Here is a 57,671-nt window from a genome sequence, read left to right on the forward strand (position 1 = left end):
GCGATATGGATCCGACGACCCCACCGGTCGTCGGCGAATGGACCGAACTGGAGTGAACTGGACGCTGACCCCGGACCAGTTCGCCATGGCCTGGGCCCGCACCGATGGCGACCGCATCCCCTACCCACTCGCCGTGCGCCTCTCGGCTCGCGATACCGCCGAGCGCACCGCCCAACTCCCCGACCTGAACCGTTGGTGCGAGGAGACTCTCGACGCCGATCTGGAGGGGGCGCTGCGGGTGCTGGCCCGACCCACCGTGCGCATCGAGGTCTTCGGCGAACGCGGTACGGCAGCGCCGTCGGCCGGAGTCGACGGTGGGCCGGTCGGCACGGTCGAGGCGACGGGTTTGGTCGAGCAGATCGGTCCCGTAGCAGCCCAGCCGGGCAGCACAGCGCAATCGCGTCCGGTGCGCGTACTCGGTGCGATCGCGGGGGATATAGCGGTGGTCGCGGCGCAACGAGCAGGCGCGAGCTCGGATCGCGGCGGCGATATCCGACTGTTCGTCGACCGCGTGAAAAACCTTTCCGCACGGGTGATTTCGGTGCTGCCGGAGAATACGCCCGGCACCACACCGCAACTGACCGCGTCACTGGCCCGGGTCAACGAGGACAGCCGGGACCTGGTGACCGTGCCGGTGGCCGGACCAACCACGCCGACCCGAATTCGCAAGCTGCTCAGGCAAGCCCGCGACGGCATCGGCCAGATCGTGGTGTCGGTGCGCCGAGCCGACGGTGAGCTGCATCCGTTCGGGGTGCTGTGCTGGATCGACGTGATCGGCGACGGCCGATACTCGGTGCGCACCGGGGTCGATGTCGATATCGTGCCCGTCACCGCGCAGCGGTTCACCGCACAGCTGCGGCCGATGGTCACCGCGGCCGAACGCACCCTCGCCATGGCCGAACGTTGGTGAGGTTGCCTACGCGGAGGCCATTGTCGGCAATGGCAGCACCGTCCTGGATCTAGCCGAAATCGGCGCGGGCACCATGATCGCCGCACATTCCCTGGTCCCGCCGCACGCCAAGATCCCGGCGGGTGTCCTCGCCGCAGGCGCCCCGGCCGAGGTCGAGAAATCCATCGAAGGCACCCAGGCCGAGGGCTGGGTCGAACTCAATCCGGACTTCTACACCGAACTCGGCCGGCGCCACCGCACGGGCATCACCGAAGTAGAGCCCTGATATCGGTTCAGGAGCGTGGCTTACGCCGTTCCGGTCGCTTGCCGGCATCGCGATCACGACGCGCTCCGGCGCGGAGCGAACGACCGTTCGGCGGGCCGGAATCGAGCTGCAGCTGGATGAGCTGGCCGCTGATCCTGGTGCGCCGCAACGCTTCCAGCGTCTCCGAGGATAGGTCGGCGGGCAGTTCGACCAGGCTGTGGTCCGGACGGATGCTGATATGGCCGAAATCACTACGGCGCAGTCCACCCTCATTGGCGATGGCGCCGACGATCGCGCCGGGCACCACCCGGTGTCGCTTGCCGACGCTGATCCGGTAGGTCGCCAATTCGGCTCCGCTGACGCGGTGCTGCGACGGACCACGATCCTCGCCCTCGAACCGTCGGGCGGGCCGCTCCCCACGCGGCATGCGTTCACGCTGCGGGCGTTCGACCGGCTCCGGCTCGGGCTCCATGAAGAAGTTGTCGCCGTCGTAGCCGCTGACCGCCAGCGCCGCCGCGATATCCACCAGCGGAATATTGTGCTCGCGCTCGTAGTCCTCGATGAGCTTGCGGAACAACGCGAGATTCGTCGAGCTGAGGTTCTCGGTGATCGAATCGCCGAATTTGGCGACGCGCTGGGTGTTCACATCATCGACGCTCGGCAGCTGCATCTCGGTCAGCGGATGCCGGGTGGCGCGCTCGATCGACTTGAGCAGATGGCGTTCCCGCGGTGCGACGAACAGCAGCGCCTGACCGCTGCGCCCGGCCCGGCCGGTGCGGCCGATGCGGTGCACATAGGACTCGGTGTCGTGCGGGATGTCGTAGTTAACCACATGCGAGATGCGGTCGACATCGAGTCCGCGGGCAGCGACATCGGTGGCGACCAGAATGTCGAGCGCACCGGACTTCAGCTGGCCGATGGTGCGCTCACGCTGATTCTGCGCGATATCGCCATTGATCGCCGCGGCGGAGAAACCACGCGAGCGCAGCTTTTCGGCCAGCTCCTCGGTGGCCTGCTTGGTGCGCACGAAGATGATCATCGCCTCGAACGACTCGACCTCGAGGATGCGGGTGAGTGCGTCGAGCTTGCGCTGATGAGAGACCTGCACCCAGCGCTGGGTGATGTTGGTATTGGTCGAGGTCTTCGACTTGACCGTGATCTCGACCGGTTCGCGCAGATACTTCTTGGAGATGCTGCGGATCGCCGCGGGCATGGTCGCGGAGAACAGCGCGACCTGCTTATCGCGCGGGGTGTCGGCGAGGATGCGCTCGACATCCTCCTGGAACCCCATCTTCAGCATCTCGTCGGCCTCGTCGAGCACCAGATACTGCAGCTGCGACAGGTCGAGCGTGCCCTTCTCCAGATGGTCGATCACCCGGCCCGGCGTGCCGACCACGACGTGCGCGCCGCGGCGCAGGCCGGAGAGCTGGACGCCGTAGGCCTGGCCACCGTAGATCGGCAGCACATGCAGTCCGGGGATGTGGGTGGCGTAGCGGCCGAATGCCTCGGCGACCTGGATCGCGAGCTCGCGAGTCGGGGCCAGCACGAGGGCGCGCGGAAGTTTGCCGGTCGCCTCGATGCCCATGAGGATCGGGATGGCGAATGCCGCGGTTTTGCCGGTGCCGGTCTGGGCCAGCCCGACCACATCGGCACCGTCGAGCAGCGGCGGAATGGTCGCCGCCTGGATGGGCGACGGCGACTCATAGCCCACATCGGCGATTGCTGCGAGGACGCGGTCATCGATGCCGAGATCGGCGAAGGTCGGGCCGTCGGTGTCCCTGTCGTTGTCGCCAGGAACGCTGTCGACCTGATTGGTACTCATTGACCAGGAGTTTACTGCCTCGCGGTGGCCGCTCTGGCCACCGGGCCAATACGGTGAGACGTATGCAACCCGAAAGCGTGTCCGCACATCACGACTCGGCAGTATCAAAAGCGGCATACGCGGGGCCTTCCACGGTTACGCACGCTGCCTCCTCCAGGCCCGTCACTCCTGCCGGAGCAGCGGTGGCGGTGGCGGTGGTCCAGTTCGCGCCGGGAACCGACCCGGCCGCCAATCTCGAAGCTCTGCGCGAGCACGTTCGCGCCGCATCCGAACGGGGTGCGAAGGTGGTGGTCGCGCCCGAATACTCGATGTTTGCCGTAACCCGGCTCGACGAGCGGATCGTGGCCGTCGCCGAATCGCTGACCGGCCCGTTCGTCACCGGCCTCGGCGAAATCGCGCGCGAATTCGGGGTGTATCTGATCGCTGGAATGGTCGAGCAGGTGGCGCCGGAGGCGGGTCGGATCCGCAATACCCTCGTCGTGCTCGGACCCGACGCGAACCTGGTGACGAAGTACCGCAAGGTGCATCTCTACGACGCGTTCGGGCATCGTGAATCCGATGTCGTCGAGGCCGGTGCGATCGAGGCCCCGGCCACCTTCACGGTCGGCGCTGTGACATTCGGCATGCAGACCTGTTTCGATCTGCGCTTTCCGGAAGGCTGCCGTCGCGTCGCGGCGGCCGGAGCGCAGGTGCTGGTGCTGCCCGCGCAGTGGATTCCCGGTCCGGCGAAGGTGGATCAGTGGACGACGCTGTTGCGCGCGCGTGCCATCGAGAACACCGTGTACGTGGCCGCCGCCGATCAATGCGCGCCACGCGGTGCGGGCGCCTCGATGATCATCGATCCGACCGGTGCCGTGCTTGCCGAACTCGGCGACGAACCCGGCGTGCTCACCGCCGATATCGACCTCGAACAGCTCGCCGCGGTCCGCCGCACCAACCCGAGCCTGGCCTTGCGGCGATTCGCGATCACCGCGGACGCACCGGAGTAGCGTTAATTCGGATGATCTACTCCGATCGGACAGCGGCCGGTCGCGCGCTGGGTCTGGAACTCGGCCACCTGCGTGCGAGGCAACCGCTGGTGCTCGGACTGCCGCGCGGCGGGGTTCCGGTGGCGGCCGCTGTATGCGGGGTCATCGGGGGCGATCTCGACATCCTGTTGGTCCGCAAGCTCGGTGTGCCGTGGCAGCCGGAGTTGGCGATGGGTGCCATCGGCGAGGAAGGTATCCAGGTCCTCAATCAGGATGTGTTGTCGCACACCGGGATAACGCCGCGGCAGCTCGCCGAGATCGAGGAGGTGGAACGCGCCGAACTCGAGCGCCGACGCGAGATGTGGCGTGGTGATGCCAAGCCGATCCCGATCTCCGGCCGCACGACGGTGATCGTGGACGACGGCATGGCGACCGGGGCGACGGTGGCCGTCGCCTGTCGGGTTGCCCAGCTACACCAACCGACGCGGATCGTGGTCGCGGTGCCGGTGTCGTCCGCGGAGGCGTTGCGCCGGGTAGCCACCGAGGCCGATGAGGTGGTGTGTCCGTGGGTTCCGCGCTCGCTCGGCGGCGTCGGAATGGCCTATCGCGATTTCCATCAGCTGGAGGATGACGAAGTCACCGCGCTGCTCGCTTGAGATCCATCGCGCCGCGCCGATTGTGGCTGCGGTGCAGTGATCGACAGCACTTTGCTGCTCGGCGGTCGGTGGCACACTCTGCAACTGATGACGCCGCACACCATGTTCCGGTTCAGTCTCGATCCCACGGTCGAGCAGCAGAAGCTGCTCGCCAGACCTGCCGGCGCCGCGCAGTTCGCGTACAACCGGTCGCTTCGCGCGGTGCAAGCGGCGCTTACCGCAGGCGAGTCCACGTCACATGTGAAAGTGCCGTGGACTGGGTTCGATCTGATCAATGCATTCAACCGCTACTCGGTTAAGAGGCACTGGGCATGCTTTAGCTAAGGTGTTGCCGTCCGTGTCCGGCGAAGACACAGGAGGCCGGGTTTGATCGTGTTCGGTGATCGTGTCGTCTGTTCCGCCGCCGACCTCGTGCGCGCGGCGCATTGTGAATTCGAGTTGCTGCGTGCCCTCGATACCGAATTGGGCACCCTCGCGGGCACGGCGGATATGGTGCCGAATCATGTGTCGCGCGGCACATCCGACGATGCGCGCGCACGCAGGCTCGCGGACTTCCGTGATCGGTTCGGCGGTCGCATGGTGGAGATCCGTTACGCCGAACACGATCCGGCGGTCGATCCCCAGGGCTACCTCGCCGCGCTGCAAGCCGCCAATGCCGAGACCGTCGCGGCGCTGCGTGCCGGTGCGCACGTAATCCACGGCGCCACCTTCTTCGACGGAAAATTCGTTTGTGCCAGCGATTTCCTGGTGCGAGCCGGACATCGGGTCCGCTACACCGTGCACGGCACCACGGCGGGTCCACCGGATCGGATCGACGCGGCACTCGAACTCGCCGCCTGCGCCGACGCGTTGGACAGCAGCGGCGCGCTCACCGCTCCTCTGGTCCGGCTGTACCTGGACGAGGACAGCGAGAGCTTCGCGCTCACCGATCTGCTGCCGGTGTATCTGGCCCGGCGCGGCCGGGTGGAGCGGATTCTGCAAGACAAACTGAGCGAGCTGCTGCCCGTGCAATGGGGCGATCCGCGCTATCTCGCCTGCGGCCACTGCCCGACCTGTACCAGTGCGATCTCGGCGGCGCGTGATCTGCTGCTGGTGGCCGGTATGTCGCGCACGGCGCGGGCCAGGTTGCGCGAGGCCGGGGTGAGCACCATCGACCGGCTGGCGAGCAGCACCGCCACCGTGCCCGGACTGCCGCCGCGCACCTTCGGCGCTTTGCGTCGCCAAGCCGAAATCCAGCTGCGCCGCGAGGATTCCGGACAGCCGACCCACACACTCGTCGACGCGATCGCCTTGGGTGCGCTGCCGCCACCGTCGCCGGGCGATCTCGCGCTCACCATCGAGGAGGGACCCTCGGGTCGACTGCTCGGTATCGAGGTAGGCGGCAACGGCACGGTTCAGCTCGCCTTCCGTGCCCCTTTCGGCGTGGCTGCGACACCGCATATCGCCGACGAGGCAGCCGGACAGCGGCGCGCAGTGGACGAGGTACTCGACTTCGTGGCACAACGGCTCCGGATGTATCCGGATATGCGCGTGTACCACTACACCTCCGGCGTGCGTTCGGCGCTGCTGCGGTGGACCGGCCGGTACGGGATCGGTGCCGATATCGTCGAGGATCTGCTGCATGCCGGCGTGCTCGTGGATCTGTATCCGATCGTGCGCAATGCCGTGCTGGTCGGGGAACGCTCCTATCGGCTGAGCCGGCTGCGGCCGCTGCTACCGAATGCGTCGGGCCAGGAACGCGATTGCGTCACCGTGCTGCGGTTGCGCGACTGGCTGCTGGATCGGGTGGCCGAACAACGCGTGGACTCGGAGGCGACACTCCTGGATCAGGCCAGCTCGTGGTGTCTGGTGCCCGGCCCGCAGGAGCCGGATCCGCGACCACCGTCGCGGCCGTCGTCGATCGAGGCAGCACTCGCGGAATATGCGGCGGCACACGGCGAGCCACGGCATCCCGCGGCATTGATGGCCGCGGCACTCGGTTATCACCGGCGCGAACGCCAGCCGCTGTGGTGGGCACATGCCGACCGGCTCAGTCATCCGGTCGACGAATGGGCCGACGCGCCAGGCGTATTGGTCGCCGATTGGGGCACGGTGGATACCAAATGGCATCGCAGCCCACACCAGCCGACCATGCGCAGATACCTCACGCTGACCGGACGGATCGGCATCGGCTGGGGCGGTGCCGATATCGCGGGCGGCGTCGCGACCGGCACGGCGCTGACGCCGGGCACCACCGTGTACACCTACTACGATCAGCCGGTCGCCGCCGGGATGATCACCGCCGTCGGTCGGCGCGCGACCGCCACCGCGACCGTGCTCGGCTGCTCGGTGGACGCGAACTTCGACGACACCGTGCGGCTGGAGGAATTGCTGCCGGACGGCTGCGAACCCTACGACGAGCTGCCGACCGCGATCGCACCCGGCCTGCCCGCCTGGGACGAGAATATCGAGACCGCGGTCGAATTCGCCGCCCAGCAGCTGCTGATGGCATTGCCGCAGATCCCGGCGGGCGCGATCTTCGACATCCTCGCCCGCCGACCCCCGCGCCTACGGCGTGCCGAACGGCTACCAGATGTGCACGGTGACCATGCGGCGGCCATCACGGCCGCGCTGCGCGATCTCGACGATTCCTATCTCGCGGTGCAGGGGCCGTCGGGCACCGGCAAGACCTCCACCATCGCCAGGACGATCGAGCGTCTGGTCACCCGGCACAAGTGGCGCGTCGGCATTGTCGCGCAGACGCATTCCGCCGTGGAGAGCCTGCTAGACATGATCGTCGCGATGGGGGTGCTACCGGAACTGGTGGCCAAGAAGGATGTCGAGGCGGTGGCGCCGGAGTGGTCGGTGATCGGCGGCACGCGCTATCCGCGGTTCCTGGACAATGCGGTCAACGGCTGCGTAATCGGTGGTGTATCGGCCGATTTCGCTGATGACGCGGTGGTGCCCGGCGACAGTCTCGACCTGCTGGTGATCGCCGATGCGGGCCGCTTCCCGCTGGCCGATACCGCCGCCGTCGCAGTGAGTGCGCGCAACCTGCTTCTGCTCGGCGATCCGGCACCGTCCGCAGCGCGCAGCGCGCATCCAGAACCGGTCGACGAATCGGTGCTCGGCTGGCTCGCCGAGGACCGCCTCACCCTGCCCGCCGACCGCGGCTACTTCCTGGACCGGACCTGGCGGATGCACCCGCGCGTGTGCGATCCGATCTCCCTGCTGTACTACGACAACCGCCTGCGCTCCAACGAAACCGTCACGCTCGCTAGGCAATTGGAGGGCATCGAACCCGGTGTGGAGACGGTGCTGGTGGCGCACAGCGGCGATGCCACCGAATCGGTGGCCGAGGCCCGCGAGGTGGTTCGCCGGGTGCGCGCGCTGCTCGGGGTCTCGTGGACGACCGGTGCGATGACGCGACGGCTGCATCCGCACGACATTCTCGTGGTCGCACCCTACAGCGCCCAGGTCGGCCTGATCCGAACGCTGCTGGCCCGGGCGAAGATCGAGGATGTGCTGGTCGGCACCGCCGAGCGCTTCCGTGGCCGTGAGGCGGCGGTGGTGCTCATGTCGATGACCACCTCCAGCCCCGCCGACGCACCCTACGGTATGCGATTCCTGCTGTCGCGCAGCCTGGTTCAGGCGACGCTGTGCCGGGCTATGTGGAAGGCCGTTATCATTCGGTCACCACTGCTCACCGAATATCTGCCGAGTACGCCGGACAATCTGTCGGATCTGGCGACATTCCTCCGACTCGGCTGACTATTTCTTCAGCATTTGGTCGGTTCGTGACCGACATATTCAGTCCGAACCGGTTGGTTCTTTTATCAGAATTCGATCTTGAAAATCGCCATTGCGCTCCCGCGCAATTCGCATTTGGCAGTGGCTCAGCCGAAGCAGTTGCCCTCACCGCGATAAGTGGGCACCGTCGTCCGCGTGCCGTCACCATCGACCAGGTGGACGTGGCTGAACCGCTCACACAGCTCCCCCGCCTTGGCATGCCGAAACCACACCCGGTCACCGATCCGCACTTCGGCGGCCCCGGATAGGGGCGTCTGCACCTCGCCCGCACCCTCGGTGCCGAGCAGTTTCAAGCCGGTGGGCCACACCGGCTTCGGCACCCGCGACGCCCCGGTGGGGCCGGAGGCGATGTAGCCGCTCGCGAAAACCGTTGCGATGGACGGGGTCGGCTTGCGCAGCACCGATGTGGCGAAGAACAGTGCGGGACGTGGGGTGAAGGCGCGGTAGTGATCGAAGAGCGTCGGCACATACAGCCCGGAGCCCGCGGTCACCTCGGTGACATCCGGATCGGTGATGCTGACCTCGATCGACCCCGAACCACCGCTGTTGACGATCTCCAACTTGCCGACTACCGAGCGCACCGCGTCCAGAACCAGCCGGCGCCGCTTGCGGATTTCGGCCGCCGAAGCCCGCTTTACCAGACGCACCGCGATACTGGCGTCGGACAGCCCGGCTATCTGCGCCTCGTAGGTCATCACGCCGACCACGTCGAACCCACGCTGCACCGCCTCGCGCGCGAGCGCGGCGGCCTGTTCGGGGGTGCGCACCGGCGAGCGCCGAACCCCCAGGTGCAGCGGCCCGATTCGCAGCGAGGCATCCACATCGAGACAGATCCGCGGCCGCACCAGATCGGTGCCGACCGCAGCGCGGATCAGGTCCAGCTGCGCGACATCGTCGACCATCAGCGCAATGGATCGACACAGGGTGTCATCGGTGGCGAGTTCGGCGAGCGCCGCGCGGTCGACGGTCGGATAGCCGAGCAGCACATCCCGCGCGCCGAGGCGGACCAGCCAGATGGCCTCGGCCAACGAGTAGGACATGATGCCCGCGAAGCCGCCGGATGCCGTGAGCCCGGTACCGAGCACCTCTTCGAGCACCGCGCGGCAGCGCACCGACTTGCTCGCCACCCGAATGGGCACCCCACCCGAGCGTCGGACCAGGTCAACCGCGTTGGCACGCAGCGCGGTCAGGTCGAGGGCGGCCAGCGGCGGGTCCAACTCGGCCGTGGCCGCATGCAGTGCGACAATCGGCGACGTGTGAGTCACCAGACCCACTCAACCACCAAACTGGTCAAACGTCCAGTATTGCGTGTATCAGACTCGGCATTGCGCCTATCAGGCTTCGGCGGCCCGGGGGGCCAGGCTGCTGACCAGGTCGTCGAGCACCACCAGCATCGTTTCGTCATTGCAATCCGCGAGCCAGCGCAGCACCGCGCCCTGCAGCACCGAGACCACATAGGCCGCGATGGCATCCACCGGCTCCAACCACTGCGTGCCCGACCGGTCGGCGCAGAGGTCCAGGAAGCTCGCAACCTCGGAGTCCATCTCTCGGAACAGGGCCGTGGCCGTCGGGTCGGCGACACATTCGGTCTGCGTCTCCCACCGTTCGGCCAACAGCTGCGCGGTCGCCTCGTATCGGCGGGCCTCCCTGGCCGGCGCGGCCTTGACCAGCGGCCAGTACGCGCTCACACCCGCATGCAACAGCACCCGAAGTGCTCGCACTCCGGTGAAGTCGAGCGAGGCGGCAGCCTTCTCGACGGCCTCGCAGATGGTCGGCCGCAGCCGAACCACCGCCATTTCTCCACGTACGCTCAACGACGACTCCCTCGGGGAAAGAACTCGCGCACCTTCGGCGGCGCGGCGCGCTGAACACGACAGGCGGCTCTCACGAATCCCCACTAGGGAATTTCCTGGATGCCCCGTCCAACATTCGTCAATGGTAGAGGGTTTCCGGGGTTTAAGAACGGGTTCAATGGGCATTTCCAGACTGGAAGAATGTTTTGTTACCCAACCGGAATGCCGCTGCAATCGATCGGCGTGCGCCGGAATCGCCTCCCTGGGCGTCAGTCTCGCGTCTGCCCCAGCGAGAAGACGATCGACCAGACTACGGACAAGGCGCCCCGGCCTGCTGTGGCGGATCACACACCGACCCCACAAACCGGACAGCCGACGGTTCCGTGTTCGATCCGCGATCGACATCCTGCCGACACCGAGACGTGGCTAGCCTGGATCGGTGACTCTCTCGCCCTCCGCCGACCAGTTCTATCTGACCGGCACGTTCAACTTCCGCGATCTCGGTGGGCTGCGCACCGTCGACGGCACGCGGGTCCGCCCCGGCGTGCTGTTGCGTTCGGCCCAACTGAGCGGCCTCGATCTGCCAGGACACGCGATCCTGCGCGAACTCGGCGTCACCGATGTCTTCGACCTGCGCGGACCGCGCGAGATCGAGCACATCGGCCACGATAATCTACCCGAGGGCGTGCGACTGAATGTCACACCGTTCGACACCCGGATGGCCGAGGCGCCGCCACACGAGGCGCAAACCGACTCCGCGTTCCGGCACATGCTCGAGGTCTACCGCTACTTCCCGGCCCGGCCCGAGGCCAATACGGCGATCATCGCCATCGCCGAGACGATCGCCGACGGCGACGGCGCGGTACTGGTGCACTGTGCGGCGGGTAAGGACCGCACCGGCTGGGCGATCGCGACCCTGTTGCGCGCGGTCGCGGTCGGCGAGGCCGATGTGCTCGCCGACTTCCTGGCCAGCAACGCTGCCGTCCCCGCCCTGCGCGCCATGATGGCGTCGAAACTCACTGCGGGCGAGGAACTTTCCGTCGATATCCTCGGCGTGCACGAGGACTACCTGCGCATCGCGATGGATGCGGTGCACGAAAACCACGGTGATTTCGAGACCTACCTGACCGCCATCGGATTCACCGCGGACCTGCGCGCGCGGCTGCGCGATCGTCTGCTCGAGTGAGTCACCCCGCCTGCGCCCGTTCACGTCGGACCAGACCATCGGCATCGATGCTGACCTGATCGCCGGTGTGGAACCAGCTTCCGGTGAAGCGGTCGGCGGTGGTCTCGGGATCGTTCCAGTAGCGGTGGGTGACATTCGGTCCGCGACACAGCAACTCGCCGTGTCCGGTCTGCGCCCGCGGCCCCCACAGCGCCAATTCGGTACCGCCGAAGGGGAATCCGAGCACTGGACCCGCGCCGGGCACCGTATCGGTGTCATCGTCGACGACCAGGCCGATGCCGCTGGTTTCGGTCGCACCCCAGACCGACCACTGCCGCGCCGCCGGGAACATATCCCGCAGGGTAGCGGCCAGATCCGCGGGATCGGTGCGGTCGGCGGCACGTTCACCGCGATGGCCCGCATTGCTGACCCGGAAGATACCCTCGGTACGCAGCCCCTCGGTGCGCAGCGCCGCGAGTTCGGGCAGCAGTCGGGCGAAGATGCGTGGTGTCGCGGAAACCATATCGATCCGTTCGGAGACAATGGTTTCCGCGAGACCGCGACTATCCGGCGCGAGCACAACCGTGCCGCCGACCGCGAAGGTCGGCAGCAGCTGGTCCACACAACCGCTGGCATGCGCCAGCGGTAGCAGCACCAGATTGCGCAACCCATCGGTCGGCAGATCCAGCGCCGCGACGACGGAACGGATTGCCGAGAGCAGATTTTCGTTGGTCAGCTCGACGCCCTTGGGCGCGACGGCGGCACCGGCCGGACTGGCCCCGGCGCCACTGGTGTAGCAGAGCAGCGCCAGATCACCAAGGGCCGCACCGTCATCGATGAAGGCGGCGCCGTCGGGCAGCTCGTCGCTGCCGCCGCCGAGCACGAAATCGGCACTGCTGTCGGCGATCACCCGCTCGGCCACCGTAGCGGGCAAACCGTCGTGGACCAGCACGGGGACCGCGCCGCTGAGCAGCGCCCCGAGGAATGCCTGCACCCAGCGCGCGCCCGTCGGCATGTGGATGGCGACCCGGTCGCCGTAGCCGATGCCACGTTCCTGCAGGCCACCCGCGATGCGGGAGGCGCAGTGCCACAGCTCCCGATAACTCAGCCGTGGGCCGCCGATCTCCACCACCGCTTCCCTGGTCGAGAAGGCGTGCACCTGCAGATCCAATAGTTCGGTCAGCGCCGGGGTGAGGTTGCCATAGCGCAGCACGCCGTCGGCGCCGCGGGCCAGCGGAGCGCCGCAAGCATGCCGACGGTTGATTGGATATTCGACCAGAAACTGCGACATGGATCCTCCGCACGCGCCTCGAGCCTGCAGGCTCTTGCGACTATATGACGCGAGTCACATTTTCGCTGGCATAGGCGGTGAACTCGTCGACGCTCGTTCACGTGCGGGGCTATGTCCCGGCTGTCACCGGCCGGTGTAGGTCGCCTTCCCCGGTCCGACCTCCAGGAAGCTACGCACTGCGCCGCGCAGATCCGCGGTGTCGAACAGCGCGCCGGATACCTCCGGCGTCACCGAGTCCGCGTGCGCCACACCGCCGGAGCGCCACGCCCCGATGATCTGCTTGGTCGCGGCATGCGCCCGGGTCGGCCCCTGGGCCAGACGATTCGTCAATTCCCTTGCGGCGGCGTCGACATCATCGTGGATGGCGTTGACCACGCCCCATTCGGCCATGGTCGCGGCATCGTAGAGGTCGGCGGTCATCACGAATTCGCGGGCGCGGCCGGAACCGGCGCGCTCGGCCAGTCGCTGCGGACCGCCCATCGACGGCGTCAGGCCGACGACCGTCTCCACCAGGCCGAATTTCGCCTTCGGCGCGGCCAGGATGATGTCGCAGGCCAGGGCTATTTCGAAGGCGGCGGTCAGGGTGAGGCCGTGCGCCGCGAAGACCACCGGACACGGCAGCGCCTCCAGCGGGTGGATGATCTGCGCGAACAGGGTGCGCCACAGCTCGGCACCCCGCTCGACGGCTGGGGAGACAGCAGCCGACGGAGTCGGCGGGGTGGGTGAGACCGGGGGGACGGCAGCCGACGGAGTCGGCGGGGTGGGTGGGAGCAGCCCATCGAAGACGTGCACGTCGACGCCACCGGAGACCAGCTTGCCCTCGGCCCGCAGCAGCAGAGCGCGCGGCGGGTTGGCCGATAGCTCGGCGAGATCCTCGATGAGTGCGTCGAACATCGACTGATCGAAGAGATTCAGCGGCGGTTTGGCCAAGGTGAGGGTCGCGACCTCGGCGCCGCCATCGGTGGTTTCCCGAGTCAGCCTGGTGGCCTTCGTTTCACTCATTGGGAAAGACTAGGCTTATCCGCCCCGTCGGCTTCGCCGGCTGCCAGCCCCCGAGGCGTCGATCTGCCAGACTGAGTGAGTGACCAGGTCGGTATCGGAAAGCGGTTCCAACATCGAACTCGGTGGGTTCGAGCGGGATACGAACTACATCACTACCCGCATCACTGCCGACGGCCGCGACGGATATCCGGTCGAGCCGGGCCGCTATCGGCTGGTCGCAGCGCGGGCCTGTCCATGGGCCAATCGCACGCTGATCGTGCGCAGGCTGCTGGGACTGGAAGATGTCATCTCGCTCGGGTTGTGCGGGCCGACGCACGACAGTCTCAGCTGGACCTTCGATCTGGATCCGGGTGGGGTGGATCCGGTGCTCGGCATCCCCCGGTTGCGGGACGCGTACCTCGCGCGCTTCCCGGACTATTCGCGCGGCATCACGGTCCCCGCGGTCGTGGATGTCCCCACCGGGCAGGTGGTGACCAACGACTACGCGCAGATCACACTCGACTTCGCGACCGAATGGACCGCATTCCATCGCCCCGGCGCGCCACAGCTGTATCCGCGCGAGCTGCGGGCCGAGATCGACGAGGTGAACCTGGCCGTTTTCCGGGACGTCAACAACGGCGTCTACCGGTGTGGATTCGCTGGAACGCAGGACGCGTACGAGGCGGCCTACGATCGACTCTTCGCCGGGTTGGACCGGCTGTCCGAACGCCTCACCACCCAGCGCTACCTGGTGGGCGACACTATTACCGAGGCCGATGTGCGGCTGTTCACCACGCTGGTCCGCTTCGATCCGGTCTATCACGGCCATTTCAAGACCAACCGCTCCAAACTGACCGAAATGCCGGTGCTCTGGGCCTATGCGCGCGATCTGTACCAGACACCCGGATTCGGCGACACCATCGATTTCGACCAGATCAAAGCGCACTACTACCTGGTGCACGCTGATATCAACCCGACGCAGATCGTGCCCAAGGGTCCGGAGCTGACCGACTGGCTGATCCCGCATGGCCGAGAAGCGCTGGGCGGCAAACCATTCGGCGACGGCACTCCGCCGCCACCGCCGGCGCTCACGGAACGGGTCCCCGCGCTGCGCGAACCGGCGTGATCCAACCGACACGCCGGGAACCCGGCCGACCGGGTACATCGTTGTCATGACGAGTTGATGGCGGTCGGTGCAATAAGGTCGTTGCGTACGGGCGGAAGAGGAGGATATCGCCGTGTTCAAAGGCACGTTCGAGAAGACGGTGGTCCAGCTACTCGATACCGGGTCCCGGCTGCAGGCGCCCGCGGTCGCCAAGTACGTGGACCGGTTGCGGCGTTCGCATCCGTCGGAGAGTCCCGCGCAGATCATCGAGCGGCTGGAGAATCAGTACCTGCTCGCGGTCACCGGCAGCGGCGGCGCGGTCGGCGCGACGGCCGCGGTTCCTGGAGTCGGCACCATCGCGGCACTCGCGGCGGTCAGTGCCGAGACCACCTTCTTCATGGAGGCGTCCGCGGTATTCACGCTGGCCGTCGCGGCTGTGCACGGTATCTCCCCCGAGGACAAGGAGATGCGGCGGGCGCTGGTGCTCGCGGTCGTGCTCGGGGAGAGCGGGATGGAGATCGTCGAGAAGACGGTCGGTCATTCGGCGAAGAACTGGGGCACGCTGTTCGCCACTAAGATTCCGGGCCTGGCGAGCATGAACGATTCGCTGGTCAAGCGATTCATCATCCGCTTCATCACCAGGCGAGCCGCATTGATGGCCGGCAAGGTGGTGCCCGCCGGTATCGGCGCGGTGATCGGCGGCGTCGGCAACCGGGCGCTGGGTAAGACCACGATCAGCAACGCGCGCAAGGCATTCGGCCCCGCGCCGGTGATCTGGCCCGCCGATCGGCAGCTCATCGTCGACGCCGATCCACTGCCTGCCTTGGATCCGGTCAAGCCGCAACTCCCGACCACGCCGCGATGAGCTCGAGCCGACCGCTCGCCTTCTCCGTTCGCGGCCTGACCAAGCGCTACAACCTGGTCACCGCGGTCGAAAACGTGAGCTTCACCGTGCCGTCCGGGACCACTGCCGCCCTGGTGGGTCCGGCGGGCGCGGGTAAGACGACGATTCTGCGCATCCTGCTCGGTCTGCTCCAACCGACCTCCGGAACCGCCGCGGTCGGCGGGCCGGGCTCGCGGCGGCGCGGCGGATCCGCGGTTGTCGTCGGCGGCATGTTGCAGCCGCGTGGACTGCATCCGGCGCGTAGCGCACGTGATCATCTGCTGGTCTATGCGGCGGCCGCGGGTGTCGAGGACGCACGGGTCAACGACGTGATCCAGATGGTCTGCCTCGGTGCAGCGGCGAAGACGCGGGCGGGCGAGCTCTCGGCGGGGTCGCAGACCCGGCTGGCCCTGGCGACCGCGCTGCTCGGCGACCCGCAGCTGCTGATTCTCGACGAGCCCCTGGCCGGTCTCGACGCGGCCGAACGCGCCTGGCTGGCGGACTTCCTGCGCCGGCACGCACGCCGCGGTGGCTCGGCCCTGTTGTCCAGCGAAAGCCTGGCGAATGTGATTCCGCTGGCCGACAACATCATTGTCGTCAGCGAGGGTTCGGTGGTGTATCAGGGCACGCCCGCCCGACTTCGGCGCGGCCACCCCGATCGTCTGGTCGTGGCCGCATCGACGCCGATCGCACTCGCGACCATGTTGGCCGCACAGGGCTTCACCGATGCGGTAATCCGTCCCGACGGTCGCCTGGCCATAGCCGAGGCGACCGAAGCGCAGATCCGCGCGGCGGCGACGGCGGCCGGTGTACGTGTGGACGATATCGCCGCCGACCAGATCCACCCCGACCGCGTGCTCGCGTCATTGGTCAAACCGGCCCGCCAGCCCCGGCCCGCCCCCTACACCGGGATCGCACCGCAGCAACCGACTCCCCACGGGATTTCACGATGATCGCCGTTCTGCCGCCGGACCTCATTCCGGCCGTCAACTCCGAGGTCCGCAAGGTCAGCACGCTGCGCGCCAGCCGAATCCTCGCAGTCCTGCTCCCCGCGATCGCCCTCGTCGCGAGCACGGTGACCGCACTGCTCGCCGGACCCGCCGATCCGAAGTCCAATCCGGCCACGGGCACGGCAACCATCGGGCTGTATATCGGTCTCGCGGCCGCGATCATGGTGGCCGGTGCCTTCGGCGCACTCGGTGCCGGTGCCGAATACCGTTACGCCACCATGTCATCCACTGCACTGTTCACCCCGGACCGGGACCGGCTAGTCGCCGCGAAGTTCCTGGTCACCGCGGGTTTCGCGCTGGCAGCAACCGGCATTGTCGAACTCATCGCCCTCACCTGCCTGCTCGGTTTCGGCCGCGGCAAATTCGACTTCGGACTGCACTTACTGGCCGTTCTCGGCGGCGGCCTCCTCGCCGCGGTGTGCTGGTCCCTGATCGGCGCCGGTCTGGGATTGCTGCTGCGCACGTCCACCACGGCGGTCGTGGCGATGCTCGGCTGGCTGGTGATCATCGAACCCTTGATCTGGGTCGTGGCCAAGGCGATCGGTTTGGCCGGGGTGGTCACCGTGCTCCCCGGATCCGCCACCGTCAGCACCGTCGCCGTCGGTTCCTTCAAGGACAGCGACTTCCTGGCCCCCACGCCCGCCGCTCTGGTTGTCCTCATCCTTTGGACCATCGCCGCCGCGGGTGGGGCCTGGTGGATGCTGCGCACCCGCGACATCTGATCCGACCCCGGCCGCGGGGAACCAACAGGCCACCGCCACCTCGATCCGGAGACCGAGGCATCGGTGCTGGTAGCAAGCCGATCGCTGGCGCGCGGCCGGACCACCGTCATGGGGGTGCACCGACTGGGCACCGCCGCGCGAGCCGATTCGAATTGCCGTCGTGGCACGCGAACGCATCGCCGAAATCGGCCCGCGCGACACCCTGCTGGCAGCCGATGGTCACTATGCCCAGCTCTGGGCGGCGGCCAGCGAACCGGGGGGAATATTCTCGAATGAGGACGGGTCGTCATCTTTGGGATCGTGGTTGTCCGGTGGTCAGTCGGTCCGCTGATTTGCTGCTGGGCCTATCCTCAGAGAGGGCGCATCGGCGCGCATCCGCTGATCCCCGTGCCGGGCACGTCACAAACGTCGCAGCGCGAAGAACGAAATGAGGCGAACACCTGCTGTGAGCAGCTCAACTTCCCAGTTCGGACAGAACCAGTGGCTAGTCGATGAGATGTATCAAAAATACAAACAGGATCCATCTTCCGTCGATGCAAGTTGGCACGAGTTCCTCGCCGATTACACGCCCGAAGTCGCGGGTGATTCCGGTAACAGCGCCGCGCCCGCGGCTGCTCCCGCGCAGGTGGCCAACCCGGCCCCCGCCCCGGCCAACCCGGCTCCGGCCCCCGCCCCGGTGAACGCGGCCCCGGCCGCAGCGGCCCCCGCCCCGGCGGCGCCCGCGCCCGCCGCGCCCAAGCCTCCCGCGCCCGTGAAGCCCACCGCCCGCGCCCCGCAGACGACTCCTGCGCCGGCCTCGAATGCCGCGCCCACCTCCGGCGCGCCGAAGCCCGCAGATACCGCGACCGACGAGGCGAAGGTCCTGCGCGGCCCGGCCGCGGCCGTGGCCAAGAACATGTCCGCGTCGCTGGCCATCCCGACCGCGACCAGCGTGCGCGCCATTCCGGCGAAGCTGATGATCGACAACCGCCTGGTCATCAACAACCACCTGGCCCGCACCCGCGGCGGCAAGATCTCCTTCACCCACCTGCTCGGCTACGCGATCGTGCAGGCGGTCAAGTCGTTCCCGAATCTGAACCGGCACTTCGCCGAAATCGACGGCAAGCCCAATGCGGTCACCCCCGCGCACACCAACCTCGGCCTCGCCATCGACCTGCAGGGTAAGGACGGCAATCGCTCGCTGGTCGTCGCGGCCATCAAGGGCTGCGAGACCATGACCTTCGGGCAGTTCCACACCGCCTACGAGGACATCGTGCGCCGCGCCCGTGACGGCAAGCTCGGCATCGACGACTTCACCGGCGTCACCATCTCGCTCACCAACCCGGGCACCATCGGCACCGTGCACTCGGTGCCGCGGCTGATGCCCGGCCAGGGCGCGATCGTCGGCGCCGGCGCGATGGAGTACCCGGCCGAATTCCAGGGCATGAGCGACGAGCGCATCAACGAGCTCGGCGTCGGCAAGCTGATGACCCTGACCTCGACCTACGACCACCGCATCATCCAGGGCGCGGAGTCCGGCGACTTCCTGCGGACCATCCACAACCTGCTGATCAGCGACGAGTTCTACGACGAGATCTTCCATGGCCTCGGCGTGCCCTACGAGCCGGTGCGCTGGCGCAAGGACGTCAAGGAACGCGGCGTCGACAAGAGCACTCGCGTGCTCGAGATGATCGCCGCCTACCGCAACCGCGGCCACCTGATGGCGGACACCGATCCGCTGCGGCTGGTCAAGGACAAGTTCCGCAGCCACCCGGACCTCGATGTCACCCAGCACGGCCTCACCCTCTGGGACCTGGACCGCACCTTCGATGTCGCGGGCTTCCACGGCCAGGAGCGGATGAAGCTGCGCGATGTGCTCTCGGTGCTGCGCGATGCCTACTGCCGCCACGTCGGTGTGGAGTACACCCACATCCTGGAAACCGAGCAGCTGCAGTGGATTCAGGAGCGGGTCGAGCAGAAGCACGTCAAACCGACTGTCGCACAGCAGAAGTACATCCTGAACCGGTTGAACGCGGCGGAGGCCTTCGAAACCTTCCTGCAGACCAAATACGTCGGGCAGAAGCGCTTCTCGCTCGAGGGCGCCGAGGCCGTCATCCCGATGATGGACGCCGTGATCGACCAGTCCGCAGAGCATTCGCTCGACGAGGTCGTCATCGGTATGCCGCACCGCGGTCGCCTCAATGTGCTCGCCAATATCGTCGGCAAGCCGTACTCGAAGATCTTCACCGAGTTCGAGGGCAATATGAACCCGGCGGCCACCCACGGCTCCGGCGACGTGAAGTACCACCTCGGCGCGCGCGGCACCTACCTGCAGATGTTCGGCGACAACGAGATCGAGGTCTCGCTCACCGCCAACCCCTCGCACCTGGAGGCGGTCGATCCGGTGCTCGAGGGTCTGGTACGCGCCAAGCAGGACCTGCTGGACAAGGGCGACGGGCCGGAGGGCTTCTCCGTCATGCCGCTGATGTTGCACGGTGACGCCGCGTTCGCGGGTCAGGGTGTGGTCGCGGAGACGCTGAACCTGTCGGGGCTGCGCGGTTACCGCGTCGGCGGCACCATCCACATCGTGGTGAACAACCAGATCGGCTTCACCACCGCACCGGAGAACAGCCGCTCCACCGAATACTCCACCGACATCGCGAAATTCATCGGCGCGCCGATCTTCCACGTGAACGGTGACGACCCGGAGGCCTGCGACTGGGTGGCGCGTCTGGCGGTGGACTTCCGCCAGAAGTTCCGCAAGGACGTCGTGATCGACATGGTCTGCTACCGACGTCGCGGCCACAACGAGGGCGACGACCCGTCGATGACCCAGCCGGAAATGTATGACGTCATCGACACCAAGCGCTCGGTGCGCAAGGCCTACACCGAGAGCCTGATCGGCCGTGGTGACATCTCGCTGAAAGAAGCCGAGGACGCCCTGCGCGACTACCAGGGCCAGCTGGAGCGGGTGTTCAACGAGGTCCGCGAGTTGGAGAAGTACGTTCCGGAGCCGAGCGAATCGGTCGAGGACGACCAGCAGGTGCCGACGACCATCCTGACCGCCGTCGACAAGACGGTGCTGCAGCGCATCGGCGACGCCTTCCTCAATGTGCCGGACGGCTTCAGCGTGCACCCGCGCGTCAAGCCGGTGCTGGAGAAGCGGCGCGAAATGGCCTATGAGGGCAAGGTCGACTGGGCCTTCGCCGAACTGCTCGCCTTCGGCACGCTGATCGATGAGGGTCGCGCGGTGCGCTTGACCGGTCAGGACTCGCGTCGCGGCACGTTCACCCAGCGCCACGCGGTGATCATCGATCGCAAGACCGCCGACGAGTACACACCGCTGCACAACATCGGCAGCACCAACCCGGGTTGGTTCGCAGTGCACGACTCGGCGCTGAGCGAATACGCCGCCGTCGGCTTCGAATACGGCTACTCGCTGGGCAACCCGGACGCACTTGTGTTGTGGGAGGCGCAGTTCGGTGACTTCGTCAACGGCGCGCAGTCCATCATCGACGAGTTCATTTCCTCCGGTGAAGCCAAGTGGGGTCAGCTGTCGGAGGTCGTGCTACTGCTGCCGCACGGTCACGAGGGTCAGGGCCCGGACCACACCTCCGGTCGTATCGAGCGCTTCCTGCAGTTGTGCGCCGAGGGCTCGATGACGGTCGCCGTGCCGTCCACCCCGGCGAACTACTTCCACCTGCTGCGCCGCCACGCACTCGATGGCATCCGCCGCCCGCTGATCGTCTTCACCCCGAAGTCGATGCTGCGCAATAAGGCCGTGGTCTCGGACCTGAAGGACTTCACCGAATCGAAGTTCCGCTCGGTCTTCGACGAGCCCACCTACGAACAGGGCATCGGCGACCGCAATAAGGTCAAGCGCGTCCTGCTCACCAGCGGCAAGCTCTACTACGAGCTGGTCGCCGAAAAGGCCAAGCAGAAGCGCGAAGACGTTGCCATCGTCCGCATCGAGCAGCTCTACCCGCTGCCCAAGTTCCGCCTCAACGAGGCACTGGCGGGTTACCCGAATGCGACCGATATCGCCTGGGTCCAGGAAGAACCGGCCAACCAGGGCGCCTGGCCGTTCTTCGGCCTGAACCTCCCGGAGCTCCTTCCGGAGCGCTTCACGAAGCTGCGCCGCATCTCCCGCCGCGCCATGTCCGCTCCGTCTTCGGGCTCGTCCAAGGTCCACGCCGTAGAGCAGGCCGAAATCGTCGCCGAGGCCTTCGAGCCGACCGCGTAGTTTCGCACTGACCAGCGCCGGGCCGAATCCACTCTCTCCCAGAGTGATTCGGTCCGGCGTTGTTCTTACCCGGCTTCCGAATCGAACCGGAGTAGCAACCTCGCGGCGGCTAACCGCGAAGGGCGGCGGCCAGTGCGGGATTCAGTGCAAGAGCCAGGGCGAGTAGCGATTCGACCAAAAGGTCGACCAACTGTTCGCGAGTGACGACTTCGTGGCGGAGCCAGGTGAGGGTGGTTTCCTCGACAAAGGCGATCCAGCCGCGCATGGCGAGGATGAGGCGGGGGCGGTCGGTGGCCGGAATATCGACGGGCAGTTCGGTCAGGATGATGTCGATGATGGCGTTGCGGGTCTGGTCGACCAGCGGGAGTACCGCGGCACTCACACTGGCCGGGCCGCGCAGCAGTGATACGTACGAATTGCGGTTCTCGGCGACGTACTCGATAAACCGCTCGATCGAATCGCGCAGCATCTCGAAGACACCGAGCGAGCGGTCGGGCGTGATGCGGTCGAGCAGTTCGGCATTGGCGTGGCGGACGATCGCCAGTTGGAAGTCCTGCTTGGTCGGGAAGTAGTGGAAGAGCAGGCCGCGGGAGATCCCCGCCTCCTGCGCGATTTCGGTGATCGAGATGTCTTCGACGGCGCGGTCACCGAGCATCTTGGCGCCCAGGGTGATCAGTTGTCGACGGCGTTCTTCCGGGCTGAGCCGGGTGCGCTTGACCGTTTCCGCGGTGCCTCGACTACTCACGCGACCATCCTACTGAACGCTGGTCAATACTGTTGACTCATGCTCAGTAGCGCCGTAGTCTGCGTTATATGAGTCGCAAGGTTACAGACAAAGCTGTCGGCAACCGGCCAGCCCGCCACGTCAAGACCATCATCATCGGCAGCGGTTTCGCTGGTCTGGGCCTGGCGATCCGGTTGAGCAAGCAGGGCCGCAACGATTACCTCGTATTGGAACGCGGCAGCGATGTCGGTGGGACCTGGCGCGACAACACCTACCCGGGCGCGGCCTGCGATGTGCCGTCGCATCTGTACTCGTACTCGTTCGCGCTGAACCCGAACTGGTCGCGCTCGTTCTCGAAGCAGGGCGAGATCCAGCGGTACATCCAGGGCGTCGCGCGTGAGTACAACGTGCTCGACAAGCACCTGTTCAACTGCGATGTGACCGCGGCTCGCTGGAACAACGCCACCAACCTGTGGCATATCGAATCGACCCAGGGCAGCTTCACCGCCGACACCGTGGTCTCCGCCGTCGGCGCGCTCTGCGAACCCGCACTCCCGGATATCAAGGGCATCAACGGTTTCGAAGGCGAGATCTTCCACTCCGCCCGCTGGAACCACGACGCCGATCTAACCGGCAAGCGCGTCGCCATCATCGGCACCGGCGCCTCGGCCATCCAGATCGTGCCGTCCATTGCCCCGCAGGTCGCCCACCTGGACGTCTACCAGCGCACCGCGCCCTGGCTCCTCCCCCGCATGGACCGCCCGTACACCCTGCCGGAGCGCCTCGCCTTCCGGCACATCCCGGGCTTGCAGCGACTATCTCGCGCCGCCATCTACGCCGCCCGCGAAACCCAGGTCGTCGGCCTCGCCAAGGTGCCCGCACTGATGCAGGCCTTCGAACTGATCGCCAAGGCCAAGCTGCAACTGGAGATCCGCGATCCGGAACTGCGCGCGAAGGTGACCCCGAACTTTCGGATCGGCTGCAAGCGCATGCTGATCTCCAACGACTACTACCCGGCGCTGAGCCGCCACAATGTGGACGTGGTCACCGACGGCATTGCCGAGGTGCGCGCGAATTCCATCGTCACCAAGGACGGCACCGAGCGCGAAATCGACGCACTCATCGTGGCGACCGGCTTCCACGTCACGGATTCACCGACCTACAACGCCATCTCGGGCAAGGACGGTCGCACGCTGGCGGAGGTATTCGACGAGATCGGCCAGCAGGGCTACAAGGGTTCGGCCGTCGCCAGCTTCCCCAATATGTTCTTCCTACTCGGCCCGAATGTCGGCCTCGGCCACACCTCGATGGTGTACATGATCGAATCGCAGATCAACTACATCGCCGACGCACTGGCCACCATCGATCGCCTCGGCCTTCGCACGATCGAGGTGAAGCGCGCCGTGCAGGACGCCTACAACAAGGACCTGCAGGGCAAATTGGTGCAGAGCGTGTGGAATACCGGCGGCTGTGCCAGCTGGTACCTGGACAAGCACGGCAACAACACCACGCTGTGGCCGGACTTCACTTTCGAATTCCGCAGGCTGACCAAGAATTTCGACGTCTCCGCCTATACGACGACGGCCGTCGACACCTCCCGAAACGATCTGAAAGTGGTGGCACAGTGAATGCAGCATCGCGAAGCGATTCCGTGCGGGGTGGCGGTCGGGCGACAGGTGGGCGCAATGACGCCTACTTCACAGGCAAAGTCTGTGTGATCACCGGGGCGAGTTCCGGCATCGGCCGCGCCCTTGCGGAAAATCTGGCCAGACGCGGCGCCAAACTCGCGCTCTCCGATATCGATACCGATGGGCTGGCCGAGACGGTGCGTCGCTGCGAGGCGTACGGGGCCGAGATCAAATCCGACCGGTTGAATGTGGCCGAGCGTGCAGCGGTGCTGCTGTACGCCGACGCCGTGCAGGCGCACTTCGGCACGGTGCACCAGATCTACAACAACGCGGGCATCGCCTACCACGGCGAAGTGATCCGCTCGGAGTTCAAGGACATCGAGCGCATCATGGACGTCGACTTCTGGGGTGTCGTCAATGGCACCAAGGCCTTCCTGCCACTGCTGATCGAATCCGGCGAGGGCCACGTCGTCAATGTCTCCAGCCTGTTCGGCCTCATCGCGGTGCCCGGCCAGAGCGCCTATAACGCAGCCAAATTCGCGGTGCGCGGATTCACCGAAGCACTGCGCCAGGAGATGCTGGTCGGCAAGCATCCGGTCAAGGTCACGTGCGTGCATCCCGGCGGTATCAAGACCGCGGTCGCCCGCAATGCCACCTACGCCGATGGCATCGACAGCCACAGTGCCGCATCGCTGTTCGACAAGAAGCTGGCCATTCACACGCCGGAAATGGCCGCGCAGACCATTACCGAGGGTGTCCGCAAGGGACACGGCCGCGTGCTGATCGGCTGGGAGGCCAAACTGCTCGACCTGTTCGTCCGGGTCACCGCCTCCGGCTACCAGCGCATCGCCGCCGCGGTGAACGGTCGCATCCTGCCCTGAACCGCGCTGCCCCAGCGCGAGAAATCAAGGAAAACCCATGCGTGACATCAATATTCCGCTACCCATCGCGCGGACGCTGCTGAGCCCGATCTTCCGGGTCACGCTGAACGCGCGGTTGCCCTGGCAGGTGCAGCGGGCGCTGCTCGATATCGGTTCGCGCGCACAGTTCCTGCCATCGGGCACGATCGTGCACCCGCTCCGGCTCGGCGGCCGACCCGCCGAACGGATCACCGCGCGCTCGGCCGGGCCGAACCTGAACGCCGGCGCTGTGCTCTACCTACACGGCGGCGGCTACGCGGTCGGATCACTTGCGACACACCGCTCGCTGGCCGCCCGATTGGCGCACGAAACCGGTTGCGCCGTCTATGTTCTCGACTACCGACTGGCACCGGAGCACCCGTACCCGGCCGGACTGGAGGACGCCGAATCGGCCTTCCTGGAGTTGGCCGGAAATATCGGCTACCGCCCCGAACAGATTGCGCTGTCCGGTGATTCGGCGGGCGGCGGATTATCGCTCGCCACCGCACAGCGGCTCATCGCCGAACATGGCTACACCCCGGCCGCGCTCGGCCTGATCGCGCCGTGGGTGGATCCGAATCAGATCCCGGACAAGTTCCGAGATCTGGTGATCAATCGACCGTGGTCGCGCGCGTGCGCCGCGGCCTATCTCGGTGCCGGGGACGGCACGGACACCGGCTACGCACCGCTGCACGGCGAACTGCGGGGTTTGCCGCCGACATATGTACAGGTCGATGTCAGCGAGCTGCTGCATACGCAATGTGCCGACTTCGTTACGGCACTGCGGGCAGCGGGCGTTCATGCGCAGTTTGCTGAGAGCAAGGGGCTATGGCATGTCGCGCAACTACAGGCCGCACTCGTCGGTCCCGCAGCGGCGGCGCTGACCGAAATGGCCGTTTTCCTGCGAGAAGCGGTCCAACCGGTCGCAATGCGCGACCTAGGATAGGTCTGCGAGCAGGCCGAGCTGACGTCCCGGTCACAGGTGTCGTAGATTACTGGCGAGTAAACCCACGTGGAAGGGCACTGATGCGAGAGTTCGAAGTCCAGGCTTCCTACACCATCCCGGAAGACGCGAACAATTCCGATAACGTCTTCCGGCACGCCGAGCAGTCGCCCGGCGCGGTGCTGTTCAACGTCACCAACGGTGCCACGTGGCGGGAAATCAAGGCCGCGGAATTCGCGAGAGCGGTCACCGATGTGGCCAAGGGCCTCATCGCCTCCGGTCTCGAACTCGGCGATCGCGTCGCCATCATGGCCCCGACCCGCTACGAGTGGGTGCTACTCGACTTCGCCATCTGGGCCGCCGGTGGCTGCACTGTCGCCATCTACGACAGCTCGGCCGCCGAGCAAGCCGAGTGGATTCTGCAGGACTCCGCCACCAAGCTGCTGGTGGTCGACAGCGATAGGCACCGCAAGGTTATCGATGAGATCGAGGCGGGTGCGCTGCCGGATCTCGAGGAGACCCTGCAGATCGACAAGGGCGCCGTCGACGACCTGATCGCGCGCGGCGCCGACCTCGACGACGAGATCGTGCACGCACGCCGCGCCGAGGTCAAGGCCAAGTCCCCGGCCACCCTGATCTACACCTCGGGCACCACCGGCCGCCCCAAGGGCGTCATGCTCTCGCATTCGAATCTGTACGCGGAGTCGAAGTCCGACCGGATCGCGCTGAACAGATACGTCGCCGAGGGCAAGAAGACGCTGATGTTCCTGCCGCTGGCGCACGTCTTCGCGCGTGCCGTCACGCTGGCCGCATTCGACGCCAAGGTGATCGTCGCGTTCACGGCCGACTGGTCCACCCTGGTCGAACAGTTCGGCAGCTACCGCCCGCACTTCATCCTCGCGGTGCCGCGCGTCTTCGAGAAGGTGTTCAACAGCGCCAAGCAGAAGGCGCACGACGGTGGCAAGGGCAAGATCTTCGACGCGGCCGCCGAGACCGCCATCGCCTACAGCCAGGCCCTCGACAACGGTCGGCCCGGCCTGCTGCTGACGCTCAAGCACACGCTGTTCGACAAGCTCGTCTACAGCAAGCTGCGGGTCGCGCTCGGTGGTCAGTGTGAGGCCGCGGTCTCCGGCGGCGGACCGCTCGGCGCGCGCCTCGGCCACTTCTTTCGCGGCGTCGGCGTCACCATCTACGAGGGCTACGGCCTCACCGAGACCACCGCGGCCATCACCGTGAACACCCCCGACAATATTCGGGTCGGCACCGTCGGCAAGCCGATCGAGGGCCATGCGGTCAAGATCGCCGAAGACGGCGAACTGCTGCTGCGCGGATCGGTTGTCTTCAATGGTTACTGGGGTAATCCCGAGGCCACCGAGGACGCGTTCACGGACGGCTGGTTCAAGTCCGGCGACCTGGGCGCCATCGATGGCGACGGGTACCTCACCATCACCGGGCGCAAGAAGGAAATCATCGTCACCGCGGGCGGTAAAAACGTGTCCCCGGGACTGATGGAGGATTCGCTGCGGGCCCATCCGCTGATCAGCCAGGTCATGGTGGTCGGCGACGGTCAGCCCTTCGTCGGTGCGCTGATCACTCTCGATCCGGAAGCGCTGCCGGGCTGGAAGGAACGCAACAATCTGCCCGTCGAGACCCCGATCGAGCAGGTGATCGAGAATCCGGCGCTGGTCGCGGAGATCAACGCCGCGGTCGCCGAGACCAATAAGAAGGTCTCGCATGCCGAGGCGATCAAGAAGATCCGCATCCTGCCCGTCGACTGGACGCAGGAGACCGGTGAGCTGACGCCGAAGATGTCGCTGAAGCGGGCCGTGGTGATGAAGCAGTACGCGTCCGAGGTCGAGAAGATCTACAGCTGACGCTGGTTGTGCGAGGCGCCGTCCGCGGATTGCGGGCGGCGCCTTTGTGTTTCACAGGTAGCGCTCACTGCGAGCGTCCAGGAAATTGGCGATCAGCGGCGCGATCTCCGGAACGGTGCGGTAACCGAGTTCGCGTCGCGCGGTACTACCAGCGGCACAAGTCCGCGGACTGACGATCACGTCACCGATTGGTCATACTTGCCGACCGCGCCCGGCAGTAGGCTCGGATCATGGCTGAACTGCGCTTTCGGGTGGCGGCGGGCATTGTCTCGGCCGGTCTGGCACTCGGCTTGGCCGAACTCGTCGCCGCTGTCACCGGCCCCGACAGCGCACCCGCGAACGCCCTCGGCTCGACCGTCATCGACCACACCCCGGACGGCCTGCGCGAATGGGTCATCCAAACCTTCGGCACCAATGACAAGACCCTGTTATTCGCCTGCATGGCGCTCATGGCCGTACTGGTCGCCGGATTCATCGGAGCCATCGAACGAACAGATCATCCCCGAGGATCCTGGCTCTTTGCCGCCCTCGGCCTGCTCACCGTTGCCATCACCATCGGCCGCACCGGATTCTCCGCCGCCTGGCCCACCATAATCGGCGTCGCCGCAGGCATTTACGTCCTTCGCGCCCTGACCGACCGCATCGACGACGCAGCGGCCGCCGCGCACGCCCCTACCCGAGTGCGTGCTGCACCGGAAGCCGCACCCAGCAGCGACACAACGAGCCGGCCGCAAACCCCGGCCTCGAGTTCGGCGCAGCCCGCAACGCCGAAAACCGCTGCTACTGAAGCCGACTCAGCCAGTCCGAGGGCTCCGACCACACCTGGGACAACCAGACCTGCGACCCAGGAACCTATGGTTGATGCGGCAGGATCTGTTGCCGGGCCGCAGCGGCGACAGGTGTTGTGGGGCATTGTGATTACGGGTGGGTTGGGGTTGCTCAGCGGGGTTGGCGGGCGGCTCATCGGGGCACAGCGGCGGGATGTTTCCGGTGAGCGGGCGGCGATTCAGTTGCCGGAGCCGAGTGGACCAGCGGTTTCGCTCGCACCGGATGCGGATTTGAAGCTGCCGGGGCTGACGCCGTATCTGACGTCCAATAGCGACTTCTATCGGATCGATACCGCGCTGATCGTGCCGCAGGTATCCGTTGACGATTGGTCCTTACGGATCCATGGGATGGTGGATCACGAAATCCAGCTCAGCTGGGGCGATCTCGCCAAGCGCACACCGGTCGAAACCTTGGTGACGCTGGCGTGTGTATCGAATCCGGTCGGCGGTGATCTGATCGGCAATGCGAGCTGGCGCGGCTACCGCCTGGACGAACTACTCGCCGAGGCCGGACCGCATCCGGACGCCGATATGGTCCTGTCGCACAGCATCGACGGTTTCACCGCGGGCAGCCCGCTGGCCGTACTCACCGACGGCCGCGATGCGCTGCTCGCCGTCGGCATGAACGGCGAACCCCTCCCGGTCGCACACGGCTATCCGGCCCGACTGGTCGTCCCCGGCCTCTACGGATATGTCTCCGCCACCAAATGGGTGACCGAACTGGAGATCACTCGCTTCGATCGCGCCACCGCCTACTGGACCCGCCGCGGCTGGTCCGCCTATGGCCCCATCAAAACCGGCGCCCGCATCGACACCCCGCGCGCCCGCACCACATTGCAACCGGGCAGCACCGCGATCGCCGGCGTCGCCTGGGCCCAACATCGCGGCATCCGAGCCGTAGAAGTCCAAATCGACGACGGCCCATGGCAACCCGCCCGGCTGTCCACCGAACAATCCATCGACACCTGGCGCCAGTGGGTCTACGACTGGAACGCCACCTCCGGCCCCCACACCATCCGCGCCCGTGCCACCGACGGCACCGGCGAAACCCAAACCGAAGCCCGCGCCCCCGTAGTCCCCGACGGCGCCACCGGATACCCCTCCGTCACCATCCAGGTCAGCTGACGACTACCAGTGCGCTAGATTTTTGCCAGGCGCGCGCTCGCCAGCCTGTTGCGCTGGCCACGAATAGGATCGAGCCCGGTAGTCGTTGCCGGTCCCAAGGAGCGCAGCATGTCCGCCGTATTCGATTGGGCGCGGGAAGAGAACCCACAGCCTGAGCCGATCACGGTAGAGATCTGGAAGGAGCTTCCCGAGGATTTCTGTCGCCTTGTCGAAGTGGTGAATGGCGAAGCAATCCGGCCGGAATCACCGAGCCGACCGGTCTGGCCCGCTGACGTGCGATGCCCCGTGCGCGAATTGCGCACGGGGCACCCAGAACTCAGACGCCCACGGTGTCGGCCTTGGCCAGGTCGGTTTTCGGGCCGGATGCGGCGGATTGGCCGTGGCGGATGAACAGGGCCGACGCGAGTACACCGATCAGAAGGATACCTGCGGGGAGCAGGACGGCCTGGCTGAGGGCCGTGCTGAAGGCGTCCTTGACGAATTCCGGGATGGGGCCTTGGCCCGCACCGCCTTCGGTGATCTTCCCGTCGCCGAGGCCGTTGGCGTTCATGCGGCCCGCGATCAAGGCGCTGATCGCGGCGCTACCGAGTACGGAGCCCACCTGACGGGTGGTGTTGTAAACACCCGCGCCCGCACCGGCCTGCTCGATCGGCAAGTTGTGCGTGGCGCTGGACGCCAGCGGTGCCCAGATGCAGGCATTGGCGAAACCGGCCAGCGCGGCCGAGAGCAGGAACCACACCAGCGAGGAATGCGGTGTCATCACAGCCGCGAACCAGAAGATCGAGGCCGAGAATCCGATGAATCCGATGGTCGGCACGATACGCGGGTGCAGCCGGTCGGAGATCTTGCCGATGATCGGCGCGAAGATTCCGGTGACGATCGCCATCGGTGCGAATACCAAGGCGGACTTGGTCGGTGACATCTCCCGCACCGCCTGCAAGTAGAAGTACGACGGCACCATCATCGAGGTGACCGCGGCCCCCATGGCCGCGATGGCCACATTCGACAGCGTGAAGTTGCGATCACGGAACAGCCCCAACGGCAGCAGCGGTTCGCCGGTATTGCGCGACTGGTTCACCAGGAACACCGCGAGCACGACCACACCTGCGCCGATCATCAGCCAGATGCGCGGCGACCAGTCGTAGGTATTGCCCTCCTGGATACCGAACACCAGTAGGAACAGGCCGACACCGCTGAGTACCACACCCGGGATGTCGAACTTGTGCTCATGCGTCGGCAGCGCCGGAACCAGCCAGACCGCGAGTGCGAAGGCGACGATGCCGACCGGAACATTGACGATGAAGATCCACTCCCAGCCGAGCCCGTCGACCAGCACACCGCCGAGGATCGGACCGACCAGCGTGGCGAGACCGGCGACACCACCCCACAGCCCCATGGCCGCACCACGCTTGTCCGGCGGGAAGGTCCTGGTGATCACCGCCATGGTCTGGGGCGTCATCAGCGCGGCGCCGAGCCCCTGGACGGCCCGCGCGGCGATCAGCATCGTGATCGATCCGGACAGACCGCACCACAGCGAGGTGGCGGTGAAGACGGCCAGTCCGATCAGATACAGGTTCTTCGGCCCGTAACGATCGCCGAGCCGACCGGTGACCAGCAGCGGCACCGCATAGGTCAGCAAGTAGGCGCTGGTCACCCAGATGACCTGGGAGATATCGGCCTGCAGATCCTTCATGATCGCCGGATTGGCGACCGCGACAATGGTCATATCCAGCAGGATCATGAAGAAGCCGACAACCAGCGCGAACAGCGCCAGCCACGGATTACGTTGGGTGGTCATGAATTCGGTTCCTATCTCGGATGTCTGTCCCGGCTGACGCAGGATGGCGAAGAAGCGAATCGGGGGCTGCGCACACCGGTACACATCACGGCGGTGCAGCACTGGTCTGACCCCAACGGCGCGGCACCGGAGGTCGTTCGGAATCTTCTCGGTCGGACGTAGGGTGCTGACGTTCGGTGACGCGGACGCCGGTGGCGGGGTCGTATTCGTCCCACTCCATCTCGCCGCTGTCCAGTTCGGTGATCAGGTTGTCGACCCACGTGATCTCGGCCGCGATGGTGGCACGCAGATACGGGAGCACGATCCAGTAGCGCCGTGGCACGGCGTGCATACCCGCCCATTGGCTCATGATGTCGACATCGGCGAGGTCCTGCGCCAACCGCTCGACGCGCTCCCGCAATAGCGCGAGCACTTCCGGCGCGGGCAGGTTGTGCGCCTCGGCGAGCGCGACCGGGAACATCGGGTACTCCCGCGCGGGATTCCGTAGGATTTCGGCGATTCGGGAACGCAGTGTCTCCCGACCGATTTCGGTGATCCGGTAGGTGGTGCGCTCCGGCCGGTTCCCGTCCCGGTCGACCCCCTCGGCCAGCACCAATCCCTGGTCGGCCAATCGCGTCACCGTGTGATAAAGCGAGCCCGGCCGCACCTTCACCAGCATGTCCTCCCGGCGAGCGATCAGCAGCTGATACGCCTCATAGGGATGCATGGGCCGCTCTTCGAGCAGCGCGAGCACGGCGATCGCCAATGGCGTCACCGATGGGCGCGTCTGCTGCCCCATTTTTCGGTCACCTCCTGCACAACGCTCGCGGATGCGAGCGCGAATCTCCGAAGCACGCACGATAGTCAGGACCATCGACATACTCCGCATCAAATATTCCACGTGGAATATACGGCGCGGAGCAGTTGGCCCGCAAGACCGCGATATCGAGCGGAATTGTGATCGGCGACATAGCAAACGGCCCGAGCGCGAACCGCTCGGGCCGTGGTGACCAGGGATTTTCAGAGCGCGTGATCGTCCAACCAGGTGCGTGCCACCTCGGCGGCACCGGCACCTTCGCGAACCTCGCGCATCATCTGCGCCAAGTCATCGGTCGTGAGCTCACCCGCGACGTAGTTCAGCTTCCGGATCTGCCGATCGTCGAGCAGCCCCTTGCGGTAGACCGCGAGCACATTCTCGGCCCGCACCGCGTAGTCGCTATCGGCGAGGACCGTCAGCCCGTCGGTCGCACCGGGAACCAGCGCGGGCGGCCCGGTCAGGATTCCGGCCTGGATTTCACCGTCCAGCAATGCCTTTCGCAGCCCCGTCGCATCGGGATAGGGCCTGGTATCGGCGAAATCACAACCGGCAATCCGCACGGGCGCCGCGGTGTGCAGCACACCGGAAACCGGTGCGACCCCGGCATGGATTTCGCCGCAGCGCGCAGCGAGCGCACCGATCGAGCGCACGTCCTTACCCGCGGCTTCGGTCAGCAGCACCCGGGCTCGCATGTCCGTGCCATCGGCCGGATCGGAAACCGCCAGCCCCTCGGGCAGCGACCGACTCAACTCCTCGGGCACCGACCGCCGATCGGGTGCGGACGTGTCCGCGACATCGGTTGCCACCTCGGGCTTGCGGGCCTGCGCCCCGGCATTCAGAAAGGTGAGTAGTTCGCCGCCGTGTTCACCGACCACCGTCACGGTGCCCGCGTCCAACGCGGCCAGATAGTCCGCGCGACTGCCGAGATCGGCGATGACCGAGGTGCGCGCACCGGCCCGCGCCAACGCACCCGCATAGATTTGCGCAAGCAGATTTGATTCCATCGAATCGCCCGCGCCGACCGCTATCGTCGGGCCCGGATCGTCGCTTCCACAGGAAACCGCCAGCCCGAGGGCTGTGACGACCACGATCCGTGCCAGCATCCGCCTCGACGCGGCCAACCCCATCCGGCGACACCAACCTTCGGTAGTGAACAAGAACTCCATGCAGCGGGCAGTATGAACAACCAGAATGTACCGGGTGGCCGTGCGTGCACGGCCGCTCGCATCGCTCGTCATGCCGGAAGGACTCCAGTGAAAACCACGATCAACCCCGATGCCGCGCGGCACGGGCGGTTCGCGCTGCGGCTGACGCTGCGCGCCGCCCGCATTCTCGTCGCCGCCGCGGCGCTGGCCGCCGCGATGATCCTGTCCGCCTGTGGGAATTCCGACCCGCTTGCGGCCAAGGGCAATTGCGAGGGTGACGGGCTGACCGTCGGCTCGGCGAACTTCCCGGAGTCCGAGACGGTCGCGAATATCTACGCGGAAGTGTTGCGTGTCAACGGATTCACTGTCGACACCAAACTCAATATCGGGAGCCGCGAAGCCTACATCCCGGCACTGCGCAAGTGCGCGATCTCGGTGATCCCGGAGTACAACGGCAACCTGCTGCAGTACCTGGACAAGAACACCACCGCAACCACTTCCACCGATATCGACACCGCGCTCACCACGGCACTGGGTTCTACCGGTTCGGGCTCCGATCTCGCCATCGGCACCCCGGCCCCCGGCCAGGACTCGGACGCGGTCGTGGTCACCAAGGCCACCGCCGAGCGCTGGAACCTGCACAGCATCGCCGACCTTGCCGCGCATTCGGCCGAGGTGAAGTTCGGTGCGCCCGCCGAATTCCAGGAGCGCGCGGGCGGTCTGCCCGGTCTGAAGAAGAACTACAACCTGGATATCGCCGCGAACAATTTCGTGCCGATCGCCGACGGCGGCGGGCCCGCGACGGTGCGCGCGCTGGTCGAGGGCACGGTCACCGCGGCCAATATCTTCACCACCTCCCCGGCAATCGCACAGAACAATCTTGTGGTGCTGGAGGATCCGAAGCACAACTTCCCCGCCCAGAATGTGGTGCCGCTGTTCAACACCGCCAAGAAGACCGATAAGGCACTCGCCGCGCTCAATGCGGTCTCCGCGAAACTGACCACCGACCAACTGGTGAAGCTCAACGAGGCGGTCTCCGGTAGCAGCAAGACCGAGCCCAAGGCCGCAGCACAGCAATGGGTCGCCGCCCAAGGGCTGAACACGCCGACCGGGTAGGAGCCAGCGTGTCCGATATCGAATTCAGCCGTATCAGCAAGACCTATCCGGACGGCACCCACGCCGTCTCCGAACTCGATCTGCGCATCGAATCCGGCTCGTTCACCGTCTTCGTCGGACCGTCGGGCTGCGGCAAGACCACGTCGATGCGCATGATCAACCGGATGATTACGCCCAGTTCGGGCACCATCACCGTTGACGGTGCGGATATTTCGACGATGAATCCGGTCGAGCTGCGGCTCGGTATCGGATACGTGATCCAGAGCGCCGGACTTCTGCCGCATCGGACGGTCGTCGACAATGTCGCGACCGTGCCTGTGCTGCAAGGGGTTCGGCGCCGCACGGCCCGCGCGGCCGCACTCGAGGTGCTGGACCGGGTCGGGCTGGACCGATCGCTGGCCACCCGTTATCCGGCCCAGCTCTCGGGCGGACAGCAGCAGCGGGTCGGGGTGGCCAGGGCACTGGCCGCCGATCCGCCGGTGCTCTTGATGGACGAACCATTCAGTGCGGTCGATCCGGTGGTGCGCGAGGAGTTGCAGGCCGAAATGGTGCGGCTGCAAGCCGAATTGCACAAGACCATTGTGTTCGTCACCCATGACATCGATGAGGCGGTGAAGCTCGGCGATCGGCTCGCGGTATTCGGACCGGGTGGCATCCTCCAGCAATACGACGAACCCCAGCACGTACTCGCCGCGCCCGCAACCGATTTCGTGGCCGATTTCGTCGGACGCGATCGCGGCTATCGCGCACTGTCGTTCCGCAAGGCGGATAGCCTGACACTGCACGAGATTCACACCGCCACCGAGCCCGAACTCGCCGATTTGCGCCTGGACCGGGGCGAATGGGTATTGGTGGTCACCGATTCCGGTATTCCGCGCGGATGGATCGATGTCACCGGCGTCGAGGGCATTCGAGCCGGGCGGGCCTTGCACGACAGCATCGCCGCCGGTGGATCACTCTTCCCGCCGGACGGCGATCTCCGGCAGGCGCTGGACGCGGCGATTTCCTCGCCGTCGGGAATCGGTGTCGCCGTTGACGATTCCGGCGCCACGCGCGGCGGCATCCGGGCTCCCGAGGTACTCGAGCAGCTCGCGGGGCAGCGCACGGCGGAGGACGACACGCGCAATCGGCACTTCTTCGAAACCGAAAGCGCATGAAGTATCTGATCGACAACTTCTCCGAGATCATGGGTTTCACCAGGACTCATCTGTATCTCGCATTGGTGCCGCTGCTGCTCGGGCTGATCATCGCGATTCCAATCGGCGCGTTGGTGCGCCGGATCTCCTGGCTGCGGCGCGTCACGGTGGCGGTGGCCAGCCTGTCGTACACGATTCCGTCGCTGGCCCTGTTCGTGATCATTCCGCCGCTGGCCGGGATCTCGACCATCGATCCGCTGAATGTGATCATCGCGCTCACCGTGTATTCGACGGCGCTGCTCGTGATCGCGGTGCCGACGGCGCTGGATTCGGTGTCGCCCACCGTGATCGACGCCGCCGACGCGGTCGGCTTCAGTTCGCTGCGACGCACCGTGACCGTCGATATGCCGTTGGCCATACCGGTTTTCGTCTCCAGCCTGCGAGTCGTGGTGGTCACGAATATCGCCATGGTTTCGGTCGGCGCATTGATCGGTGTCGGCGGGCTCGGCAAACTCTTCACGCAGGGCTATCAGCGCGACTATCCGGACGAGATCATCGCGGGCATCATCGTGACGCTGGCGCTGGCCCTGATCTTCGACCGCCTGGTGTACGCCATCGGGCGCTGGGCGACCCCGTGGACGCGTGCGGACGCCAGGACCGCGAAAGGCGCTGTGGCATGAACCTATTCATCGATGCCTGGCACTACTTCACCGACGGGGCGAACTGGAGCGGCCCGGCGGGTATCCAACACCGCATCGCCGAGCACCTCTGGTACAGCTTCCTGACGGTTGTCGTCTCCGCGGCCGTCGCGGTCCCACTCGGGCTGGTGATCGGGCACACCCGGCGTGGTTCCGCATTGCTGGTCGGATTCGCCAATGCCATGCGCGCCCTACCAACCCTCGGCCTGCTCACATTTCTGGTGCTCGGCCTCGGGCTCGGCCTGATTCCACCGCTGCTCGCGCTGGTCACGGTCGGCATTCCGCCGCTGTTGGCCGGTGCCTATGCCGGTATCGCCAATGTCCCGGCCGATGTCGTGGACGCCTCGCGCGCCATGGGCATGACCGAGCGCCAGATCCTCTTCCGCGTCGAGGTCCCCAATGCGCTGCCGATCCTGCTCACCGGCCTGCGTGGGGCCACCTTGCAGGTCATCGCCACCGCCACTATCGCGGCCTTCGTCAATCTGGGCGGCCTCGGTCGCTATATCTTCGACGGCATCGCCATCTACCGCTACGATCGCGTCCTGGTCGGAGCCCTGCTGGTCGCGGTCCTCGCCATGCTCATGGACGGCCTGTTGGCGTTCGCAGTCTGGGCCAGCGCACCCGGCACCGGCCGCCTGCGCCGCACCCCGCAACTCCCTGTCACCCCCGCCGGAATCCTGCAGACCAGCAGCTGAGGCCGCGGACGCATTGACCATTGATGTGACATGGGTCACGATGTGACGTGCCGCAGGAGTTTGCTTCGCGGATGCTCGACGCACGATCGCGGAGTGCGCACCTGCGGGATCACTCATCCGAGACCAGGAGGCGTACCGTGAACAGCCGCTCTATGAAAGCGCGCGACATCATGCACGAAAACGCGGAGTGGATCCCCGCGGATGAAACGCTGGATCGGGCCGCGCAGGTGATGCGCAGGCTCGATGTCGGCGCACTGCCGATCGGCAGCGACGACCGGCTCGTCGGCATGCTGACCGACCGCGACATCGTCGTGAAATGCATTGCGATGGGCCATGATCCGAGCAAGGTACGGGCCGGAGATCTGGCCCAGGGCACGCCACGCTGGGTATCGGCCGACGCCGATGTCCGCGAGGTTCTGGACATGATGGAGCAGGATCGGATCAAACGGCTCCCGGTGATCGACGCGAAGAAGCGACTCGTCGGCATGATCTGCGAATCCGATATCGCCAGGAATCTCAGCGACCGCGAAATCGCCGAGTTCGTCTCGGCCGTCTCCATTCCGCACTGATCAACCCGCACAACGCAATACGGGGCTGCGCACCCTGGTGCGCAGCCCCGCATTTCCGGGTCGAGTTACGCGACGCCCTCCGCGCGGGCGGCGGCGGCCACGGCCTCGGCGACGGCCGGTGCGACGCGCGGATCGAGCGGGCTCGGCACGATCTTGTCCGGACCGAGTTCATCGGCGACCACGCTGAGGATGGCATCAGCGGCGGCGATCTTCATGCCCTCGGTGATACGGCGCGCGCCCGCGTCCAGCGCGCCCTTGAAGACGCCCGGGAATGCCAGCACGTTGTTGATCTGGTTCGGGAAATCGCTGCGCCCGGTGGCCACGATCGCCGCGTACTTGTGCGCGACATCGGGGTGGATTTCCGGATTCGGATTCGACATGGCGAACACGATCGACTCCGGCGCCATCGAGGCGATCAGTTCCTCGGCGATGGTGCCCGCGGAGAGTCCGAGGAACACATCGGCGCCGTCCAGCGCCTCGGCCGCGCCACCGACGAGTCCGCGCGGGTTGGTGCGCTGCGCCAGTTCGGACTTCACGTCGTTGAGGTCGCCGCGCTCGCGGTCGATGATGCCCTTCGAATCGAGCACGATCACATCCTTGACGCCCGCGGCGAGCAGGATGTTCGTGCACGCGACACCGGCGGCACCGGCGCCGGACACCACGACCTTCAGACCATCGATGTCACGGCCCTGCACCTTGGCCGCGCCATTGAGGGCGGCCAGCACCACGATGGCGGTGCCGTGCTGGTCGTCGTGCATGACCGGGCAGTCGAGGGCCTCGATGAGCCGCTGCTCGATCTCGAAGCAGCGCGGTGCCGAGATGTCCTCCAGATTCACCGCGCCGAAGCTCGGGCGCAGCCGGACGATGGTCTCCACGATCTCGTCGACATCCTTGGTGTCCAGGACGATCGGGATCGAGTTCAGTCCCGCGAACTTCTTGAACAGCGCCGCCTTGCCCTCCATCACCGGCAGCGAGCCACGCGGGCCGATGTCACCGAGGCCGAGCACCGCGGTGCCGTCACTCACCACGACCACCAGGCGGTCGGTCCAGGTGTAGCGCTTGGCCAGCGCGGCGTCCTCCGCGATGGCCAGGCTGACCTTCGCGACACCGGGGGTGTAGGCGATGGAAAGGTCGCGCTGGGTATCCAGCGGCGCGGCGAGCTCGACCGATAGTTTGCCACCGAGATGACCTGCAAAAATCTCGTCGTGCGTGATTTCGGAAAGGCTTGCAGTGGCATTCGGTGCGTCAGTCACAGGTGACACGATTTCACTCCTGCTCGGGTCGGACAAACCGGGGACGGGTTACCGCCGGGTAGTTGGTAGTAGGTGATTCATACGCTCATCGAGTGCGCTGACCGGGACGTTTCGGGTTGGACCGCAGGCGTCGAAGTCCGACGGTCCGATACCGAAATATGGATCGGCACTGATCCGCAGAGCGACGGGCGGACGGGTGCGTCCGTACAAAATGTGCGGGGGGATCATCAGGTCGCGACGGTGCGTCGCGAGGCGGTGATCGCCGGTATTCCCCAACCCGGCGGTGGCATAGGCGGGAATCCGCAACATTCTGCCAGCCGGGACGACGCATTGCCAAACCGGCGTGTCGTCTCCCGACTCGGTACCGGCCAGGCGCAGTCCGATGGCGGCGAAAACCACACTGCCAGTTGACTATTCGTTACATTGCAGCATCGTCCAGGCGCGTTGCGTCGGATGTTGAACGCTCGCTGGAGACCCAGGCTGAGGCCAGGCGGTGGTCCACGAGCAGACCTGCGGAGTAATACGTCAGGTCTCGGGAACGTTTCGACATGTTCCTGGGAACGGTAAGCAGAAACTCGCGGTTTCGCGGCCCGGCTGCGGTCTCCGGTGAGCTGTCCCAACGGCAGCGGAGAACTCCGGCCGCGCCGCGGGCTCGGGCACCATACCGGCGACCGCCTGGCGTGGATCTGACCGTACCCACACCGTCTCGAGTCCGCCGGAGGTCAGCCGCACCCGCCAATCGGCCGCGGCACTGGGATGATCAGTGCGCCGGTGCATTCCGCGACTCTCCGTCCGCGCGAGCGCACTGTATTTGGTCCAGCGTGCCACCGCGAGCAGCGCCGCCGCCTGCCTGGCCCGCAACCGATCCACCCCGAATCCGCCGAGGTCGAATTCGGCGCCCGGCCACATGGCGTCGAGTTCGCCGATGCTGTCGCGCAAACTCCCGGCGCTGCGCCAGTAGCTGCGCCGCAACGGCAGCGTGTGTTCCTGCACCAACCCGACCACCGCGCGCGGATCGATGCGGGCCACCGGATTCAGTCCCGCACCGGGGACCGCACGCACCGGACCGGTCATGCCGCGCCCGCGCGCGCACCGCGCGGCACCTTTACCGGCCCACACGCCCGAGGCGATGGCCCACGCTCCGCCCGGACCGCCGAAGCTGCTGACCGCGCCGGTGATCGGCTCGCGCGTCATCACATCGCCCGCGCCGTAGAGTCCGGCCACGGTGGTCGCGCAGTCCATTCCGGCTATGCACAACCCACCGGTCCCACGGACCGTGCCCTCGAGCACCGCGCGCAGCGGGACCCGACGGGTGTGGTCGACCAACCCCTGTCTGGCGAGCCAGCGCCGAACCGGGTACGGCACATCTTCCAAGGCCGCGTAGATTCGGCGGCCATCCGCCATCGCGGTGAATGCCGCGGAGCGATGACCGGTGATCTCCGCGCCGGATTCGTCGTAGAGCGTCGCGAAATGCAGGGCCAGCCCGAGACTGATGGGGGCGTCGCGCGGAGTGGGGACAACCGGCGCGAGACCGTACGCGCAGGAGAATTCCATCCCCGACAGTTGCGCGCCCGCCTCGGCGGCGAACAGCAATCCGTCGCCGGTATCCACATCGGTGCCCGCGCCGCCGGAGAGGAACGCGCAACCGCCGGTGGCCACGACGACCGCCCCGGCTCGGATGGTCCAGGTCCGAAAGCTGTTGCGCGACTGCACACCGACCGCACCGGCGACCGCGCCATCGCGATCGACGAGCAGTTGCAGGGCGGGATGATGATCGAGAATGCGCACCCCGGCTTCGAACAGGTTGCGGCGCATCCGGCGCAGATAGCTCGCGCCGTCCAGGCATACGCGGAGTGCCGCTCCCCCAGTGCCCGCACCCGGAAACCGGTAGCCCCACGCCACCAACTGTTCGACCCGCCGATGCGTTTCGTCGAGTACGCGCAGCATCCACTCCGGTTCGCCGAGCCCGCCGCCGTGCGCGTACGCGCGCCGCACCGCCTCATCCCGCGCGGACCCCGGCGGGATATTCCAGAGCGAGGTCGTCCCGGTAGCAGTCGGCCCGCTCGCGCCGCAGCGGCTCTTGTCCACGAGCGCCACCCGAGCGCCCGCGGTGGCGGCGGAGATGGCGGCCCAGACCCCGGCGGGACCGCCGCCGAGGACGAGCACATCCGTCTCGAATTCCGTCACAAAGAGAAATGTTCGGCCACAATTCACGTGGCCGCAACCTTTCCGGATATATCAGCTCCACCACTGCGTCCAGAGCAATATTCCGCCGACAATGAAAACGACCATCGATCCGGAAAAAGCGGCGAAACCTCGATGTCGATCCGAAAAAATCTGTGCGCCGATGCCGATCGCTGAGGTTGCGACATGCCAGGTCACCGATTCGCCGCCGGGTCCGGGAAAGCCACGCCGAGCAGCGATAACCGCGGTACCGACAACGACGAGGGCCAGCACGAACATCCCACCGGCGACAATTCCGCTGAGTCCGCGCAGCACTCTCACGAGGCGATCACCGGCACACCTGTCGCTTTGCCCGCGAGTTCCTCGAATTGCGCGGGATCGGTGGTGAATTCACCGAGCCGGATGGTTTTGTTGGAGCCGTGATAGTCCGACGATCCGGTGCTGATGAGGCCGAGTTCGGCGGACAACTCCGTCAGCAGGGCACGATCGGCCGCAGAATGGTCCGGATGATCGATCTCGAGCCCGCCGAGTCCGAGCGTGGCCAGTTCCCGAATATCGTCGATCGCCAGCAGCCGTCCGCGCTTACGTGCCCGGGTATGCGCGAGCACGCTGACCCCGCCCGCGGCCGCGATCATTTCGACGGCCCGGCGCAGCGGTGTATCCGCCTTCTCCGCGTAGTAGCGGCCGTGCGGGGCCAGCAATTCGGTGAAGGCCGCGTCCACGGTCGGCACCACACCGGCCGCGACGAGTGCGCGTGCCAGATGAGGGCGGCCGGCCGACGGCCCCGCCGAGGCCAGGACCGCGTCCGGATCGATGGGTAGTCCGTCGTCGCGCATCCGCTCGGCCATCGCGCGCAACCGCTCGACCCGTTCGGCACGCAAGCGTTCCCGCTCATCGGCGAAACACCGATCGGTCGGATCGAAGAGGTATGCGAGCAGATGCACCGGGACCGGCCACCCGTCTTCACCGAGTCCGATACACGACATCTCCATGCCGCGCACCAACGTCAAACCCTTCGGTAGCGCCTCGGTGGCCTCGGCCCACCCGGCGGTGGTGTCGTGATCGGTGATCGCGACGACGTCCAAACCGGCTGCTGCCGCGTTCCGGACGAGTTCGGCCGGGGTATCGGTGCCGTCGGACGCGGTCGAATGGGTATGCAGGTCGATGCGCACGCCTTCTTTCATACCGTGCGCTCGCACGGCGCACGCACGCGCACGCGACGTAGCATCAACCCGTGCCATCTATTCCGCCGCTACCGTCGTTTCGCGGCTCGGGCCGGGCGCACACGCCGCTGCCCCACATCCCCGTCCCCACCGCGCGTGCGGTGGTCGACTGCGCCGTCTACGTCGACGGCAGGCGACTGCCCGGCCACTTCGGCCATGCGGAAGCGATGGCCGAGGTCAGCAAGCGCGGCGCCGGATTCGTTTGGGTCGGACTGCACGATCCGGACGAGTACCAGATGGCCGATATCGCCAAGGTCTTCGACCTGCACCCGCTGGCCGTCGAGGACGTGATCCACGGTCATCAGCGGCCGAAACTGGAACGCTACGACGACACCTTGTTCCTCGTCCTGCGCACCGTCAGCTACGTCCCGCACGAGATCCATTCGGTCAGTGAGATCGTGGAGACCGGTGACATCATGGTCTTCACCGGCCCCAATTTCACGGTGACCGTGCGGCACGGCGAGCACACCGGATTGGCCGGTGTCCGAAAGGAATTGGAGGATCAGCCCGACCAGCTCATGCTCGGTCCCGGTGCGGTGCTGCACGCGGTAGCCGACCATGTCGTGGATTCCTATGTGACGGTGGCCCAGTCGGTCGAGAACGATATCGACGAGATGGAAGAAGAGGTCTTCACACCGCGCAGCACGGTGACCATCGAATCGATCTACCAGCTCAAGCGAGAGATCGTGGAGCTGCGTCGCGCGGTGAATCCGCTCGGCACCGCGCTCGAAGCACTCGGCCGCAACACCACAATGCCACTACCCAAAGAGATTCGGCGTTATCTGCGCGATGTCGCCGACCACCACACCGCGGTGGCCGAGCGGATCAACGATTTCGACGAGGCGCTCAGCGCACTGATCACCGCGGCGCTGGCCAAGGTCGGCGTCCAGCAGAACACCGATATGCGCAAGATCTCCGCGAGGGTCGCCATCGCTGCGGTGCCGACGATGATCGCCGGGATCTACGGGATGAACTTCGAGCATATGCCGGAGCTGAACCAGGTCTGGGGCTATCCGGCCGTGTTGCTGCTCATCGCGACCGTCTGCACCGGTCTGTACATCAACTTCCATCGCAACAACTGGCTCTGACACCAGAACTACAGTGACACAGCGCCGCGTGTCGGATCGTGCACATCGATACCGGCCTCGGCCCACGCATCACGCAATGCCTGCGCACCGCGCACCCGCACCCAGGCCGCCTCGGTCGCGGTCACCGGAACCACCGCGAAATACCGCACGGGTTCGGCTGGCTCGGGCAGCACCACCTCGGGAATATCGCTGTCCCCCAACAACACCGCGGTGAACGGCGCATCGCGCCATATCGGCTCCCCCAGGTCCAGCAGCGCATCGACTTGCAGCACAACACCTTCCACGGCGGGTGCCGCGACGAGCACACCAAGGGTGCGGGCGAGTCCGGAACTCGGGCCGACCCCGGCACGCAGTGTCAGCACCAATTCGGCCCGCGGCCCACGCATCGGATCGGCGTGCAGGTCACTGGGATCGCCCATGGGATGACGTGATCCGCCGAGGGTGAGGTAGTGCACCAGCTCGTCGCCCGGAATGCGCAGGATCTCGATGGACTCGAGACCGAGGAAGGTTACCGACGCGGAATCGACACCCGTTGACGCCGCGCCGAAGTGATCCAGCACCTCGGTGCGGACCTTGTCCACAACTTCCATCGCTCAGATCGCCAACCGTGCCAGCATGTCCCGAGCCTGCTCGGCCGACTTCGGGTCGCACAGCACGTCATAGCGGCCTGCCACCAACTGCATGGTGGAGGCGAAATCGCGCTGGCCCCTGGTCGCCGCGTACGGGATCGAGGTAGAGATGACGCCGAAGATGATGCCGCCGACCAAACCGACCAGCACCGGCGCGAAGCCACCACTGGTGGTGAACAGGCTCAGGAGCAGGCCGAGGAACAGACCGAGCCACGCGCCCGAAACCACTCCGCCGCCGACCACCTTGCCCCAGGTCAGTCGATACAACACGCGTTCGACCTGCATCAGGTCCACGCCGACGATGGTCACGTCTTGCACGGGGAACTGGTTGTCGGCTAGGAAGTCGACGGCCTTCTGGGCCTCGGCGTAGGTCGGATACGAGCCGACCGGCCAGCCCGATGGCGGCGTCGGCAGACCCTGGCGCGCGCGATTCGAGTTCCCCAAGGGATTCGTCATATCTCTATTCTGCTATTCCGAATGGGAGTTGGGGGGAGTGAAACGCGTGGTCCCCATCTCTGGAGATCGCAGCATTCCGGCGGCCCGACCCTTATCTGCGATTACCTGAGCCATCTTCGCGCTGGCCTCATCGATCATTTCGTCGCCGAGCATTACCGCTCCGCGCGCACCACCCTTTTCGGAGGTGTGGAAGGCGTAGGCATCCAGAATCAGCTCGGCGCGATCGTAATCGGCCTGGCGCGGACTGAAGATCTCGTTCGCGGCCTCGATCTGTCCGGGGTGCAGCACCCATTTACCGTCGAAACCGAGTGCGGCGGTGCGCCCGGCCGCCCGGCGGAATCCGTCGATATCCCGAATTTGCAGGTAGGGACCGTCGATTGCCTGCAGGCCGTGCGCGCGGGCGGTGAGCAGGATGGTCATCAGAATGTGGTGGTAGGCATCGCCGGTGTCATAACCTTCGGGCTGTTCACCGACCACCAGCGTGCGCATATTGATACTGGCCATGAAGTCGGCCGGGCCGAAGACCAGGGTCTGCACCCGGGGGCTCGCGGTCGCGATGTCATCTATATTGCGCAGACCCAGGGCGTTCTCGATCTGCGGTTCGATACCGATCCGCCCGACCGCGAGCCCGCTCGACTTCTCCAACTGGGTCAGCAGCAGGTCCAGCGCGCGCACCTGACCGGCATCGGTCACCTTCGGCAGCAGGATCGCGTCCAGTGCCGCACCCGCGCCCTCGACCACGGTGATCACATCGGTGTAGGTCCACTGGGTGGTCCAGTCGTTGACCCGCACCACCCGCAGTTGATCGCCCCAGCCGGTGTCGTTCAGCGCCGCCACGATATTCGCGCGGGCCTCCGCCTTGACGGCCGGCGCGACCGCATCCTCCAGATCGAGAAATACCTCGTCGACCGGCAGCCCCTTGGCCTTATCGATCATCTTCTTGCTGCTACCGGGGCAGGCGAGCACCGAGCGGCGCGGTTTCATGATCACTCCCGTCGATCGTGGCATGGTGCGAGTACCGGTCCGCGTACCCTCTAACCTGACAACCATGGCAGCAACCAGGGTGTACGTCGCCAGGCTGGCCGGACTGGTGGTACTCGGCCCGGACGGCGAGTCTATCGGCCGCATCCGCGACGTCGTCGTGGCCGTCCGCTACGACCGCCAGCAGCCCCGGGTGCACGGCCTGGTCGTCGAATTGCCCTCCCGACGGCGAATTTTCGTGCCCATGCTGCGGGTGACCACGATCGACCCCGGTGTCGTCGCCCTCAATACCGGCACGGTGAGTCTGCGCCGCTTCAACCAGCGTCCGGGCGAGATGCTCGCCCTCGCACAGATCGTGGATTCTTCGGTGCGCGTTGCCGATCCGGATCTGCCGGACCTCGCGGATGTCGATGTACTTGTGGTCGATCTCGGTATCGAACAGTCCCGGACCAGAGACTGGCGGGTCACCAGGGTCGCGGTGCGCGGACATCGCCGGCTCGGCCGTCGCCGAACCGTACATGTCGTGGACTGGACCCAGGTCAGCGGTCTGACGCCGTACGAAATCGGCCGGCCGGGTCAGGACGTCACCCAACTGCTCGAACAATTCGAGGGACTGCGCCCCGCCGATGTCGCCCATCTGCTGCGCGAACTTCCGGAGAAGCGGCGCATCGAGGTGGCGGTCGCACTCGACGACGAGCGACTCGCCGATGTCGTGCAGGAACTCCCCAACGACGACCAGGTGGATCTACTCGGCCAGCTCGAGGTGCGCCGCGCCGCCGATCTGCTCGAGGCGATGGATCCCGACGACGCCGCCGACTTGCTCGGCGAACTGCCCACCAATGAGCGAGAATCGCTGCTGGCACTGATGGATCCGGAGGAGTCCGAACCGGTCCGCAGGCTGCTGCAGCACTCCCCCGATACCGCAGGTGGTCTGATGACACCGAAAGCGGTGATCCTGACCCCGGCCACCACGGTCGCCGAAGCGCTTGCCCGGGTGCGCAATCCGGATCTGACCCCCGCACTGGCCAGCATGGTGTTCGTGGTGCGGCCGCCCACCGCGACGCCGACCGGCCGCTTCCTCGGCTCGGTGCATTTGCAGCGACTGCTGCGCGAACCTCCGGCACATCTGGTCGGCGGCATCCTCGATGCCGGTCTGGCCCCGCTGCCTCCCGGTACCCCGCTCGGTGCGGTGACCCGCTATTTCGCCACCTACAACCTGGTCTGCGGCCCGGTGGTGGATGCCGAGAACCACCTGCTCGGCGCGGTCAGCGTGGACGACGTGCTCGATCATCTACTACCGCAGGATTGGCGCGAGCAGGAAGATACGGTCGTCGGCCAGGAGGGGGTAGTCGATGCCGAGTGAGAAGACTCCGGCGCGCCAGCGCCTGGAAACGCCGGTGGGGTCCCGCTTCCGCTTCGACTACGACGCCGAGGCGATGGCCCGATCCAGCGAGCGGGTCGCCCGATTCCTCGGCACGGGACGCTATTTGGCGCTGCAGACCATTGTGGTGGTCGTCTGGATCGTGCTGAACATCTCCGTGGTCGCGCTGCGCTGGGACCCGTATCCGTTCATCCTGCTCAACCTCGCGTTCTCCACCCAGGCCGCCTATGCCGCGCCGCTGATTCTGTTGGCGCAGAACCGACAAGACAACCGCGACCGGGTGTCGCTGGAGGAGGACCGCAGCAGGGCCGCCCAGACCAAGGCCGATACCGAATTCCTCGCTCGCGAGCTCGCGTCGCTGCGAATCGCGCTCGGCGAAGTTGCTACGCGCGATTACATGCGCAGGGAATTGGAGGAAATGCGGGAGGTGCTGGACCGGATCGAGGCCGCGCGGTTCGCGGAATCCGGGTCGAGCTCCGATAAACCCGCTAAGGCCGTTCGCAAGAAAAGCTCCGGCAGAAAGGCGGGCACAGTTCAGGTTGCACCGCCTGTTGCTGACGATTGACAGGAAATGCTCTATAACGTTGTGACCCACGGGTAACCTGGACGACGTTGTCCCGAGCGTACGGGCCGGGGATGTCTCGGACACACGCTCTCACGACGTAGAGGATTGGTGTGGCCGAATGCGAATCTCTGCTCCGATAACCGTCTCGGCCCTGGTCGTAGCCGGTCTTGTGGCCACCGGATCGGGTACCAATGCCACCCTGTCCACGACTCTCGATACCGCCCCAGAGGCGCTGCTCGCGACATCGACCGGCTCGGCCACCGATGACGGAACATCCGGCAACATCGACGGGAGCGCATTGTCCCGGACAGTTGGTCTCCTTCCGGTAACACCAGAGACTCCCCGCAAACTTCGAGCAATGAATCCGCTTGCCGCCGGCAGCCCGCTTTTCGCGGGTTCGGTGCCGTTGCAGGACCTGGTGCTGCCCGCCACCGGCGGCGCGCTCGGTATCCCGGAAATCGTGCTCGCGGCATATCGCAATGCCGAACTCGCACTGGAATCTTCGATGCCCGGCTGCGGCCTGTCATGGAGCCTGCTGGCCGGGATCGGGCGGATCGAATCGCTCCACGCGGGCGGCGGGCGCACCGACGCCGTAGGCACCGCCGTGACGCCGATCTTCGGCCCCGCGCTGGATGGGTCACTACCAGGCAACGAAGTGATCAAGGCCGCCGACGGCACCCCGGTGCGCGCCATCGGGCCGATGCAGTTCCTGCCCAAGACTTGGAGCCTTTACGCCGCCGACGGCAACGGTGACGGTGTCGCCGATCCACAGAATGTCTTCGATGCCTCGCTCGCCGCGGGCAAGTACCTGTGCTCGGGCGGGCTGAACCTGCGCGATCCGCAGCAGGAACTGCGCGCGGTGCTGCGCTACAACAACTCGCTCGCCTACGCCGCCAACGTGCTGAGCTGGTCGGCGGCCTACCGCACCGGCGGCACCCCGAGCCAGGTGCGAATCTCTCCCGATCTCATCCCGCCGGGCACCGCGCCGACCACGGCTGGCCAGGACATGTTGGCCGCATCCTCGACGGCGCCGACGACCACCACCACCACCACGACCGAACCGCCGCCGAATATGGTGACCATCCAGACGCCGACCGAGGTGATGATCACCATCCCCGGTCTGCCGCCGATTCCGTGCGGCATCTTCTGCCCGCGGCCGGTCCCCAAGCCGCCGTGCGATCCGCGGCAGGTGGTCCCGGCGCAGCTGCCCGCACCGGGCGATCCGGCGCAGTCGCCCGTCGCGCCGGCGCAGACCTACAGTGCGGACTACGGCAAGCCGAAAGATCCTCTGCCGCAAGATCAGCCGCAACAGCAGCCGCAGCAACCCGCCAATTGCATCCCACCCCAACCGGATTCGGCTCAACCCGGTGCTGCTCAGCCCGCGCTCAATGGGCAGCCTCCCGCGCAATTGCCGGGCGAAACGCCGCAGGTCACCCCGGAGAAGACACCGGAGCCCGGAGTGTCCGATGCGCCGGAGCCGACGCAGTCCGAGGCGGCCGCCCCGCCGCCCGCACCGGGCATCACGCTACCGTTCGGCATCGTTATCCCGATGCCCGCGCCGGCCCCGCAGGCCTGAGACCAGGACCGATATCAAACGGATTACGCCACACCGAAATCCGATAACGAAGCAGTAACAAAAAGATCTCGAATGCGGTACTCTCAACTTCGTCCATCACGAAGGGCTCGTTACCGAGCCAATGGGAGGGTCACCACACAGTGGGGCGTCACCGAAAGCAGTCACCTGCGACGATCAAGCGCAGCTCCGTTATCGCATTGACCGGATTGGTCCCCGCTGGACTCGTGGCTGTCGCCGCGACCGCCGGCACCACCGATCCGACCGCGTCGTCTGTCCTGCAACACATTCCGGAGGACGAGCGAGATGACCAGGCGGCGGTACTAGCCGTCGCCGCGGAACCGGCGGCGATCGAAAACGTCGCGCACGCAATGGCAAAGCAGTCGCCGAGTGCACCGCCGATCGTGAAAACCGTTGCGCTGCCCGATGGTAGGCAACCGGCCGCACTGCCACCGGGCCCGCTCGGCATTCCCGGCGTCGCCGTCGCCGCCTATCAGAACGCCGAACGCACGCTCGCCGCCGAGAATCCGGTCTGCGGCATGCCGTGGTATCTGCTCGCCGGGATCGGCCGGGTCGAATCGACCCACGCCTTCGGTGGCAAGGCCGACGCGGACGGCAATCCGCTGACACCGATCTACGGTCCGGTGCTCGACGGCAGCCTCACCGGCAACCATGTCATTCGCGATACCGACGGCGGCGCGCTGGATGGGCTCAGCGGATACGACCGCGCCATCGGCCCGATGCAGTTCCTGCCGGAGACCTGGAAGCGCTACGCCGCCGACGGTAACGGCGACGGCATCGCCGATCCGCAGAATCTGTTCGACGCGGCGCTGACCGCGGGCCGATACCTGTGTGACGGCGGATTGAATATGCGCGATCTCACCCAACAGACCAAGGCGATCCTGCGCTACAACAACTCCATGGCCTACGTCGCCAATGTGATGGCGTGGGCCGGTTCCTATGCCTCCGGTATCGCACCGAAGCCCGGGGACCTGCCGCGAATCTGACACAACGTAAAATTCGTGCCATGCCAGTGGTTACGGAAGCGGATGTACGGGGAGCCCTCGCAAAGGTCGACGACCCGGAGATCCGCAAACCAATCACCGAATTGGGCATGGTGAAGAGCATCGTGATCGGTGCCGACAGCAATGTCCATATAGAGGTCTATCTGACGACGGCGGGCTGCCCGCTGCGCACCGAGATCACACAGCGGGTCACCAAGGCGGTGGCCGACGTCGCCGGCATCGGCGCGATCACGGTGGACCTCGATGTGATGAGCGATGAGCAGCGCACGAACCTGCGCAAGCAGTTGCGCGGCGACTCCGCCGATCCGGTCATCCCGTTTGCCCAACCCGGTTCGCTCACCCGCGTGTACGCGGTGGCCTCCGGCAAGGGTGGCGTCGGAAAGTCCAGTGTCACGGTCAATCTCGCTGCCGCGATGGCCGCGCGCGGGCTGTCCGTCGGTGTGCTCGACGCGGATATCTACGGCCACTCGATTCCGCGGATGCTCGGTACCGACGCGCGCCCGACGCAGGTCGAGCGGATGATCATGCCGCCGCAGTCGCACAATGTGAAGCTGATTTCCATCGCGCAGTTCACCCAGGGCAATACGCCGGTGGTGTGGCGCGGTCCGATGCTGCACCGCGCACTGCAACAATTCCTCGCCGATGTGTTCTGGGGCGATCTCGATGTGCTGCTGCTGGATCTACCGCCCGGCACCGGCGATGTCGCGATCTCCATCGCACAGCTGATCCCGAACGCGGAGATCCTGGTGGTTACCACGCCGCAGCCCGCCGCCGCCGAGGTCGCCGAACGCGCCGGTGCGATCGCACTGCAGACCCGGCAGCGGATCGCGGGTGTTATCGAGAATATGTCCTGGCTCGATCTGCCCGACGGCACCCGGATGGACCTCTACGGTTCCGGTGGCGGCCAGTCCGTCGCCGAGCGTCTCACCCGAGCCGTCGGAGCGAATGTGCCATTGCTGGGCCAGATTCCGATCGAGCAAGGGTTGCGCGAGGCGGGTGACGAGGGCACCCCGATCGTCTTGTGCGATCCGGAGAATCCGGCGGCCAAGGCACTGCTCGAGATCGCCGAAAAACTCTCGGTGCGACGCCGCGGACTCGCGGGTATGTCGCTCGGAATCGATACGACTCGGCACTTGTAAAAGCTCGGGGCGACGACTGATTTCGTACGGACATGGGTAACTCATGGGGGACGGGCTGACTTGTGCGCAGCTCCACCGCCGCCCGCCAACGTCACAGTTGTCGCGACTGAATCTGGCGCCTAAAAATTCGGGGAGGCGGACAGGCCCGGTGTCGGACCTAGCCAATAAGCTCGGGGACATGCTCACGCTGCTGTTGTACGTGTTGATCGTCGGATTGGTCGCCGCGGTGCTGTTCCTGCTCGCCAGTGCGGTCTTCGGGCGGTCCGAGGAACTCGGACCACTGCCCGAGGGGACGACGGCGACCGTGCTGCCCGCCGAAGGCATCAGCGGGGCGGATGTCCGCGCCCTGCGCTTCCAGCAGGTGGTGCGTGGCTATAAAGCCGGTGAAGTGGACTGGGCGCTGACCCGGCTCGCGGCCAGAATCGATGAGCTGCAACTCCAATTGGCGCAGGCGCGCGGTGCTCAGACACCGAGCACCCAGCCGCCAAGCGCCCAACTCCCGAAGCAGCCGCCGCAGTCGCCGCAGTCGCCGCAGTCGCCGCAGTCGAGCGCACCGTACCAGCAGCCACAGGCCGCGACCGTACAACCGAACGGCGCAATCGCCCAGCCGCAGGCCCCGACCGGTCAGCCCCAGGTACCTACTGTCCCGCCGAACGGGTCGATTGGCCCGCACACACCGACCGTCCAGCCACCGCCGACCCCGCCGAACAACACCGCAGCCCAGCCACCGACCGCCCGGCAAGCCACACCTGTCCCGCCGAACGCCATGATCGCCCAGCCGTCGACAGCGCAACCATCCGCCGCCACGCCGCAGCCTCCGGTCGCGCATCAGATCCCCAGCGCGCATCAGATACCGAGCGCACATCAGATACCGAGCATGCAGCAGCACGCACCATTCGGGCTGGACCGGAAATGACCACGGAAATCACCGTATCCGCGCAGGATACGACCGAATCCGATGGCAAGATGCGCTGTCCATGGTCGGAGGGCTCCCAGCTTTATCGGGATTATCACGACAACGAATGGGGCAAACCGCTGCACGGCGATGACGCCATGTTCGAACGCATGTGCCTCGAGGCATTCCAATCGGGACTGGCGTGGATCACCATCCTGCGCAAGCGTCTGGCCTTCCGCACCGCATTTGCCGGGTTCGTGATCGAGCGGGTCGCCGCCTTCGGCAATGACGATGTGGCGCGGTTGTTGGCCGACTCCGGCATCGTCCGCAACCGGGCCAAAATCGAGGCGTCGATCGCCAACGCCCGGGTGGCCGCCAACCTCGAGGTCGGACTCGACGAGTTGATCTGGTCCTTCGCACCTGCCGTCCGGCCGCGCCCGCGCACGATTGCCGAGGTGCCCGCGACCACTTCCGAATCCATAGCTCTGGCAAAGGAGTTGAAGCGCCGCGGGTTCCGCTTCGTCGGCCCGACGACGGCCTACGCACTGATGCAGGCGACCGGAATGGTCGACGACCACCTGGCCGATTGTTGGGTACCGTAGCACCTGCTTGCGGGTCGCTCGAAAAGGTCAGCGGAAGGCGGCCCAACACCGGCCGAGCGATCACATTTCGAAGTCAGGTATCCGTCCACTCCGGCGATAGGGAAGAATGGGACGGGTGTAGCTCGCCAAATGTCGGCGAGCTCACTGGTTGGTGACAACTGGAGTTCCAAGAAAGTGCGCAGGATATCGCGCAGATCTGGAGGGAGCAGAGGATGGCGGCCATGAAGCCCCGCACCGGGGATGGTCCCCTCGAGGCAACCAAGGAAGGGCGTGGAATCGTGATGCGGGTTCCACTCGAGGGTGGCGGGCGTTTGGTCGTTGAGCTCACGCCGGATGAAGCGGCAGCGCTCGGTGACGAACTGAAGAGTGTCACCAGCTAATCCCACACTCGCTGATGTGGCCGGTCTGCTGGCCTGTCCGGAATGCGGCTCCGCAATGGAGTCGCGGGATGGGGCGCTGCGCTGCGGACGCGGGCACAGTTTCGACATCGCCAAACAGGGTTACGTCAGCCTGTTGACCGGTGCGTCGACGAAAATGACCGGCGATACCTCGGCAATGCTGGACGCGCGGGCCGCGTTCCAGGTCGGGGGACATTTCGCGCCGATCGCCGAAGCGGTGGCCACGGCCGTCGCGGCCGACGATCCTGTGCTCGACGGCGCTGCCGTACTCGAGGTCGGTGCCGGAACCGGCTATTACCTGGCCGCCGTGCTCGAAGCCGTCCCGGCCATCGGGATCGCATTGGATGTGGCCAAACCCGCGGCCCGCCGCTGCGCCCGCGCCCATCCGCGTGCCGCCTCGATACTCGCCGACGCTTGGCGCGGACTGCCTGTTCGCGATGGTGCGCTGCATCGGGTGCTCTCGGTATTCGCCCCGCGTAATCCGGGTGAAGTCGCCAGGATCCTCGGCGCCGAGGGCCGCTTCGTCGTCGCCACCCCCACCCCACGTCATCTGGCCGAGCTGGTCGGCCCACTGGGCATGGTGACGGTCGATCCGGACAAGGACCGTCGTCTCAGCGATGCCATGTCCGGTCACTTCGATGTCGCTGAACGCACTGTCGTCGAGTACCCGATGAGACTCACTCGCACCGATATCGGCAATGTCGTGGCGATGGGCCCGTCCGCCCACCATGCGACCCAGTATCTGGATGCGCTACCGGACACGCTCGAGGTAACCGCCTCGGTCCAGATCTCGACCTACCGCCCGTCCTCCGGCTGATCAGAATTTGCGGACCTGGTCGTAGATAGCGACGGTTTGAGCGGCGATCCGGAGCCAGTCGAATTCGGCAATGGCGCGGTGACGTCCGGCGGCACCGAATCCGGCGGCGAGCGCCGTATCACCGGCGACCTCGTTGACCGCCGCGGCCAGATCGTGTTCGTATTGCTCCGGCGCATTCGTGTCGTAGTGCACCAGGCGACCGGTCTGTCCGTCCACGACCACCTCGGGAATGCCGCCGACATCGGAGGCGACCACCGCGGTCGCGCAGGCCATGGCCTCGAGATTCACGATCCCGAGCGGTTCGTAGACCGAGGGGCAGACGAACATCGTGGCCGCGGCCAGAATCTGGCGGATCTGCTCGGTCGGCAGCATTTCGCGCACCCAGAACACATTGCCTCGCGCCGCGGTGAGTTCGGCGACCGCCGAGGCCACCTCGGTTTCCAGCTCGCGAGTGTCCGGCGCGCCAGCGCACAGCACCAACTGGATCTCAGGATCGAAGTCACGGGCGGCGGCGAGCAGATGCCCGACACCCTTCTGCCGGGTGATGCGGCCGACGAAGGCCACGATCGGCCGGTCGGTGCGCACGCCCAATTCGTCCAGGATGGTCCTGGTTCCTCCGACCGGCGGTCCCGGATGCCAAACGTCCGCGTCGATACCGTTGTGCACCACATGCACCCGGTCCGGATCGATCGTCGGATAGGCGTCGAGCACATCGTGGCGCATACCCTCACTCACCGCGATGATCGCGTCCGCGTATTCGACGGCATTGCGCTCCGACCAGGACGACAGCCGATAGCCGCCGCCGAGCTGTTCGGCCTTCCACGGCCGCCGCGGCTCCAGCGAATGGGCGGTCAACACGTGCGGTATCCCATACAGCGTTGCGGCGAGGTGTCCGGCCAGCCCGGTATACCAGGTATGCGAATGCACCACGTCCACCTCACCCGCGGCATCGGCCATCCGCAGCTGGGCCGACAGCATCTGCATCGCGGCATTGGCGGCGTAGAGCATCGGATCCGGTTGGTGCACTACGGCATCCGTGCGCTGGACCCCCATGCAATGCACCGTCACCTCGCACAACTGCCGCAACTGCGCAGCCAACTGGGTGACATGGACACCTGCCCCGCCGTACACCTCGGGGGGATATTCGCGCGTCAACATCGCGACGCGAAGCCGGTCGTGATCGCCGGCCCCCGCCCCCGCACCCCCGCCGCCAGTGCCGAAACTCACGGCTTCAAACTAGACGTTCACTTTGGCATGGGCCACCTGTACCCGTGTCGCGCGGTAGTTTGGCAAGTGTGAGGAGCCAGCCGCACGTACTCGGGATCGTGCTCGCCGGTGGCGAGGGTAAGCGCCTGTTCCCCCTCACCGCGGATCGGGCCAAACCAGCTGTACCCTTCGGCGGTGCCTATCGCCTGATCGACTTCGTACTCAGCAATCTCGTCAACGCGGGCTATCTGCGCCTGTGTGTGCTCACCCAGTACAAATCGCATTCACTGGACCGGCACATTTCGCAGACCTGGCGGCTTTCCGGTTTCGCCGGTGAATACATTACGCCGGTACCCGCACAGCAACGGCTCGGTCCGCGCTGGTACACCGGCAGCGCCGACGCGATCATGCAGTCGCTCAACCTGATCTACGACGAGGACCCGGACTACATCGTGGTCTTCGGTGCCGATCACGTGTACCGGATGGATCCGGAGCAGATGGTCCAGCACCACATCGACTCCGGCGCGGGCGTAACGGTCGCGGGCATCCGGGTGCCACGCCGCGATGCCAGCGCGTTCGGCTGCATCGATTCCGACGAGTCCGGACGGATCACCCAATTCCTGGAGAAGCCCGCGCATCCGCCGGGCACACCGGACGATCCGAACGTCACCTTCGCATCGATGGGCAACTACGTGTTCACCACCAAGGTGCTGGTCGATTCGATCCGCGCCGATTCCGACAGCTCCGATTCCGATCACGATATGGGCGGCGACATCATCCCGGCGCTGGTCGCCGCGGGCGAGGCCGCGGTCTACGACTTCGCCGACAACGAGGTGCCCGGCGCCACCGAACGCGATCGCGGCTACTGGCGCGATGTCGGCACCATCGACGCCTTCTACGAGGCGCACATGGATCTGGTGTCGGTGCATCCGGTCTTCAATCTCTATAACAAGCACTGGCCCATTCGGGGTGCGGCGGAGAATCTGCCACCCGCCAAATTCGCGCAGGGCGGGCTCGCGCAGGAATGCGTGGTCGGAGCCGGTTGCATCCTCTCGGCCGCGACCGTGCGCAATTCGGTACTCAGCTCCAATGTCATGGTCGACGACGGCGCGACCGTCGAGGGCAGCGTGCTGATGCCCGGCGTCCGGATCGGACGCGGCGCGGTGGTGCGGCGCGCGATCTTGGACAAGAACGTGGTCGTCGGCGAGGGCGAGATCATCGGCGTGGATCTGGACCGGGATCGCGATCGTTTCGCGGTCAGCAACGGCGGCGTGGTGACGGTCGGCAAGGGCGTCTGGGTCTAGCCGAAATCGCTACGACGGATTCGTCGGACAGAACGGCGCGCAGGCGCCCGGTGTTTTCGGCACAGACGTGGTCGGCGACTTATCGCCGAAATCGGCAGTGACGACCAATAGCATCAGGACAACGGCGAGACCGAGCACCAGTACAAGCACAATCGCGGACCGGCCCCAGTTGATCGGGCGATCTCGATCATCGTCGCGAAACACACTGAACCTCTCCCCGATGGCCACCCCAGGACATCCTCTACTTCTTGATACCCACTCGGCGGCGGTTTCGCGCGAATATTTCCGACGGCTATCGCGGGCCGGGTTCCGGTGGAGCGACGGTGACTGTGCAGAACGGTGCGCAGGGACCGGGAGTCGGTGGGACTTTTGTTCGCTTGGTACCGAAATCGGTATTACTCACCCACACCAGCACCAGCAGGGCCAGCACCATGAGGAAAATCAGAATGCGAAGTGCGGGCACCAGACAACCGCCGCGTGCTCGTCCCGCTTTGATCATGTGGCCGATATGGCCGATTTCTAGGATCTCGGATCCGCGCTCCCACACCATGGGCGTACCTTGTCGTCGGCGAACCTGGCATCAACTCGAATACCCGTCCGGTGGCGCGAAAATCAACACCTGGCCGACGAAATCCGCCCGCTCCCAACGTTGATGAATAGCCGAACGGTTACTAGCCGCGCGATGCGCAGAGCAGACCGTCACCGACCGGAATCAGCACACTGGTGAGTTCGGGATCCTCGGCGATCGCCCTGGTCGCGGCGCGCACGGCCTGGGTCGCCGGATCGCGCTGGGTCTGGTCCGGAACCCGGCCGCCGAGCAGCGCATTGTGCAGCAGGATCGCGCCGCCGACCCGCAGCAGCCGCACGGCCTGGGCGACGTACTGCGGATGCTCGAGCGGGGCCGCATCGATGAATACCAGGTCATAGGCACCGTCGGCGAGCCGAGGCAGCACATCGAGGGCTCGGCCATTGATCAATCGGGTACGCGCGGGCGGAATCTCCGCGGTGCGGAATGCCTCCTTGGCCGCGCGCTGATGCTCGGGTTCGGAATCGATGGTGGTCAGGGTCCCGTCCTCGCGCATACCATCCAGTAGCCACAGCCCGCTGATCCCCGCGCCCGTCCCTACCTCGACCACCGCACGCGCGCCGAGCAGCTGGGCATACATGCTCAGCAGGGCGCCGACCGAGGGTGGTATGGGTAAGGCACCGAGTTCAGTGGCCCGCTCACGCGCGCTGACGAGGACCTCGTCTTCCACGACGGATTCCTCCACGTAGGAGAGATTTCGCTCCAGATTCGATGCCACGCCTATGAATCTAGGGCACGAAGTCGCAAGTTTGGCTCATCGGTGAAGCGTTATCCCGTGGCCGAGCGATTAATTGTTTGTCGGGGGGCAGCGGCCGGATTCTCAGGTGTCCCT

General features: G+C 66.2%; 54 protein-coding genes and 1 pseudogene (1 of these 55 cut by a window edge). 35 read left to right on the forward strand and 20 right to left on the reverse strand.

Annotation, left to right across the window (positions count from 1 at the left end; translation table 11 throughout):
• The 3 genes from AB0J29_RS13355 to AB0J29_RS13365 all read left to right on the forward strand — a co-directional run.
• Window positions 1-56 carry the end of a hypothetical protein gene (locus AB0J29_RS13355; RefSeq protein WP_364784145.1) on the forward strand. The gene continues 1,243 nt to the left of window position 1, outside the view, so the window shows 56 of its 1,299 coding nt (coding positions 1,244-1,299); its start codon lies off the left edge, out of view; its stop codon occupies window positions 54-56.
• Window positions 38-910: an ESX secretion-associated protein EspG gene (locus AB0J29_RS13360; protein ID WP_364784148.1), complete on the forward strand. Its 873-nt coding sequence runs from the start codon at window positions 38-40 to the stop codon at window positions 908-910. The genes AB0J29_RS13355 and AB0J29_RS13360 overlap by 19 nt, the downstream gene beginning before the upstream one ends.
• A 73-nt stretch (window positions 911-983) precedes the next feature.
• Entirely contained in the window at window positions 984-1,175 is a 192-nt protein-coding gene (locus AB0J29_RS13365; protein WP_364784151.1) for a hypothetical protein, read from the forward strand.
• A 7-nt stretch (window positions 1,176-1,182) separates the two neighbouring features.
• Here the strand turns inward: AB0J29_RS13365 and AB0J29_RS13370 are convergent, their stop codons facing one another.
• A complete protein-coding gene (locus AB0J29_RS13370; protein WP_364784154.1) occupies window positions 1,183-2,976 on the reverse strand; it encodes a DEAD/DEAH box helicase in 1,794 nt (597 codons plus the stop codon).
• A 182-nt stretch (window positions 2,977-3,158) separates the two neighbouring features.
• On the opposite strand from AB0J29_RS13370, the gene AB0J29_RS13375 reads away from it, so the two are divergent.
• Genes AB0J29_RS13375 through AB0J29_RS13390 form a run of 4 tightly spaced genes read left to right on the forward strand, consistent with a single transcriptional unit; the run spans window position 3,159 to window position 8,350 of the window.
• On the forward strand, window positions 3,159-3,965 hold the full coding sequence (locus AB0J29_RS13375) for a carbon-nitrogen hydrolase family protein (protein ID WP_364784157.1): 807 nt from the start codon (window positions 3,159-3,161) through the stop codon (window positions 3,963-3,965).
• Window positions 3,966-3,976: 11 nt separating this feature from the next.
• On the forward strand, window positions 3,977-4,600 hold the full coding sequence (locus tag AB0J29_RS13380; protein ID WP_364784160.1) for a phosphoribosyltransferase family protein: 624 nt from the start codon (window positions 3,977-3,979) through the stop codon (window positions 4,598-4,600).
• A gap of 36 nt (window positions 4,601-4,636) precedes the next feature.
• Complete coding sequence (locus AB0J29_RS13385; protein WP_364784163.1) at window positions 4,637-4,924, forward strand: helix-turn-helix domain-containing protein; 288 nt, start codon at window positions 4,637-4,639, stop codon at window positions 4,922-4,924.
• Window positions 4,925-4,972: 48 nt separating this feature from the next.
• Window positions 4,973-8,350 carry an AAA domain-containing protein gene (locus tag AB0J29_RS13390; protein WP_364784324.1) on the forward strand — a complete coding sequence of 1,126 codons (3,378 nt, stop codon included), beginning with the start codon at window positions 4,973-4,975 and terminating at the stop codon, window positions 8,348-8,350.
• A 125-nt stretch (window positions 8,351-8,475) separates the two neighbouring features.
• On the opposite strand, the gene AB0J29_RS13395 is transcribed toward AB0J29_RS13390, so the two are convergent.
• Window positions 8,476-9,663 carry an amino acid deaminase/aldolase gene (locus tag AB0J29_RS13395; protein WP_364784165.1) on the reverse strand — a complete coding sequence of 396 codons (1,188 nt, stop codon included), beginning with the start codon at window positions 9,661-9,663 and terminating at the stop codon, window positions 8,476-8,478.
• A 60-nt stretch (window positions 9,664-9,723) separates the two neighbouring features.
• Window positions 9,724-10,203 (reverse strand): TetR family transcriptional regulator, encoded by a 480-nt coding sequence (locus tag AB0J29_RS13400; RefSeq protein ID WP_364784168.1) that lies wholly within the window; start codon window positions 10,201-10,203, stop codon window positions 9,724-9,726.
• A 418-nt stretch (window positions 10,204-10,621) separates the two neighbouring features.
• Here AB0J29_RS13400 and AB0J29_RS13405 point away from each other — a divergent pair, with 418 nt between their 5' ends.
• Entirely contained in the window at window positions 10,622-11,368 is a 747-nt protein-coding gene (locus AB0J29_RS13405; RefSeq protein ID WP_364784171.1) for a tyrosine-protein phosphatase, read from the forward strand.
• Window position 11,369: 1 nt separating this feature from the next.
• Here AB0J29_RS13405 and AB0J29_RS13410 read toward each other — a convergent pair whose 3' ends face one another.
• Window positions 11,370-12,638 carry an AMP-binding protein gene (locus AB0J29_RS13410; RefSeq protein ID WP_364784174.1) on the reverse strand — a complete coding sequence of 423 codons (1,269 nt, stop codon included), beginning with the start codon at window positions 12,636-12,638 and terminating at the stop codon, window positions 11,370-11,372.
• A 123-nt stretch (window positions 12,639-12,761) separates the two neighbouring features.
• Window positions 12,762-13,640, reverse strand: coding sequence for an enoyl-CoA hydratase/isomerase family protein (locus AB0J29_RS13415; RefSeq protein ID WP_364784177.1), 879 nt, complete (start codon window positions 13,638-13,640; stop codon window positions 12,762-12,764).
• A 79-nt stretch (window positions 13,641-13,719) separates the two neighbouring features.
• On the opposite strand from AB0J29_RS13415, the gene AB0J29_RS13420 reads away from it, so the two are divergent.
• The 6 genes from AB0J29_RS13420 to AB0J29_RS13445 all read left to right on the forward strand — a co-directional run bounded on the left by AB0J29_RS13420 (window position 13,720) and on the right by AB0J29_RS13445 (window position 21,561).
• On the forward strand, window positions 13,720-14,745 hold the full coding sequence (locus AB0J29_RS13420) for a glutathione S-transferase C-terminal domain-containing protein (protein WP_364784180.1): 1,026 nt from the start codon (window positions 13,720-13,722) through the stop codon (window positions 14,743-14,745).
• 112 nt (window positions 14,746-14,857) lie between these two features.
• Window positions 14,858-15,589: a hypothetical protein gene (locus AB0J29_RS13425; protein ID WP_364784183.1), complete on the forward strand. Its 732-nt coding sequence runs from the start codon at window positions 14,858-14,860 to the stop codon at window positions 15,587-15,589.
• A complete protein-coding gene (locus AB0J29_RS13430) occupies window positions 15,586-16,560 on the forward strand; it encodes an ATP-binding cassette domain-containing protein (protein ID WP_364784186.1) in 975 nt (324 codons plus the stop codon). The genes AB0J29_RS13425 and AB0J29_RS13430 overlap by 4 nt, the downstream gene beginning before the upstream one ends.
• Window positions 16,557-17,339, forward strand: a complete 783-nt coding sequence (locus AB0J29_RS13435; RefSeq protein ID WP_364784189.1) for an ABC transporter permease — start codon at window positions 16,557-16,559, stop codon at window positions 17,337-17,339. Before AB0J29_RS13430 ends, AB0J29_RS13435 begins: the two co-directional genes overlap by 4 nt.
• A gap of 160 nt (window positions 17,340-17,499) precedes the next feature.
• Complete coding sequence (locus tag AB0J29_RS13440; RefSeq protein ID WP_364784192.1) at window positions 17,500-17,670, forward strand: hypothetical protein; 171 nt, start codon at window positions 17,500-17,502, stop codon at window positions 17,668-17,670.
• A 96-nt stretch (window positions 17,671-17,766) separates the two neighbouring features.
• Window positions 17,767-21,561 (forward strand): multifunctional oxoglutarate decarboxylase/oxoglutarate dehydrogenase thiamine pyrophosphate-binding subunit/dihydrolipoyllysine-residue succinyltransferase subunit, encoded by a 3,795-nt coding sequence (locus tag AB0J29_RS13445; RefSeq protein WP_364784195.1) that lies wholly within the window; start codon window positions 17,767-17,769, stop codon window positions 21,559-21,561.
• A 109-nt stretch (window positions 21,562-21,670) separates the two neighbouring features.
• On the opposite strand, the gene AB0J29_RS13450 is transcribed toward AB0J29_RS13445, so the two are convergent.
• Entirely contained in the window at window positions 21,671-22,306 is a 636-nt protein-coding gene (locus tag AB0J29_RS13450; protein ID WP_364784198.1) for a TetR/AcrR family transcriptional regulator, read from the reverse strand.
• Window positions 22,307-22,374: 68 nt separating this feature from the next.
• On the opposite strand from AB0J29_RS13450, the gene AB0J29_RS13455 reads away from it, so the two are divergent.
• The 4 genes from AB0J29_RS13455 to AB0J29_RS13470 all read left to right on the forward strand — a co-directional run bounded on the left by AB0J29_RS13455 (window position 22,375) and on the right by AB0J29_RS13470 (window position 27,629).
• On the forward strand, window positions 22,375-23,913 hold the full coding sequence (locus AB0J29_RS13455; protein WP_364784201.1) for an NAD(P)/FAD-dependent oxidoreductase: 1,539 nt from the start codon (window positions 22,375-22,377) through the stop codon (window positions 23,911-23,913).
• Between the two features lie 23 nt (window positions 23,914-23,936).
• A complete protein-coding gene (locus AB0J29_RS13460; RefSeq protein WP_364784327.1) occupies window positions 23,937-24,794 on the forward strand; it encodes an SDR family NAD(P)-dependent oxidoreductase in 858 nt (285 codons plus the stop codon).
• 37 nt (window positions 24,795-24,831) lie between these two features.
• Window positions 24,832-25,758, forward strand: a complete 927-nt coding sequence (locus AB0J29_RS13465) for an alpha/beta hydrolase (RefSeq protein WP_364784204.1) — start codon at window positions 24,832-24,834, stop codon at window positions 25,756-25,758.
• 80 nt (window positions 25,759-25,838) lie between these two features.
• On the forward strand, window positions 25,839-27,629 hold the full coding sequence (locus tag AB0J29_RS13470) for a long-chain fatty acid--CoA ligase (protein WP_364784207.1): 1,791 nt from the start codon (window positions 25,839-25,841) through the stop codon (window positions 27,627-27,629).
• 51 nt (window positions 27,630-27,680) lie between these two features.
• Here the strand turns inward: AB0J29_RS13470 and AB0J29_RS13475 are convergent, their stop codons facing one another.
• Window positions 27,681-27,809, reverse strand: a complete 129-nt coding sequence (locus AB0J29_RS13475; RefSeq protein ID WP_364784210.1) for a hypothetical protein — start codon at window positions 27,807-27,809, stop codon at window positions 27,681-27,683.
• A gap of 50 nt (window positions 27,810-27,859) precedes the next feature.
• On the opposite strand from AB0J29_RS13475, the gene AB0J29_RS13480 reads away from it, so the two are divergent.
• On the forward strand, window positions 27,860-29,581 hold the full coding sequence (locus AB0J29_RS13480; protein ID WP_364784213.1) for a molybdopterin-dependent oxidoreductase: 1,722 nt from the start codon (window positions 27,860-27,862) through the stop codon (window positions 29,579-29,581).
• Window positions 29,582-29,897: 316 nt separating this feature from the next.
• Here AB0J29_RS13480 and AB0J29_RS13485 read toward each other — a convergent pair whose 3' ends face one another.
• The 3 genes from AB0J29_RS13485 to AB0J29_RS13495 form a co-directional block, all read right to left on the reverse strand.
• A complete protein-coding gene (locus tag AB0J29_RS13485; protein WP_364784216.1) occupies window positions 29,898-31,379 on the reverse strand; it encodes a DHA2 family efflux MFS transporter permease subunit in 1,482 nt (493 codons plus the stop codon).
• Between the two features lie 85 nt (window positions 31,380-31,464).
• Window positions 31,465-32,157 carry a PadR family transcriptional regulator gene (locus AB0J29_RS13490; RefSeq protein WP_364784219.1) on the reverse strand — a complete coding sequence of 231 codons (693 nt, stop codon included), beginning with the start codon at window positions 32,155-32,157 and terminating at the stop codon, window positions 31,465-31,467.
• A 221-nt stretch (window positions 32,158-32,378) separates the two neighbouring features.
• Window positions 32,379-33,341 carry a glycine betaine ABC transporter substrate-binding protein gene (locus tag AB0J29_RS13495; RefSeq protein ID WP_364784222.1) on the reverse strand — a complete coding sequence of 321 codons (963 nt, stop codon included), beginning with the start codon at window positions 33,339-33,341 and terminating at the stop codon, window positions 32,379-32,381.
• A 195-nt stretch (window positions 33,342-33,536) separates the two neighbouring features.
• Between AB0J29_RS13495 and AB0J29_RS13500 the strand changes: the two genes are divergently transcribed.
• The 5 genes from AB0J29_RS13500 to AB0J29_RS13520 all read left to right on the forward strand — a co-directional run bounded on the left by AB0J29_RS13500 (window position 33,537) and on the right by AB0J29_RS13520 (window position 37,534).
• Complete coding sequence (locus AB0J29_RS13500) at window positions 33,537-34,436, forward strand: ABC transporter substrate-binding protein (RefSeq protein WP_364784330.1); 900 nt, start codon at window positions 33,537-33,539, stop codon at window positions 34,434-34,436.
• Window positions 34,397-35,593, forward strand: a complete 1,197-nt coding sequence (locus tag AB0J29_RS13505; RefSeq protein WP_364784225.1) for an ATP-binding cassette domain-containing protein — start codon at window positions 34,397-34,399, stop codon at window positions 35,591-35,593. Before AB0J29_RS13500 ends, AB0J29_RS13505 begins: the two co-directional genes overlap by 40 nt.
• Window positions 35,590-36,252, forward strand: coding sequence for an ABC transporter permease (locus AB0J29_RS13510; RefSeq protein WP_364784228.1), 663 nt, complete (start codon window positions 35,590-35,592; stop codon window positions 36,250-36,252). The genes AB0J29_RS13505 and AB0J29_RS13510 overlap by 4 nt, the downstream gene beginning before the upstream one ends.
• Window positions 36,249-36,965, forward strand: a complete 717-nt coding sequence (locus AB0J29_RS13515; RefSeq protein WP_364784231.1) for an ABC transporter permease — start codon at window positions 36,249-36,251, stop codon at window positions 36,963-36,965. Before AB0J29_RS13510 ends, AB0J29_RS13515 begins: the two co-directional genes overlap by 4 nt.
• Window positions 36,966-37,117: 152 nt before the next feature.
• Window positions 37,118-37,534: a CBS domain-containing protein gene (locus tag AB0J29_RS13520; protein ID WP_364784333.1), complete on the forward strand. Its 417-nt coding sequence runs from the start codon at window positions 37,118-37,120 to the stop codon at window positions 37,532-37,534.
• 65 nt (window positions 37,535-37,599) lie between these two features.
• Here the strand turns inward: AB0J29_RS13520 and AB0J29_RS13525 are convergent, their stop codons facing one another.
• The 4 genes from AB0J29_RS13525 to AB0J29_RS13540 form a co-directional block, all read right to left on the reverse strand.
• Complete coding sequence (locus AB0J29_RS13525; protein WP_364784336.1) at window positions 37,600-38,787, reverse strand: NADP-dependent malic enzyme; 1,188 nt, start codon at window positions 38,785-38,787, stop codon at window positions 37,600-37,602.
• 525 nt (window positions 38,788-39,312) lie between these two features.
• Window positions 39,313-40,974 (reverse strand): FAD-binding protein, encoded by a 1,662-nt coding sequence (locus tag AB0J29_RS13530; protein ID WP_364784234.1) that lies wholly within the window; start codon window positions 40,972-40,974, stop codon window positions 39,313-39,315.
• 51 nt (window positions 40,975-41,025) lie between these two features.
• Window positions 41,026-41,292 carry a hypothetical protein gene (locus tag AB0J29_RS13535; protein WP_364784237.1) on the reverse strand — a complete coding sequence of 89 codons (267 nt, stop codon included), beginning with the start codon at window positions 41,290-41,292 and terminating at the stop codon, window positions 41,026-41,028.
• Window positions 41,289-42,143 carry a PHP domain-containing protein gene (locus tag AB0J29_RS13540; RefSeq protein ID WP_364784339.1) on the reverse strand — a complete coding sequence of 285 codons (855 nt, stop codon included), beginning with the start codon at window positions 42,141-42,143 and terminating at the stop codon, window positions 41,289-41,291. Before AB0J29_RS13540 ends, AB0J29_RS13535 begins: the two co-directional genes overlap by 4 nt.
• Before the next feature lie 62 nt (window positions 42,144-42,205).
• Here AB0J29_RS13540 and AB0J29_RS13545 point away from each other — a divergent pair, with 62 nt between their 5' ends.
• Window positions 42,206-43,282, forward strand: a complete 1,077-nt coding sequence (locus AB0J29_RS13545) for a magnesium and cobalt transport protein CorA (RefSeq protein ID WP_364784240.1) — start codon at window positions 42,206-42,208, stop codon at window positions 43,280-43,282.
• Window positions 43,283-43,290: 8 nt separating this feature from the next.
• Here AB0J29_RS13545 and AB0J29_RS13550 read toward each other — a convergent pair whose 3' ends face one another.
• Genes AB0J29_RS13550 through AB0J29_RS13560 form a run of 3 tightly spaced genes read right to left on the reverse strand, consistent with a single transcriptional unit; the run spans window position 43,291 to window position 45,351 of the window.
• The gene (locus AB0J29_RS13550; protein WP_364784243.1) at window positions 43,291-43,872 is read right to left on the reverse strand and encodes a suppressor of fused domain protein; all 582 of its coding nucleotides are present in this window, start codon (window positions 43,870-43,872) and stop codon (window positions 43,291-43,293) included.
• Between the two features lie 3 nt (window positions 43,873-43,875).
• The gene (locus tag AB0J29_RS13555; RefSeq protein WP_364784246.1) at window positions 43,876-44,367 is read right to left on the reverse strand and encodes a general stress protein; all 492 of its coding nucleotides are present in this window, start codon (window positions 44,365-44,367) and stop codon (window positions 43,876-43,878) included.
• 12 nt (window positions 44,368-44,379) lie between these two features.
• Window positions 44,380-45,351, reverse strand: a complete 972-nt coding sequence (locus AB0J29_RS13560; protein WP_364784249.1) for a CoA ester lyase — start codon at window positions 45,349-45,351, stop codon at window positions 44,380-44,382.
• A 64-nt stretch (window positions 45,352-45,415) separates the two neighbouring features.
• On the opposite strand from AB0J29_RS13560, the gene AB0J29_RS13565 reads away from it, so the two are divergent.
• From AB0J29_RS13565 to AB0J29_RS13605, 9 genes and pseudogenes are all read left to right on the forward strand, one after another.
• Window positions 45,416-46,711: a CBS domain-containing protein gene (locus AB0J29_RS13565; RefSeq protein ID WP_364784252.1), complete on the forward strand. Its 1,296-nt coding sequence runs from the start codon at window positions 45,416-45,418 to the stop codon at window positions 46,709-46,711.
• Window positions 46,701-47,294, forward strand: coding sequence for a DUF1003 domain-containing protein (locus AB0J29_RS13570; protein ID WP_364784255.1), 594 nt, complete (start codon window positions 46,701-46,703; stop codon window positions 47,292-47,294). Before AB0J29_RS13565 ends, AB0J29_RS13570 begins: the two co-directional genes overlap by 11 nt.
• Before the next feature lie 118 nt (window positions 47,295-47,412).
• Window positions 47,413-48,870: a lytic murein transglycosylase gene (locus tag AB0J29_RS13575; protein WP_364784258.1), complete on the forward strand. Its 1,458-nt coding sequence runs from the start codon at window positions 47,413-47,415 to the stop codon at window positions 48,868-48,870.
• Window positions 48,871-49,010: 140 nt separating this feature from the next.
• The gene (locus AB0J29_RS13580) at window positions 49,011-49,874 is read left to right on the forward strand and encodes a lytic murein transglycosylase (RefSeq protein ID WP_364784261.1); all 864 of its coding nucleotides are present in this window, start codon (window positions 49,011-49,013) and stop codon (window positions 49,872-49,874) included.
• Between the two features lie 20 nt (window positions 49,875-49,894).
• Window positions 49,895-51,031 (forward strand): Mrp/NBP35 family ATP-binding protein, encoded by a 1,137-nt coding sequence (locus AB0J29_RS13585; RefSeq protein WP_364784264.1) that lies wholly within the window; start codon window positions 49,895-49,897, stop codon window positions 51,029-51,031.
• A 178-nt stretch (window positions 51,032-51,209) separates the two neighbouring features.
• A pseudogene (locus AB0J29_RS13590) lies at window positions 51,210-51,482 on the forward strand (DivIVA domain-containing protein); the annotation flags it as partial.
• A 461-nt stretch (window positions 51,483-51,943) separates the two neighbouring features.
• Complete coding sequence (locus AB0J29_RS13595) at window positions 51,944-52,528, forward strand: DNA-3-methyladenine glycosylase I (protein WP_364784267.1); 585 nt, start codon at window positions 51,944-51,946, stop codon at window positions 52,526-52,528.
• Window positions 52,529-52,740: 212 nt separating this feature from the next.
• Window positions 52,741-52,908 carry a DUF3117 domain-containing protein gene (locus AB0J29_RS13600; RefSeq protein WP_011211259.1) on the forward strand — a complete coding sequence of 56 codons (168 nt, stop codon included), beginning with the start codon at window positions 52,741-52,743 and terminating at the stop codon, window positions 52,906-52,908.
• 16 nt (window positions 52,909-52,924) lie between these two features.
• Window positions 52,925-53,743: a putative RNA methyltransferase gene (locus AB0J29_RS13605; protein WP_364784270.1), complete on the forward strand. Its 819-nt coding sequence runs from the start codon at window positions 52,925-52,927 to the stop codon at window positions 53,741-53,743.
• Here AB0J29_RS13605 and glgA read toward each other — a convergent pair whose 3' ends face one another.
• Complete coding sequence (glgA, locus tag AB0J29_RS13610; protein ID WP_364784342.1) at window positions 53,744-54,901, reverse strand: glycogen synthase; 1,158 nt, start codon at window positions 54,899-54,901, stop codon at window positions 53,744-53,746.
• A gap of 137 nt (window positions 54,902-55,038) precedes the next feature.
• On the opposite strand from glgA, the gene glgC reads away from it, so the two are divergent.
• Entirely contained in the window at window positions 55,039-56,253 is a 1,215-nt protein-coding gene (gene glgC / locus AB0J29_RS13615; RefSeq protein ID WP_364784273.1) for a glucose-1-phosphate adenylyltransferase, read from the forward strand.
• 292 nt (window positions 56,254-56,545) lie between these two features.
• Here glgC and AB0J29_RS13620 read toward each other — a convergent pair whose 3' ends face one another.
• Together AB0J29_RS13620 and AB0J29_RS13625 are read right to left on the reverse strand one after the other, a co-directional pair.
• Window positions 56,546-56,803, reverse strand: a complete 258-nt coding sequence (locus tag AB0J29_RS13620; RefSeq protein ID WP_364784276.1) for a hypothetical protein — start codon at window positions 56,801-56,803, stop codon at window positions 56,546-56,548.
• Between the two features lie 121 nt (window positions 56,804-56,924).
• Entirely contained in the window at window positions 56,925-57,563 is a 639-nt protein-coding gene (locus AB0J29_RS13625) for an O-methyltransferase (RefSeq protein ID WP_364784345.1), read from the reverse strand.
• Between the last annotated feature and the right edge of the window lie 108 nt (window positions 57,564-57,671).

The sequence above is a fragment of the Nocardia sp. NPDC049707 genome (genome assembly GCF_040674855.1).
Taxonomy (GTDB): Bacteria; Actinomycetota; Actinomycetes; order Mycobacteriales; family Mycobacteriaceae; genus Nocardia.

Bases quoted from the DNA above. Each gene is read 5' to 3' on its own strand.
- AB0J29_RS13560 (WP_364784249.1), bottom strand. From the start codon at position 45,351: ATGAAACCGCGCCGCTCGGTGCTCGCCTGCCCCGGTAGCAGCAAGAAG.
- AB0J29_RS13500 (WP_364784330.1), top strand. From the start codon at position 33,537: ATGATCCTGTCCGCCTGTGGGAATTCCGACCCGCTTGCGGCCAAGGGC.
- AB0J29_RS13575 (WP_364784258.1), top strand. From the start codon at position 47,413: ATGCGAATCTCTGCTCCGATAACCGTCTCGGCCCTGGTCGTAGCCGGT.
- AB0J29_RS13445 (WP_364784195.1), top strand. From the start codon at position 17,767: ATGAGGCGAACACCTGCTGTGAGCAGCTCAACTTCCCAGTTCGGACAG.
- AB0J29_RS13370 (WP_364784154.1), bottom strand. From the start codon at position 2,976: ATGAGTACCAATCAGGTCGACAGCGTTCCTGGCGACAACGACAGGGAC.
- AB0J29_RS13360 (WP_364784148.1), top strand. From the start codon at position 38: ATGGACCGAACTGGAGTGAACTGGACGCTGACCCCGGACCAGTTCGCC.
- AB0J29_RS13410 (WP_364784174.1), bottom strand. From the start codon at position 12,638: ATGTCGCAGTTTCTGGTCGAATATCCAATCAACCGTCGGCATGCTTGC.
- AB0J29_RS13415 (WP_364784177.1), bottom strand. From the start codon at position 13,640: ATGAGTGAAACGAAGGCCACCAGGCTGACTCGGGAAACCACCGATGGC.
- AB0J29_RS13465 (WP_364784204.1), top strand. From the start codon at position 24,832: ATGCGTGACATCAATATTCCGCTACCCATCGCGCGGACGCTGCTGAGC.
- AB0J29_RS13585 (WP_364784264.1), top strand. From the start codon at position 49,895: ATGCCAGTGGTTACGGAAGCGGATGTACGGGGAGCCCTCGCAAAGGTC.
- AB0J29_RS13470 (WP_364784207.1), top strand. From the start codon at position 25,839: ATGCGAGAGTTCGAAGTCCAGGCTTCCTACACCATCCCGGAAGACGCG.
- AB0J29_RS13550 (WP_364784243.1), bottom strand. From the start codon at position 43,872: ATGGAAGTTGTGGACAAGGTCCGCACCGAGGTGCTGGATCACTTCGGC.
- AB0J29_RS13485 (WP_364784216.1), bottom strand. From the start codon at position 31,379: ATGACCACCCAACGTAATCCGTGGCTGGCGCTGTTCGCGCTGGTTGTC.
- AB0J29_RS13365 (WP_364784151.1), top strand. From the start codon at position 984: ATGATCGCCGCACATTCCCTGGTCCCGCCGCACGCCAAGATCCCGGCG.
- AB0J29_RS13620 (WP_364784276.1), bottom strand. From the start codon at position 56,803: ATGGTGTGGGAGCGCGGATCCGAGATCCTAGAAATCGGCCATATCGGC.
- AB0J29_RS13565 (WP_364784252.1), top strand. From the start codon at position 45,416: ATGGCAGCAACCAGGGTGTACGTCGCCAGGCTGGCCGGACTGGTGGTA.
- glgA (WP_364784342.1), bottom strand. From the start codon at position 54,901: ATGTTGACGCGCGAATATCCCCCCGAGGTGTACGGCGGGGCAGGTGTC.
- AB0J29_RS13495 (WP_364784222.1), bottom strand. From the start codon at position 33,341: ATGGAGTTCTTGTTCACTACCGAAGGTTGGTGTCGCCGGATGGGGTTG.
- AB0J29_RS13490 (WP_364784219.1), bottom strand. From the start codon at position 32,157: ATGGGGCAGCAGACGCGCCCATCGGTGACGCCATTGGCGATCGCCGTG.
- AB0J29_RS13595 (WP_364784267.1), top strand. From the start codon at position 51,944: ATGACCACGGAAATCACCGTATCCGCGCAGGATACGACCGAATCCGAT.
- AB0J29_RS13510 (WP_364784228.1), top strand. From the start codon at position 35,590: ATGAAGTATCTGATCGACAACTTCTCCGAGATCATGGGTTTCACCAGG.
- AB0J29_RS13380 (WP_364784160.1), top strand. From the start codon at position 3,977: ATGATCTACTCCGATCGGACAGCGGCCGGTCGCGCGCTGGGTCTGGAA.
- AB0J29_RS13435 (WP_364784189.1), top strand. From the start codon at position 16,557: ATGATCGCCGTTCTGCCGCCGGACCTCATTCCGGCCGTCAACTCCGAG.
- AB0J29_RS13480 (WP_364784213.1), top strand. From the start codon at position 27,860: ATGGCTGAACTGCGCTTTCGGGTGGCGGCGGGCATTGTCTCGGCCGGT.
- AB0J29_RS13600 (WP_011211259.1), top strand. From the start codon at position 52,741: ATGGCGGCCATGAAGCCCCGCACCGGGGATGGTCCCCTCGAGGCAACC.
- AB0J29_RS13505 (WP_364784225.1), top strand. From the start codon at position 34,397: ATGGGTCGCCGCCCAAGGGCTGAACACGCCGACCGGGTAGGAGCCAGC.
- AB0J29_RS13430 (WP_364784186.1), top strand. From the start codon at position 15,586: ATGAGCTCGAGCCGACCGCTCGCCTTCTCCGTTCGCGGCCTGACCAAG.
- AB0J29_RS13555 (WP_364784246.1), bottom strand. From the start codon at position 44,367: ATGACGAATCCCTTGGGGAACTCGAATCGCGCGCGCCAGGGTCTGCCG.
- AB0J29_RS13455 (WP_364784201.1), top strand. From the start codon at position 22,375: ATGAGTCGCAAGGTTACAGACAAAGCTGTCGGCAACCGGCCAGCCCGC.
- AB0J29_RS13515 (WP_364784231.1), top strand. From the start codon at position 36,249: ATGAACCTATTCATCGATGCCTGGCACTACTTCACCGACGGGGCGAAC.
- AB0J29_RS13520 (WP_364784333.1), top strand. From the start codon at position 37,118: ATGAAAGCGCGCGACATCATGCACGAAAACGCGGAGTGGATCCCCGCG.
- AB0J29_RS13570 (WP_364784255.1), top strand. From the start codon at position 46,701: ATGCCGAGTGAGAAGACTCCGGCGCGCCAGCGCCTGGAAACGCCGGTG.